The 56915-nt window shown below is 64.6% G+C and carries 50 protein-coding genes and 1 pseudogene (1 of these 51 running past the window's edge); 35 read left to right on the top strand and 16 right to left on the bottom strand.

The window, feature by feature from the left end; all coding sequences use genetic code 11:
• The 10 genes from ssuE to J8G26_RS12515 all read left to right on the top strand — a co-directional run.
• Positions 1–183 carry the end of an NADPH-dependent FMN reductase gene (ssuE, locus tag J8G26_RS12560; RefSeq protein ID WP_210569275.1) on the top strand. The gene continues 408 nt to the left of window position 1, outside the view, so the window shows 183 of its 591 coding nt (coding positions 409–591); its start codon lies off the left edge, out of view; its stop codon occupies positions 181–183.
• A 170-nt stretch (positions 184–353) separates the two neighbouring features.
• Positions 354–1325: a sulfonate ABC transporter substrate-binding protein gene (locus J8G26_RS12555; protein WP_210569273.1), complete on the top strand. Its 972-nt coding sequence runs from the start codon at positions 354–356 to the stop codon at positions 1323–1325.
• 47 nt (positions 1326–1372) lie between these two features.
• The gene (locus J8G26_RS12550) at positions 1373–1513 is read left to right on the top strand and encodes a hypothetical protein (RefSeq protein WP_198314777.1); all 141 of its coding nucleotides are present in this window, start codon (positions 1373–1375) and stop codon (positions 1511–1513) included.
• A gap of 12 nt (positions 1514–1525) precedes the next feature.
• Complete coding sequence (gene ssuD / locus J8G26_RS12545) at positions 1526–2689, top strand: FMNH2-dependent alkanesulfonate monooxygenase (protein ID WP_210569265.1); 1164 nt, start codon at positions 1526–1528, stop codon at positions 2687–2689.
• A 23-nt stretch (positions 2690–2712) separates the two neighbouring features.
• The gene (locus J8G26_RS12540) at positions 2713–3090 is read left to right on the top strand and encodes a VOC family protein (protein WP_210569263.1); all 378 of its coding nucleotides are present in this window, start codon (positions 2713–2715) and stop codon (positions 3088–3090) included.
• On the top strand, positions 3087–3953 hold the full coding sequence (ssuC, locus tag J8G26_RS12535; protein WP_210569261.1) for an aliphatic sulfonate ABC transporter permease SsuC: 867 nt from the start codon (positions 3087–3089) through the stop codon (positions 3951–3953). Before J8G26_RS12540 ends, ssuC begins: the two co-directional genes overlap by 4 nt.
• Positions 3954–4092: 139 nt before the next feature.
• On the top strand, positions 4093–4902 hold the full coding sequence (locus J8G26_RS12530; protein WP_210569259.1) for an ATP-binding cassette domain-containing protein: 810 nt from the start codon (positions 4093–4095) through the stop codon (positions 4900–4902).
• A gap of 53 nt (positions 4903–4955) precedes the next feature.
• Positions 4956–5171, top strand: a complete 216-nt coding sequence (locus J8G26_RS12525) for a TOBE domain-containing protein (RefSeq protein ID WP_056168199.1) — start codon at positions 4956–4958, stop codon at positions 5169–5171.
• 103 nt (positions 5172–5274) lie between these two features.
• Complete coding sequence (locus J8G26_RS12520; protein WP_210569256.1) at positions 5275–6222, top strand: CysB family HTH-type transcriptional regulator; 948 nt, start codon at positions 5275–5277, stop codon at positions 6220–6222.
• Between the two features lie 185 nt (positions 6223–6407).
• Entirely contained in the window at positions 6408–7757 is a 1350-nt protein-coding gene (locus J8G26_RS12515; protein ID WP_210569254.1) for an LLM class flavin-dependent oxidoreductase, read from the top strand.
• A 227-nt stretch (positions 7758–7984) separates the two neighbouring features.
• Here the strand turns inward: J8G26_RS12515 and J8G26_RS12510 are convergent, their stop codons facing one another.
• From J8G26_RS12510 to J8G26_RS12485, 6 genes are all read right to left on the bottom strand, one after another.
• On the bottom strand, positions 7985–9136 hold the full coding sequence (locus tag J8G26_RS12510) for an acyl-CoA dehydrogenase family protein (RefSeq protein WP_210569252.1): 1152 nt from the start codon (positions 9134–9136) through the stop codon (positions 7985–7987).
• Between the two features lie 51 nt (positions 9137–9187).
• The gene (locus J8G26_RS12505; protein ID WP_210569249.1) at positions 9188–10135 is read right to left on the bottom strand and encodes a transporter substrate-binding domain-containing protein; all 948 of its coding nucleotides are present in this window, start codon (positions 10133–10135) and stop codon (positions 9188–9190) included.
• Complete coding sequence (locus J8G26_RS12500) at positions 10128–10967, bottom strand: ABC transporter permease (RefSeq protein WP_210569247.1); 840 nt, start codon at positions 10965–10967, stop codon at positions 10128–10130. The genes J8G26_RS12505 and J8G26_RS12500 overlap by 8 nt, the downstream gene beginning before the upstream one ends.
• Positions 10964–11833 (bottom strand): ABC transporter ATP-binding protein, encoded by an 870-nt coding sequence (locus tag J8G26_RS12495; protein WP_210569245.1) that lies wholly within the window; start codon positions 11831–11833, stop codon positions 10964–10966. The genes J8G26_RS12500 and J8G26_RS12495 overlap by 4 nt, the downstream gene beginning before the upstream one ends.
• A 3-nt stretch (positions 11834–11836) precedes the next feature.
• Complete coding sequence (locus tag J8G26_RS12490) at positions 11837–12865, bottom strand: ABC transporter substrate-binding protein (protein ID WP_210569243.1); 1029 nt, start codon at positions 12863–12865, stop codon at positions 11837–11839.
• Between the two features lie 237 nt (positions 12866–13102).
• Positions 13103–14176, bottom strand: a complete 1074-nt coding sequence (locus tag J8G26_RS12485; protein ID WP_210569241.1) for an AI-2E family transporter — start codon at positions 14174–14176, stop codon at positions 13103–13105.
• A gap of 251 nt (positions 14177–14427) precedes the next feature.
• Between J8G26_RS12485 and J8G26_RS12480 the strand changes: the two genes are divergently transcribed.
• The 5 genes from J8G26_RS12480 to J8G26_RS12460 all read left to right on the top strand — a co-directional run bounded on the left by J8G26_RS12480 (position 14428) and on the right by J8G26_RS12460 (position 22021).
• The gene (locus J8G26_RS12480; RefSeq protein ID WP_210569239.1) at positions 14428–17304 is read left to right on the top strand and encodes a 2-oxoglutarate dehydrogenase E1 component; all 2877 of its coding nucleotides are present in this window, start codon (positions 14428–14430) and stop codon (positions 17302–17304) included.
• A gap of 48 nt (positions 17305–17352) precedes the next feature.
• Positions 17353–18618: a 2-oxoglutarate dehydrogenase complex dihydrolipoyllysine-residue succinyltransferase gene (gene odhB / locus J8G26_RS12475; protein WP_210569237.1), complete on the top strand. Its 1266-nt coding sequence runs from the start codon at positions 17353–17355 to the stop codon at positions 18616–18618.
• Between the two features lie 97 nt (positions 18619–18715).
• Positions 18716–20143: a dihydrolipoyl dehydrogenase gene (gene lpdA / locus J8G26_RS12470; RefSeq protein WP_210569235.1), complete on the top strand. Its 1428-nt coding sequence runs from the start codon at positions 18716–18718 to the stop codon at positions 20141–20143.
• Positions 20144–20233: 90 nt separating this feature from the next.
• A complete protein-coding gene (zapE, locus tag J8G26_RS12465; protein WP_087745543.1) occupies positions 20234–21331 on the top strand; it encodes a cell division protein ZapE in 1098 nt (365 codons plus the stop codon).
• Entirely contained in the window at positions 21332–22021 is a 690-nt protein-coding gene (locus J8G26_RS12460) for a hypothetical protein (RefSeq protein WP_087745545.1), read from the top strand. It abuts the gene before it with no gap.
• Positions 22022–22088: 67 nt separating this feature from the next.
• Here the strand turns inward: J8G26_RS12460 and J8G26_RS12455 are convergent, their stop codons facing one another.
• Entirely contained in the window at positions 22089–22895 is an 807-nt protein-coding gene (locus J8G26_RS12455) for a protein phosphatase 2C domain-containing protein (RefSeq protein ID WP_087745547.1), read from the bottom strand.
• Positions 22896–23015: 120 nt separating this feature from the next.
• Between J8G26_RS12455 and J8G26_RS12450 the strand changes: the two genes are divergently transcribed.
• The gene (locus tag J8G26_RS12450; protein ID WP_087748254.1) at positions 23016–23219 is read left to right on the top strand and encodes a DUF465 domain-containing protein; all 204 of its coding nucleotides are present in this window, start codon (positions 23016–23018) and stop codon (positions 23217–23219) included.
• Positions 23219–25276 (top strand): ATP-dependent DNA helicase, encoded by a 2058-nt coding sequence (locus J8G26_RS12445; RefSeq protein ID WP_210569233.1) that lies wholly within the window; start codon positions 23219–23221, stop codon positions 25274–25276. The genes J8G26_RS12450 and J8G26_RS12445 overlap by 1 nt, the downstream gene beginning before the upstream one ends.
• Here the strand turns inward: J8G26_RS12445 and J8G26_RS12440 are convergent.
• The gene (locus tag J8G26_RS12440) at positions 25239–26036 is read right to left on the bottom strand and encodes an outer membrane protein assembly factor BamD (protein WP_210569231.1); all 798 of its coding nucleotides are present in this window, start codon (positions 26034–26036) and stop codon (positions 25239–25241) included. The two genes, J8G26_RS12445 and J8G26_RS12440, sit on opposite strands and share 38 nt — an antisense overlap.
• A 197-nt stretch (positions 26037–26233) precedes the next feature.
• Here J8G26_RS12440 and dnaE point away from each other — a divergent pair, with 197 nt between their 5' ends.
• Positions 26234–29782: a DNA polymerase III subunit alpha gene (gene dnaE, locus J8G26_RS12435; protein WP_087745553.1), complete on the top strand. Its 3549-nt coding sequence runs from the start codon at positions 26234–26236 to the stop codon at positions 29780–29782.
• 311 nt (positions 29783–30093) lie between these two features.
• Here dnaE and J8G26_RS12430 read toward each other — a convergent pair whose 3' ends face one another.
• Together J8G26_RS12430 and J8G26_RS12425 are read right to left on the bottom strand one after the other, a co-directional pair.
• Positions 30094–30396 carry an antibiotic biosynthesis monooxygenase family protein gene (locus J8G26_RS12430; protein ID WP_087745555.1) on the bottom strand — a complete coding sequence of 101 codons (303 nt, stop codon included), beginning with the start codon at positions 30394–30396 and terminating at the stop codon, positions 30094–30096.
• 62 nt (positions 30397–30458) lie between these two features.
• Positions 30459–30961, bottom strand: a pseudogene (locus J8G26_RS12425) (IS3 family transposase); the annotation flags it as partial.
• A gap of 137 nt (positions 30962–31098) precedes the next feature.
• Here J8G26_RS12425 and clpS point away from each other — a divergent pair.
• Positions 31099–31467: an ATP-dependent Clp protease adapter ClpS gene (gene clpS, locus J8G26_RS12420; protein ID WP_210569229.1), complete on the top strand. Its 369-nt coding sequence runs from the start codon at positions 31099–31101 to the stop codon at positions 31465–31467.
• A 57-nt stretch (positions 31468–31524) separates the two neighbouring features.
• Positions 31525–33873, top strand: a complete 2349-nt coding sequence (clpA, locus tag J8G26_RS12415; protein WP_210569227.1) for an ATP-dependent Clp protease ATP-binding subunit ClpA — start codon at positions 31525–31527, stop codon at positions 33871–33873.
• A gap of 141 nt (positions 33874–34014) precedes the next feature.
• Here clpA and J8G26_RS12410 read toward each other — a convergent pair whose 3' ends face one another.
• Positions 34015–35280, bottom strand: coding sequence for a lytic murein transglycosylase (locus tag J8G26_RS12410; protein WP_210569225.1), 1266 nt, complete (start codon positions 35278–35280; stop codon positions 34015–34017).
• Between the two features lie 269 nt (positions 35281–35549).
• Between J8G26_RS12410 and sbcB the strand changes: the two genes are divergently transcribed.
• A complete protein-coding gene (gene sbcB, locus J8G26_RS12405; protein ID WP_210569223.1) occupies positions 35550–36995 on the top strand; it encodes an exodeoxyribonuclease I in 1446 nt (481 codons plus the stop codon).
• A gap of 225 nt (positions 36996–37220) precedes the next feature.
• Positions 37221–38480, top strand: a complete 1260-nt coding sequence (locus J8G26_RS12400) for a cystathionine gamma-synthase family protein (RefSeq protein WP_210569221.1) — start codon at positions 37221–37223, stop codon at positions 38478–38480.
• An 86-nt stretch (positions 38481–38566) separates the two neighbouring features.
• Here J8G26_RS12400 and J8G26_RS12395 read toward each other — a convergent pair whose 3' ends face one another.
• Entirely contained in the window at positions 38567–39796 is a 1230-nt protein-coding gene (locus J8G26_RS12395; protein ID WP_210569220.1) for a spore maturation protein, read from the bottom strand.
• Between the two features lie 294 nt (positions 39797–40090).
• Here J8G26_RS12395 and J8G26_RS12390 point away from each other — a divergent pair, with 294 nt between their 5' ends.
• The 6 genes from J8G26_RS12390 to J8G26_RS12365 all read left to right on the top strand — a co-directional run bounded on the left by J8G26_RS12390 (position 40091) and on the right by J8G26_RS12365 (position 45337).
• Positions 40091–40804, top strand: a complete 714-nt coding sequence (locus tag J8G26_RS12390) for a YebC/PmpR family DNA-binding transcriptional regulator (protein WP_087745568.1) — start codon at positions 40091–40093, stop codon at positions 40802–40804.
• Between the two features lie 61 nt (positions 40805–40865).
• On the top strand, positions 40866–41150 hold the full coding sequence (locus J8G26_RS12385; protein ID WP_210569218.1) for a J domain-containing protein: 285 nt from the start codon (positions 40866–40868) through the stop codon (positions 41148–41150).
• Positions 41147–41716 carry a hypothetical protein gene (locus tag J8G26_RS12380; RefSeq protein WP_210569216.1) on the top strand — a complete coding sequence of 190 codons (570 nt, stop codon included), beginning with the start codon at positions 41147–41149 and terminating at the stop codon, positions 41714–41716. The genes J8G26_RS12385 and J8G26_RS12380 overlap by 4 nt, the downstream gene beginning before the upstream one ends.
• A 30-nt stretch (positions 41717–41746) precedes the next feature.
• Positions 41747–42496, top strand: coding sequence for a hypothetical protein (locus J8G26_RS12375; protein ID WP_087745573.1), 750 nt, complete (start codon positions 41747–41749; stop codon positions 42494–42496).
• A 169-nt stretch (positions 42497–42665) separates the two neighbouring features.
• The gene (locus J8G26_RS12370; protein ID WP_210569214.1) at positions 42666–43961 is read left to right on the top strand and encodes a hypothetical protein; all 1296 of its coding nucleotides are present in this window, start codon (positions 42666–42668) and stop codon (positions 43959–43961) included.
• A 203-nt stretch (positions 43962–44164) separates the two neighbouring features.
• A complete protein-coding gene (locus J8G26_RS12365) occupies positions 44165–45337 on the top strand; it encodes a GGDEF domain-containing protein (protein ID WP_210569212.1) in 1173 nt (390 codons plus the stop codon).
• 69 nt (positions 45338–45406) lie between these two features.
• Here the strand turns inward: J8G26_RS12365 and upp are convergent, their stop codons facing one another.
• From upp to J8G26_RS12345, 4 genes are all read right to left on the bottom strand, one after another.
• Positions 45407–46036 (bottom strand): uracil phosphoribosyltransferase, encoded by a 630-nt coding sequence (gene upp, locus J8G26_RS12360; RefSeq protein WP_210569209.1) that lies wholly within the window; start codon positions 46034–46036, stop codon positions 45407–45409.
• 45 nt (positions 46037–46081) lie between these two features.
• Positions 46082–47068 (bottom strand): threo-3-hydroxy-L-aspartate ammonia-lyase, encoded by a 987-nt coding sequence (locus tag J8G26_RS12355; protein WP_087748257.1) that lies wholly within the window; start codon positions 47066–47068, stop codon positions 46082–46084.
• A gap of 206 nt (positions 47069–47274) precedes the next feature.
• Complete coding sequence (locus J8G26_RS12350) at positions 47275–48117, bottom strand: enoyl-CoA hydratase-related protein (protein WP_087745577.1); 843 nt, start codon at positions 48115–48117, stop codon at positions 47275–47277.
• Positions 48118–48279: 162 nt separating this feature from the next.
• Entirely contained in the window at positions 48280–49809 is a 1530-nt protein-coding gene (locus J8G26_RS12345) for a helicase HerA-like C-terminal domain-containing protein (protein ID WP_087745579.1), read from the bottom strand.
• Between the two features lie 77 nt (positions 49810–49886).
• Here J8G26_RS12345 and J8G26_RS12340 point away from each other — a divergent pair, with 77 nt between their 5' ends.
• From J8G26_RS12340 to rng, 7 genes are all read left to right on the top strand, one after another.
• Positions 49887–50606, top strand: a complete 720-nt coding sequence (locus J8G26_RS12340) for a YebC/PmpR family DNA-binding transcriptional regulator (RefSeq protein ID WP_087745583.1) — start codon at positions 49887–49889, stop codon at positions 50604–50606.
• A 114-nt stretch (positions 50607–50720) separates the two neighbouring features.
• Positions 50721–52016, top strand: coding sequence for a phosphoribosylamine--glycine ligase (purD, locus tag J8G26_RS12335; protein WP_210569208.1), 1296 nt, complete (start codon positions 50721–50723; stop codon positions 52014–52016).
• Positions 52016–52984, top strand: coding sequence for an oxygen-dependent coproporphyrinogen oxidase (hemF, locus tag J8G26_RS12330; RefSeq protein ID WP_210569205.1), 969 nt, complete (start codon positions 52016–52018; stop codon positions 52982–52984). Before purD ends, hemF begins: the two co-directional genes overlap by 1 nt.
• A gap of 197 nt (positions 52985–53181) precedes the next feature.
• Complete coding sequence (rsfS, locus tag J8G26_RS12325) at positions 53182–54048, top strand: ribosome silencing factor (protein WP_210569203.1); 867 nt, start codon at positions 53182–53184, stop codon at positions 54046–54048.
• 53 nt (positions 54049–54101) lie between these two features.
• Positions 54102–54569, top strand: a complete 468-nt coding sequence (rlmH, locus tag J8G26_RS12320) for a 23S rRNA (pseudouridine(1915)-N(3))-methyltransferase RlmH (RefSeq protein WP_010458753.1) — start codon at positions 54102–54104, stop codon at positions 54567–54569.
• Positions 54570–54658: 89 nt separating this feature from the next.
• Positions 54659–55273: a Maf family protein gene (locus J8G26_RS12315; RefSeq protein WP_087745589.1), complete on the top strand. Its 615-nt coding sequence runs from the start codon at positions 54659–54661 to the stop codon at positions 55271–55273.
• Between the two features lie 33 nt (positions 55274–55306).
• Positions 55307–56794: a ribonuclease G gene (gene rng / locus J8G26_RS12310; protein WP_087745592.1), complete on the top strand. Its 1488-nt coding sequence runs from the start codon at positions 55307–55309 to the stop codon at positions 56792–56794.
• The last annotated feature ends 121 nt before the right edge of the window (positions 56795–56915 follow it).

Below are 56915 nucleotides of genomic sequence, written 5' to 3'. Positions count from 1 at the left end.
ATCTATGCCACCGACGCGCAGGTCACGCTGACGCCCGAAGGCACCTACCACCTGCAGGCCGACATTGCCGCCCGGCTGGATGACGCGGTGAACGTGCTGGTGACTGAAACCCTTCGCCCATCGCCCGCCCAGGCCACACGGTTCGCGCCCGTGCATTTTTCCCAGGTGCGATGTAGCGTCTGACGCGGGTGCGGTGCTGCGGCAACCCGCAGCGTCAGCGCCACCTTCTTCGTTCATTCCTCTTTTTTCGATTTTTGCTGCGCCGGGTGCGCGGGCAGGGCGGTGTGCGTCCTGCTGCAAGCCCAGCCCGGCCGCCAACCCCTTGTATTTGTTTTGAATCTGGAGCCCGCACCATGAACGAACTGACCCGCTTTTCCCTGCAGCGCCGTCACCTGCTCGCTGTAGGCGCTGCCGCCGCCGCAACGGTTGCCACATCCACCCAGGCCTGGGCGCAGGCACCCGCCCGCGTGCTGCGCGTGGGCCACCAAAAGGGCTGGCTGTCCATCCTCAAGGGCCGCGGCACGCTCGAAAAGCGCCTCGCGCCGCTGGGCGTGAAGGTGACGTGGACCGAGTTCAACGCAGGCCCCGTCCAGCTTGAAGCGCTCAATGTGGGCTCCATCGACTTTGGTGACGTGGGCGAGGCGCCGCCCATCTTTGCCCAGGCCGCAGGCGCGCCGCTGGTCTATGCGGGCGCCACGGTGCCGCGCCCCGCGCTGGAGGCGGTGATCGTGCCCAAGGAGTCGCCGATCCGCAGCGTGGCCGACCTCAAGGGCAAGCGCGTGGCCTACAACAAGGGCTCGAACGTGCAGTATTTTCTGGTCAAGCTGCTGCAAAAGCACGGCCTGAAGTACGGCGACGTGCAATCCGTCTTCCTGGCCCCCGCCGACGCGCGCGCCGCCTTTGAGCGGGGAGCGGTGGATGCCTGGATCATCTGGGACCCGTTCCTGGCCGCTGCCCAAAAAATGCTGGACGCCCGCCTGCTGGCCGATGCCACCGGCGTGGTCAACAACCGCCAGTACTACTTCACCTCGCGCGATTTCGCGACCAAGAACACCGATGTGCTGCGCATCGCGATTGAAGAGGTCAACGCGATTGACACCTGGATTTCCAAGAACCAAGCGGCTGCAGCCGCCGAGCTGTCTGCGGTGCTGGGCTTGGACAAGGGCATCACCGAGCTGTACCTGAGCCGCGCCAGGTATGGCACGGCGCCCGTCACCCGCGACATCCTGGCCGAGCAGCAGGCCATTGCCGACACCTTCTTCGACCTCAAGCTCATTCCCAAAAAGCTCAACCTGCTGCACGCCGCACCGGTCGATCTGCTGTAACCCGTATTGCCCCCATATTGCCCCCCGAACTGCCCAAGGAGCCCGCCATGCCAGCGCCCATGCCCTTTGCCTTGCACGCCCAACTGCAACGCGTGTTGTGCGTCACGGCCACGGCCTGGGGGCTAGGCGTGCAGCAGCGCCGCTGGGTGCGGCGCGCTCCCCAGTTTGGCTTTGCCATCTCGTACTGAAAGACCTGTGCCATGCAAATTTTCTGGTTCATTCCCACCCACGGCGACAGCCGGTATCTGGGCACCGCCAAGGGCGCGCGCCAGCTCAGCCACGATTACCTCCAGCAGGTGGCGGTGGCGGCAGACAGTCTGGGTTATGAAGGCGTGCTCATCCCCACCGGCCGCTCGTGCGAAGACCCCTGGGTGATCGCATCGAGCCTGATCGCGGTCACGAAGAAGCTCAAGTTTCTGGTCGCGGTGCGCCCCGGTCTGCACCAGCCCGCACTGGCGGCGCGCATGGCGGCCAGTTTTGACCGGCTCTCGGGCGGCCGGCTGCTGATCAATCTGGTGACCGGTGGCGACCAGGCGGAACTGGAGGGCGATGGCGTGTTTCTGGACCACGCCACGCGCTACGAGCAGTCTGCCGAGTTCATCCGCATCTGGCGCGAGATTCTGGCGCGCAGCCACCAGGGGGAATCGCTGGACTTCGAGGGCAAGCACCTGTCGGTCAAGGGCGCCAAGCTGCTGTTTCCGCCCCTGCAGCATCCGCACCCGCCGGTGTATTTCGGCGGCTCGTCCGACGCCGCCCACGACCTGGCAGCCGAGCAGGTCGAGACCTACCTGACCTGGGGTGAACCGCCCGCAGAAGTGGCCAAGAAGGTGGCCGATGTGCGCGCCCGCGCTGCCAAACGCGGCCGCACGGTCAAGTTCGGCATCCGTCTGCACGTCATCGTGCGCGAGACCGACGCGCAGGCCTGGGCCGCTGCCGAAGAACTCATCAGCCATGTTCAGGACGAGACCGTGGCGCATGCCCAGGCCGTGTTCGCGCGCATGGACTCAGAGGGCCAGCGCCGCATGGCCGCACTGCATGCGGGCGGCGTCAAGCGCAGCCGCAAGGACCTGGAGATCAGCCCCAACCTGTGGGCCGGCGTGGGCCTGGTGCGCGGTGGCGCTGGCACGGCCCTGGTGGGCGATCCGCAGACGGTGGCCGCACGCATCGAGGAATACGCGGCGCTGGGCCTGGACACCTTTGTGCTGTCGGGCTACCCGCACCTGGAAGAGGCCTACCGCTTTGCCGAGCTCGTGTTCCCGCTGCTGCCGCTGGGGGTGCGCGACAAGCTCACGGGCGGAAACCCGCTGGGCCCGTTTGGCGAGACCGTGGCCAACGACTTTGTGCCGCGTGCATCGCAAAGCTGAATCAGCACCACAGGAGCCACGCCATGAGCATCCAGTCAATCAACCACGTGCAGCTGGCCTTCCCGGCCGGGGCCGAGGCGCCGATCCGGCGCTTTTATGCCAGCCTGCTGGGCTTGCCCGAGGTGCGCCTGCAGGCCGGCAACACGCTGCGCTTTGCGGCGGGCACCCAGCGCATCGACCTGGTGCCCACCGAGCACTGGCAGCCCGCGCCCGCGGTGTCGCACCTGGCCTTCGAGGTGCAGGACCTGCCCGCGCTGCGCCACCGCCTGCTGCAGGCCGAGCTGGCGCTGGTGGAAAACCGCGCGCTGCCCGGCTACCTGCGCTTTTACGTCAAGGACCCGGCGGGCAACCAGCTGGAGTTTCTGGAACCCGATGACGTATTACAGGAAATCACCCCATGACACAGACCACCCGAGAGCTGCAGATATCGCCTGTGGCGGACCCCGTTGACTTGCCGCTCGACGGGCCTTGGCTCCCCGCGCCGCTGGCCCGCTTTCTTGCCAATGTCGCGCAGCGCCTGCTGCCCTGGGCCGTGCCCGTGGGGCTGATCGTGCTGTGGCAGATCGCATCGTCGCTGGGCTGGCTGTCCACCCGCGTGCTGCCCGCGCCGCTCGAAGTTGTGAAGGCGGCCTGGACGCTCACCGCGTCGGGCGAGTTGTGGACGCACGTCAAGGTCAGCGCGGGCCGCGCGCTGGCCGGGCTGGCTATTGGCGGCGGGCTGGGCCTGCTGCTGGGCTTGCTCACCGGCTCGGTCAAGCTGTTCGAGACGCTGCTCGACTCCACCATCCAGATGGTGCGCAACATCCCCGCGCTGGCGCTGATCCCGCTGGTGATCCTGTGGTTCGGTATCGACGAGTCGGCCAAGCTGTTCCTCATCAGCGTGTCGGTGTTCTTCCCGATCTACCTCAACACCTTCCACGGCATCCGCAACGTGGACCCGGGCCTGATCGAGATGGGACGCACCTACGGCCTGGGCCGCTGGCAGCTTTACCAACAGATCATCCTGCCCGGCGCGCTCTCCAGCATCCTCGTGGGGCTGCGCTTCTCGCTGGGGCTGATGTGGGTGATCCTGATCGTGGCCGAAACCATCTCGGCGCAGGCCGGCATCGGCTACCTGACCATGAACGCCCGCGAGTTTTTGCAGACCGACATCGTGCTCGTGGGCATCCTGCTCTATGCCCTGCTGGGCAAGCTGGCCGACCTGTTTGCCAAGGGGCTGGAGCGCTACTGGCTGCGCTGGCATCCTGGTTATGCATCGCCCTGAGCGGCTGCGCCGCATCGGCGGCTTGGCGGCCCTTGCGCGGCGTCCCTCGCATGGGGCCGCGCCCCCGCGCAATCACTGTGTCCTATCACTCATATTTTTATAGCTGCTAGCGCTTGATGGATAAGCGCAGGAGGCCATTTTGACTACAAATTTATCCCCGCAACAGCAGGGCGTGCGCCTGGAAGTGCGCAACGTGGACAAGCGCTACGGCACGCGCGACGTGCTCAAGAAGGCCGAACTGATCATCGAACCCGGCCAGTTCGTCGCCATCGTGGGGCGCAGCGGCTGCGGCAAGAGCACGCTGCTGCGCCTGGTGGCGGGGCTGGAATCCGTCTCGGGCGGTGCGATCCGCCTGGACGGCAAGGACATCGCCGGCCTGAGCGAGGGCACCCGCATCATGTTCCAGGACTCGCGCCTGCTGCCCTGGAAGCGGGTGGTGGACAACGTGGCCCTGGGCCTGCAGCCCGAGCGGCGCGGCGCCGCCGCCGAGGTGCTGGCCCGCGTGGGTCTGGGCGACCGCCTGGGCGAGTGGCCGGCGCGCCTGTCGGGCGGTCAGCGCCAACGCGTGGCCCTGGCCCGTGCGCTGGTGCACAACCCGCGCCTGCTGCTGCTCGATGAACCGCTGGGCGCGCTCGATGCGCTCACCCGCATCGAAATGCACCGCCTCATCGAAGGCCTGTGGCAGGCCAGCGGCTTCACCGCGCTGCTGGTCACCCACGACGTGCAGGAGGCCGTGGCGCTGGCCGACCGCGTGATCCTGATCGAGGACGGACAGATCGCGCTGGACCAGCGCATCGACCTGCCGCGCCCGCGCTCGCATGGCGACGCCGCGTTTGCCGCCATCGAAAAACGCATTCTCGACCGCGTGCTGCAAAAGCCCGAGGGTGAACCCGCGCACGAATCGGCATGGCCCGGCGTCCCGGCCCACGGTTTGCGCTGGGCGGTGTGATTTCCTTTTCGCTTTCACTGACTTTTTTCAACGGACTTATCAAGGAGAACCCCATGTCCATTCAAGCCATCAATGTTCGCAACCAGTTCAAGGGCAAAGTGCGCGAGATCATTCGCGGCGATGTCGTCTCGGAAGTCGATGTCGAAACCCCGTGGGGCATCGTCACCTCGGTCATCACCACCCGCTCGGTGGACGATCTGGCCCTGGTGGTGGGCTCGGACGTAGTGGCCCTCGTCAAGTCCACCGAGGTGTCTATCGCCAAGCTGTAAGCAATGTGAGTTAAACGGGCTGCTGGCGCTTTATGGATAAGCGCCAGCAGCTATAAAAATAATAGTAAAGGCCCTGCATTGCGGGGCCTCCCCATTGGGACCCATGAATTTTCAGCAACTGCGCTCCGTGCGCGAAGCCGTGCGCCGTGGCTTCAACCTGACCGAGGTGGCGGCCATGCTCCACACCTCGCAGCCCGGCGTCAGCCGCCAGATCCGCGAGCTGGAGGAAGAGCTGGGCGTGGAGATCTTCGTGCGCGCCGGCAAGCGGCTCACCGGCCTCACGCCGCCCGGCGAAACGCTGTTGCCCATCGTGGAGCGCCTGCTGCTGGAGTCGGACAACCTGCGGCGCGTGGGGCAGGATTTCAGCGCCAGCGCGCAGGGGCGCCTGTCGGTGGCGGCCACGCATTCGCAGGCGCGCTATGCGCTGCCGCAGGTGGTGCGCGACTTTCGCACGCTGTTTCCGCAGGTGTCGCTGCACCTGCACCAGGGCTCGCCGCGCCAGGTGGCCGAAATGCTGCTCAGCGGCGAGGCCGACATCGGCGTGGCCACCGAGGCGCTGGCGGGCTACGACGCGCTGGTCACGCTGCCTTGCTATCGCTGGACGCACAGCATCGTCGTGCCACCGGGCCATGCGCTGCTGCAGCAGCGCGAGCCGGTCACGCTGGAGCAGCTGGCGCAATACCCCATCATCACCTACGAGCTCGGCTACACGGGCCGCGCGCACATCGACGAGGCCTTTGCCCGCGAGGGGCTGGCCCCCGACATCGTGCTCACCGCCATGGATGCCGACGTGATCAAGACCTATGTGGAGCTGGACATGGGCGTGGGCATCGTCGCCTCGATTGCCGTGGACCCCGAGCGCGACCGGCAGCTGCGCATGATTGATGCGGGCCACCTGTTCGAGGTCAACCTCACGCGACTGGCCCTGCGCAAAGGGGCGTGGCTGCGCGGCTATGCCTACCATTTCATCGAGAGCTTCGTGCCCACGCTGACGCGCGAAAGTGTGGAAAAGGCCATGCGCGAGGGGGCCGCGCTGCCAGTGCCCGACTGAGGCGCGCGCAAGGAAGGTACCAGAGGTGCGCAGTCGGCATGCGCATGGCAAGTCTGCGCCGCGCGCATATGGTTCCTTGAAATTCTGCGTTCACAGCGCGCAGGGGGCCGGGTAACGTGGCTACAGCCGGCCTGGCTTGTAGCGGGCCGGGCTGCCAACCGACCCTTTTCGCTCAAGGAACCCCGATGACCCAACGCAAGCTGCGCCTCGGCGCTTTCATCATGGCCACCGGCCACCACATTGCCGCGTGGCGCCACCCCGGCGCGCAGGCTGACGCCGGTATCAACATCGACCACTACATCGCGCTGGCCAAGACGGCCGAGCGCGGCTTGTTCGACCAGGTGTTCGTGGCCGACAGCCCCGGCATCAAGCACACCGGCGACGAGGAGTCGTTCAGCCGCCAGGGGCGCATGTCGCATTTCGAACCTGTCACGCTGTGGGCCGCGCTGTCGGCCGTGACGCAGCACATTGGCTTTGTGGCAACGGCCTCCACCACCTACGAAGATCCGTTTCTGCTGGCCCGCAAGTTCGCCTCGCTCGACCACATTAGCAAGGGCCGTGCCGCCTGGAATGTGGTAACGACCAGCGCCGATTCGGTGCACGGCAACTTCGGCCTGGCGGCCCACCCCGACCCTGCCGTGCGCTATGAGCGCGCCCATGAGTTCGTGGACGTGGTCAAGGGCCTGTGGGACAGCTTTGACGACGATGCCTTGGTGCGCGACCGCGCCTCGGGCGTGTATTTCGACCCGCAGAAACTGCACAAGCTCAACCATGTGGGCAAGCATCTCAAGGTGGAAGGGCCGCTGAACATTGAGCGCCCGCCGCAGGGCTACCCGGTGATCGTGCAGGCGGGCTCGTCGGAAGACGGCAAGGAGCTGGCCGCCGCCACGGCCGAGGCCATCTTCACGGCCTGGACCAGCCTGGCCGAAGCGCAGGCGTTCTACAGCGATGTGAAAGGGCGCATGGCCAGGTACGGCCGCCGGCCCGAAGAACTGCTGGTGCTGCCCGGCATCTCGCCGGTGATCGGCCGCACGCAGGAAGAGGCCGAGGCCAAGTGGGCGGAGCTGCAGGCGCTGATCCATCCCTCGGTGGGCCTGGCGACCCTTGCTCCATTCTGGCCACTCGACGAGCTGCAGCGCTGGGACCTGGATGCCCCGCCGCCGTACTACCCCGAGCCGCCCAAGGGCGTGAACAGCCGTGCGCATGTGGTGATCGAACTGGCGCGGCGCGAGCGCTACACCCTGCGCCAGCTTTATGAGTACCTGGCGGGCGCGCGCGGCCACTGGGTGGTGATTGGCACGCCAGAGACCATTGCCGACCGCATGCAGGAGTGGTTTGAAAACGGCGCGGCCGACGGCTTCAATGTGATGCCGCCGGTGCTGCCGCAGTCACTGGACGAGTTTGTGGACCTGGTCATCCCCGAGCTGCAGCGCCGGGGCCTGTTTCGCACCGCCTACGAAGGCAGCACGCTGCGCGAGAACCTGGGCCTGGCGCGGCCCGAGAGCCGGTATGCGCATGCGGTGAAGGCGGCCTGAGGCTGCTGCGCCAAACCGAGGGATGGCCTGCATAACCCTCGCAAGTCGGTGGTAGTGCGGATCGGGATGGGCCACAAGGCGTCTTTTTGCGGCCAATAGCTCGGCTATTGGCGAGAAAAGCAACGCAGTGGACCGCCCGAGGCCGCGGTAACACAGACTGCAGGGAGTTATGCAGGCCATCCCTAACCCATGGCGGGCCGGGTTTGGCGCTTTGTTTGCGGAAGCTTTCAGCTGTAGTTAGCGGGCTGCGGAAGCTCGCCGTTGAGGGCCCAGCGGCCCAGTGTCTGGAGCTTGTAGTCCAGCGGATCGTGCAGGGTGTGCGTGCGCACGTTGCGCCAGAAGCGGTCATACCCCAGGCTGGCGCGGGTGCCCCGCGAGCCCACCACTTCAAACAGTTCCTGGCTGGCAAACAGGCCGGCCCGGTGCGCAATGACCTTGGCTTCGGCCACGGCCAGGGCCACTTCGCCGCGCTGCGCTGCGGTCAGCGACTGGCCGCGTTCCCAGGCGGCCTGTACCGCCCGCGATGCGCGCTCTGCCAGGGCGGTGGCGGCGGCAATCTGGGCCTGCATGTCGCCCATGCGGTTGAGCAGGTAGGGGTCTTCGGTGGCCTTGTCCACCGAGGCGGCAATCCAGGGGCGGCCTTCGGCATGGGCGTACTGGCGGGCCTCCTGCTGCGCGCCCTGGGCAATGCCCAGGTACAGGTTCACCAGCACCAGCTGCGCCAGGCAGTTGCGCAGGGTGTGGAACACGGTGGGGGGCGTGTGGTGGTCGCGCATCACATCAGCGCCCGCCAGCAGCACCCGGTCAAAGCGCACCGAGCCGCTGTCGGTCTGCCGCTGGCCAATGGGGTCCCAGTCTTCCTGCACCGAAATGCCTGGCGCCTGCGTGGCCAGTATGCCCAGCACGGGCTGGTCGCCGTCGGGATGGCGGGCCGACACCGTCATGTAGATCGATCCGCGCGTGCCTGAGCAAAAGCCCTTGGTGCCATCAAGCACAAAGCTCGGCCCCTCGCCCTGGGCCAGCAGCCGGGTGTCGCGCGGGTTCAGGGCATTGCCCCACCAGCCTTGCTCATCGGCCGTGCGGCGCAGCCAGCGGCGCTGCTGCTCGGCATTGCCGTAGATGAGCAAGGTAGCCACCTGCAGCTGATGGAAGGCCAGCAGGTGGGCTAGCGAGCTGTCCACCGCGGCGAGCTGGCGCACCAGGCGGTAGATGTCGGGCCAGGGCTGCTCCAGACCACCGTGTTCTTGGGGAATGGCCAGGCGCAGCAGGCCGGCTTCGCGGATCTGCGACTTTTCGAAGGTGGCGTGGCCGCCCTGGCGGTCGCGTTCGACAGCGGTTTGGCGCAGGGAGTGCAGGAGGTCGGTGAGGTCAAAAGGCATGAGGAAAAGCAGGTGCGGGGGACGAGTTAAAGGAATCGGAATCAAGGCGCATCAGTGGCAGATGGCGCCGTCCTGCAGCAAGGCCACTTCGAGCATGATTTCACTGGTGCGTTGCAGCCGGGCCTGCGCTTCCAGCCCCTGGGCACGCCACTGGTCCAGCAGGGCATCAAGGTGACGCGCCGATTCGGGGTCGGCTTGCGCCAGCTGCACCTGGGCCGAAGGGGCGGGCGCGATGGCATCGTCGAGCAGGTGGTAAAAGCGCCATTCGGTCTGTACCAGCAGCCGCTGCAGCAGGCCTTCGTCTTCGGCCAGCGCCGCGCATTCGCCGGCCATGAAGGCGCTGACGGCATGCACCGCCGAGCGGTATTGCACAGGGCGTGCGCCGAGGCGCTCGCGCAGCGGTTCGGCGTAAGGGCTGCCCTGGGCTACACACACGGCCTGGCCGTTCAAATCTGTCGTGCGCGTCATCGGGCCCTTGCGCAGCGCCACGACGCGCGCTGGCCCTTTCACATAGGGCACCGTGCCGCGCGTCGGGGTTGGCGCGCTTGCCGAGGCAGTCGGGCTGCCCGCCAGCACCAGATCCACCTGGCCTGCCGCCGTGGCCGTTGCCACCTGCTCGGGCGCGAGACCCACCAGTTGCACCTTCACACCCAATTGCTGGGCAATATGGCTCGCCAAACCGGCGTCGTAGCTGTCGGGTTCGGGGGGCAAAGGGTCGCTGGGCAGGGACGGGCGTGGGTACTCGCGCACGCCCACGCGCAGCACGCCGCGCTCGCGCGCCTGCAGCAGCAGGGGCCCGGGCGCCGGAGCGGAAAGGTTGGCTGGTGCGAAGGCTGCCACCAGCAGGTAGGCATCGGCTGGCCACCGCGACATCGCAACCCATCCGGCCGCAGCCAAGGCCGCCAGCGCCGCCAGCCACACGCGGCGTTGTATCGCGCGCCACAAAGGGCGTGGCTGCACGGCTGCGCCGCCCGAGGGCAGGGCGCGGGGCTCAGCCATGGAACTCCAGCCCCTTGCGCCAGCCGGTGAGCCGCGCCTCGATCAGGGCGAGTAGGTAGTTCAGGCCCAGCCCCAGCAGGGCCAGCAGCAGGATGCCCGCGTACATGGTGGGAATCTGGAAGATCTCCTGCGCGTTCAGGGTGAGAAAACCCAGCCCGGCATGGGCGCCGATCATTTCCGCCGCAACCAGCGCCGTGATCGAATACGCGCCCGCCAGCCGGATGCCTGTGAAGATCGAGGGCGAGGCGGCCGGCAGCACCACCCTGAAAAAGATGTAGCTGCGTGATGCCCCCATGGACAGTGCCGAATGCACCAGCAGCTTGTCCACTTGCTTGACGCCACCGATGGTGTTGAGCAGCACAGGCCAGAACGCAGCCCAGAAGATGATGGCCACCTTGGACGACTCGCCAATCCCCAGGAACAGCAGGAACACCGGAAACAGCGCAAACGCTGACACCTGGCGAAACAGTTGCAGCAGCGGATCCACAAAGGCTTCAAAGCGCTGGATGGCGCCCATCAGCAGCCCCAGGCCCACGCCGCTGGTGATGGCCAGCAGCAGGCCGACCAGCGAGCGTTGCAGGCTGGCGGTGACATGTTTCCAGAGCTGGCCGTTGTCCACCAGGGTGGCGATGGCGCGCACCACGTCGGAGGGTGGGCTCAGAAACGCCGGGTTCACCCAGCCCGCGCGGGGCAGCAGCTCCCACACGGCGAGAAACAGCACGATGCAGGCACTGCGCTCCAGGCCGCGCCGCAGGGTATGCAGCAGGCCGGTGAGCGGGGCAGGGCTTTGTGCCGGGGCGTGCCCGGCGGTCGAAATGGCAGAAGTGTTCATATGGCAAATCCCGTGAGGGCCAAGCGAAAGTCCGGCGCGGTGGGTACCAGTGGGGCCAGGGGCTCTTGCCGGTGGTTGCTGGCAAAGGCCACCTCGTCGCGCAGGATTTCCCAGGCTTGCTGGCGCAACTGCACAAATGCGGTGGAGTTGCGGATTTCGGGGGCGCGTGGGCGCGGCAGCGGCACGTCGAGGATGGCCTTGATGCGGCCGGGCCGGTGCGTCATCACGGCGATGCGGTCCGACAGGTAGATCGCCTCGTCCAGGCTGTGCGTGATGAAGACGATGGTTTTCTTGTGCAGCTCCCAGATGCGCAGCAGCTCGGACTGCAGGATTTCGCGCGTCTGCGCATCCAGCGCGGCGAAGGGCTCGTCCATCAGCAGCAGGTCGGGGTTGTAGGCCAGCGAGCGCGCAATGGCCACGCGCTGGCGCATGCCGCCCGACAGCTCGTGCGGGTAGCGGTGGCCAAAGCCTTCCAGCCCCACCAGTTCCAGAAACTCCTGCGCGGTGCGCCGGCGCTCGGCCTTGGGCAGCTTGCGGATCTCCAGCCCCACCTCGATGTTGCGCAGCACCGTGCGCCACGGAAACAGCGCATAGCCCTGGAACACCACGCCCTGGTGCTGGTTGATGCCCTCGGCGGGGCGACCGTCGATGGTGATGCTGCCGCCGGTCTTGCGCGACAGGCCCGCCAGCATGCTGAGAAAGGTGGATTTCCCGCAGCCCGAAGGCCCGAGGATGGTGAAGAACTCGCCGGGGCGAACGTCCAGGTCGAAGTACTTCAGCGCGGAAATGGTCTTTTTCTGGCCGAGCTCATCGCGGACCTGAAAGTCCATCTGCACGCCGCGCGCCACGATCTTGGCATCACTCATGGGTCAGCCCTTGGCGTGCGGGTTGAACTCGTTGGTGTACACGTCGGCCACCTTGACCTTGCCGGGGGCCAGCTTGCCCTCGGCCTGCAGGATGTCGATGTAGTACTGAATCGGCGGCTCGGTGATGAGCTGGTTGTCCACGTAGGCGTAACGCTCTACATGCTTGAGGTCCATGCCGATGCGCTCGGCCGTGTATTTGCGGGCCTCCTCGGGGTTGGCGTTGACCCAGTTGCCGGCCTTGGCCAGGGCGGCCACCACGTCGCGCACGGCCTGCGGGTTTTCGCGGGCGAACTTGCCGTTCACGCTGTAGGGCGACATGCCACCGAGGCCGCCGTCCAGGTCGAAGTCGCTCCACAGGCGCAGCAGGTCGGTGTTGGCCTCGGCGCCGCCCGAGTGCGGCGGGTGGATGATGGCCAGGTCCACATTGCCGGTGGCCACCGCCTGCTCGTTCTGGTTGTCGGGCACCACGATGAAATTGATCTTGTTCACGTCCACGCCGTGCTCGCGCAGGTATTTCTTGGTGACGAACTCGGCGCAGGCGCCAAAGCTGTTGAAACCGATGGTCTTGCCTTCGAGGTCCTTGGGCTGGCGGATGCCCGAGCTCTTTTTCACGAAGTACTTCATGTGGGGCGCTTCCTGCAGCGTTTTGCCGCCTGCGGCCACCACTTTCATGTCGGCGCCACTGGCAATGGCCGAGATCACCAGCGGCACCATGCGGGCACCAAAGTGGATGTCGCCCGTGCCGACGAGCGGAATGATCTGGGGTGCTGCCACCTTGCCCACATATTTGGGCCGGGTGCTGGTGCCCTCGAAATAGCCCAGGCGGTCGGCGAGGTAGATCAGGTCGAACGAGGGGTTGTCGGGGTAGAGGAATTCGACGATCTTGCTATTTCTTGCCGCCGACGGTGCGGTGGCAGCAGCAGAGGCGGCGGCCTGTTCATCGGGGCGCGAGCAGGCGGCCAGGCCCCAGCTGGCGGCGGTCAGTGCGGTGAGGGTTTTCAGCGCCGAGCGGCGGCTTGTGGCTAAGGTCATGATGCGCAGTCCTTCGAAAGGGAAACAGGTCGAAGGCTGCAGCGTAGGTTTTGATGCGCATCAAGCCAACGAAGGTTTGCGCATATGGTTAGGCGGTGCGTCGCGCATGCGCGGCCCGCAACCGAAATTTCAAATAAAAATGGCCTCTAGCGCTTATTAATAAAGCGGTTGTTGCTATCTAATTTATAGCTACATTCAGGCCAAGCCCTGTCAGGGTGCGGGATCGCCCGGCCCGATTCAGCGCTTCGAATCCGGCGGGCTGGCCGGCGAATTGGGCGGCGCAAACAAATCCCAGCTGGCGATGAACAAGGCCGCGATGGCGGGGCCGATGACAAACCCGGTCAGCCCGAACAGGGCCATGCCGCCCAGCGTGGAGATCAGCACCACGTAGTCTGGCATCTTGGTGTCCTTGCCCACGAGAATGGGGCGCAGCACGTTGTCCACGAGTCCGATCACGCCAATGCCATACAAGGTGAGTACCACGCCTTGCAATGTGGCGCCGGTGGCCAGAAAGTAAAGCGCCACAGGCCCCCAGACAAGGCCGGCACCCACGGCGGGCAGCAGCGACAGAAAGGCCATGGCCACGCCCCACAGCACGGGGCCCTGGATGCCCAGAATCCAGAAAATCAGGCCGCCCAGTGCCCCTTGCGATGCCGCCACCACGATGTTTCCCTTGACGGTGGCCCGGATGACGGTGGTGAACTTGCTGGTCAGCTGGCGCTTGTGTTCGCTGTCGAGCGGCGTGGCGTGGCTGATGCGTTTGGCCAGTGCCGCTCCGTCGCGCAGCAGAAAGAACAGCAGATACAGCATGACGCCAAAGCCCACCATGAACTCCAGCGTGTTCTGCCCGATGTTCAGCGCCTTGGTCGCGACAAACTGGCTGGCCTGCACAGCCACCGACGACAGCTTTTCCTGCACTTGGCCCAGGGTTGTGAGGTTGAACCGGTCCAGTAGGCCGGCGGCCCAGGCGGGCAGGGCGGCAATGATCTGCTGCAGATACTGGCCAAAATTCAGCTGGCCGGACTTGGTGCGGTCATAGATGCCGGTGGCTTCCTGTACCAGCGAAACAGCGATCAGGGTCATGGGCAAAATGACCATCACCAGGCACAGCCCCAGGGTGGCGAGGGCCGCCAGGTTCGGGCTGCCGGGCATGCGCCGCAACAGCCGGCGGTGCAGTGGCGCAAACAGGATCGCCAGCACCACTCCCCAGAACACCGCACCATGAAACTGCCACAGGATGGCGCCGAAGGCGAGCGTGACCAGCGTCAGGAGAATCAGGAACACGCGGTTCTCAAAGGAGGAGGGTTGCATGGGCGTCGGGGGGCAGATGGAATGCACGCACTGTACGCGAGTGAATGGCAGGCGCATGACAGGGGCTGCCGCCGGACGGGTATTCGCCGGGGGGACTGCCGGCTGGAGCGCCTGGGCGTTCAATGGCACAATACCGTCCGTACCAAGGCCCTTCCCCAGCCACAGTCGCATCCGCCAATCGGTCCAGCCGTGTCGCGGAAGGTTTCTCAACCAGCTAATGCTTCCCCAAGGGAAGCGGAGGTCAGCGGAATATGAGCGATACGACATCCGTCTATCAAGACTACCAAGGCAACACCTACCTCTTCGGCGGCAATGCGCCCTATGTCGAAGAGATGTATGAAAACTATCTTGCCAACCCTGGCAGCGTGCCCGACACCTGGCGCGCGTATTTTGATGCGCTGCAGCATGTTCCCGCTGTGGACGGATCCAATGCCAAGGATGTCCCGCACCTCCCCGTGATCAATGCCTTTGCCGAGCGCGCAAAGCAAGGCGGCACCAAGGTGGTGGTGGCCAGCAACGACGCCGAAATGGGCCGCAAGCGCACCGCAGTGCAGCAACTGATTGCCGCCTACCGCAACGTGGGCCAGCGCTGGGCCGATCTGGACCCCCTGAAGCGCGCCGAGCGCCCCGCCATTCCCGAGCTGGAGCCTTCGTTTTACGGCTTCACCGATGCGGACCAGGAAACGGTTTTCAACACCAGCAACACTTTTTTCGGCAAGGACACCATGTCCCTGCGCGATCTGATCAATGCGCTGCGCGAAACCTATTGCGGCACCCTCGGTGCGGAGTACATGCACACCACGGATCAGACGCAAAAGCGCTGGTGGCAACAAAAACTCGAAAGCATCCGCAGCAAGCCCCAGTTCAGTGCCGACAAGAAAAAGCACATTCTTGAGCGCCTGACGGCCGCCGAGGGCCTGGAGCGCTACCTGCACACCAAGTACGTCGGGCAAAAGCGCTTTTCGCTGGAAGGTGGCGAGAGCTTCATCGCTGCCATGGACGAGTTGATCCATTCCGCAGGCTCCAAGGGCGTTCAGGAAATCGTGATCGGCATGGCCCACCGTGGCCGGTTGAACGTGCTGGTCAACACCCTGGGCAAGATGCCCAAGGATCTTTTTGCCGAATTCGACCACACGGCGCCAGAAGACTTGCCCGCCGGTGACGTCAAATACCACCAGGGTTTCAGCTCGGATATCGCTACCGTGGGTGGCCCGGTGCATCTGTCGCTGGCCTTCAACCCCTCGCACCTTGAAATCGTGAACCCGGTGGTGGAAGGCTCGGTGCGTGCCCGCATGGACCGCCGCGGCGACCAGCGTGGCAGCCAGGTTCTGCCCGTGCTGGTGCACGGCGATGCAGCCTTCGGTGGCCAGGGTGTGAACCAGGAGACCCTGGCGCTGGCACAAACCCGCGGTTACACCACGGGCGGCACGGTGCATATCATCATCAACAACCAAATTGGCTTTACCACCTCGGACCCGCGCGACATGCGCTCGTCCACGTTCTGCACCGACATCGTCAAGATGGTCGAGGCACCCGTGCTGCACGTCAATGGTGACGATCCCGAGGCCGTGGTGCTGGCCACGCAACTGGCGCTGGAGTTCCGCATGGAGTTCCGCGAGGATGTGGTGGTGGACATCACCTGCTTTCGCAAGCTGGGCCACAACGAGCAGGACACCCCCAGCCTGACCCAGCCGCTGATGTACAAAAAGATTGCGGCCCATCCTGGCACCCGCAAGCTTTATGCCGACAAGCTCGCTGCACAAGGCCTTGGCGCCAATCTGGGTGACGAGATGATCACGGCGTACCGCGCTGCCATGGACGCAGGCAAGCACACGGTGGACCCGGTACTGACCAACTTCAAGGGCAAGTACGCCGTGGACTGGTCGCCCTTCCTGGGCAAGAAGTGGACCGACGCCGGCGACACCGCCATTCCGCTGACCGAGTGGAAGCGGCTGTCCGAAAAGCTCACCACCATTCCGGACAGCGTTGCGCCGCACCAGCTGGTCAAGAAGGTGTATGACGACCGCGCCGCCATGGGCCGTGGTGAAGTCAACGTGGACTGGGGCATGGGCGAGAGCATGGCCTTTGCCTCGCTGGTGGCCAGTGGTTACCCGGTGCGCCTGTCGGGTGAGGACTCGGGCCGTGGCACCTTCACGCACCGCCACGCCGTCATTCACGACCAAAAGCGCGAAAAGTGGGACACCGGCACCTATGTGCCGCTGCAGAATGTGGCCGAGAATCAGGCTCCGTTCGTCGTGATCGACTCCATCCTGTCCGAAGAAGCCGTGCTGGGCTTCGAATATGGCTACGCGGGCTCCGACCCCAATACGCTCGTCGTCTGGGAAGCCCAGTTTGGCGACTTTGCCAACGGCGCGCAGGTGGTGATCGACCAGTTCATCGCCTCCGGCGAGGTGAAGTGGGGCCGTGCCAACGGCCTGACGCTGATGCTGCCGCATGGCTACGAAGGCCAGGGGCCCGAGCACAGCTCTGCGCGCCTGGAGCGTTTCATGCAGCTGGCGGCCGATGCCAACATGCAGATCGTGCAGCCCACCACGGCTAGCCAGATCTTCCATGTGCTGCGCCGCCAGATGGTGCGCGACCTGCGCAAGCCGCTGATCATCTTCACGCCCAAGTCGCTGCTGCGCAACAAGGATGCCACCTCGCCGCTGTCCGAGTTCACCAAGGGCAGCTTCCAGACGGTGATCCCCGAGCAGAACGAGGCCATCGACAAGAAGGCCGACAAGGTCAAGCGCGTGATTGCCTGCTCTGGCAAGGTTTATTACGACCTGGTGAAAAAGCGCACCGAGAACGAGGTGAGCGACGTGGCGATCATCCGCGTCGAGCAGGTCTATCCGTTCCCGCACAAGGCGTTTGCTGCTGCGATCAAGAAGTACCCCAACGCCACGGACATCGTGTGGTGCCAGGACGAGCCGCAGAACCAGGGCGCCTGGTTCTTCATCCAGCACAACATCCACGAAAACATGCTCGATGGCCAGAAGCTGGGCTACTCCGGTCGCGCCGCGTCTGCTTCGCCTGCCGTGGGCTATTCGCACCTGCACCAGGAACAGCAAAAGGCGCTGGTCGAAGGCGCGTTTGCCAAGCTCAAGGGTTTTGTCCTGACCAAGTAAGGCCGGCAACCCCTCTCCAGAACAAAACCCCATTCCGAAAGAATTGATATGGCTATCGTAGAAGTCAAAGTACCGCAACTGTCCGAATCCGTGGCCGAGGCCACCATGCTGACCTGGAAAAAGAAAGCCGGCGAAGCGGTGGCAGTGGACGAGATCCTGATCGAGATCGAAACCGACAAGGTCGTGCTGGAAGTGCCCGCACCCGCTGCTGGCGTGCTGGCAGAAATCGTCCAGGGCGACGGCGCCACCGTGGTGGCCGAACAGCTCATCGCGAAGATCGACACCGAAGGCAAGGCCGGGGCCGCCGCTCCTGCCGCTGCAGCGCCCGCTGCGGCAGCGGCACCTGCAGCCGCTGTGGCCGTGGCTGTGGCTGCTGCTGCCACCGGTGGCTCGAAGGCCGACGTGGCCATGCCTGCCGCCGCCAAGCTGCTGGCCGACAACAACCTGTCGGTGTCGGCCGTGGCTGGCACGGGCAAGGATGGCCGCGTCACCAAGGGCGACGTGCTGGCCGCCGTGGCCGGTGGTGTGCAGTCCACCGCTGCGGTCATTCCCACTGGCGTGCCCACCAAGGCGCTGCCGCAGGTGGCCTCCGTGGCCAAGCAGGATCTTGGCGACCGCCCCGAGCAGCGCGTGCCCATGAGCCGCCTGCGTGCCCGCGTGGCCGAGCGTCTGCTGCAGTCGCAATCGACCAACGCCATCCTGACCACGTTCAACGAAGTGAACATGGCCCCGGTGATGGACATGCGCAAGAAGTTCCAGGATGCGTTCACCAAGGAACACGGCGTGAAGATCGGCTTCATGAGCTTCTTCGTGAAGGCAGCCGTGCATGCACTCAAGAAGTACCCGGTGCTGAACGCCTCGGTCGATGGCAACGACATCGTCTACCACGGCTATTTCGACATCGGCATCGCCGTGGGCTCGCCCCGTGGCCTGGTGGTGCCCATTTTGCGCAACGCCGACCAGATGAGCTTTGCGGAAATCGAGAAGAAGATCGCTGAATTCGGCAAGAAGGCCGCCGAAGGCAAGCTGGGTATCGAAGAGATGACCGGTGGCACGTTCTCGATCTCCAACGGCGGCACCTTCGGCTCGATGATGTCCACCCCGATCATCAACCCGCCGCAGTCGGCCATTTTGGGCGTGCACGCCACCAAGGACCGCGCCGTGGTCGAAAACGGTCAGATCGTGGTGCGCCCGATGAACTACCTGGCCATGTCGTATGACCACCGCATCATCGACGGCCGCGAAGCCGTGCTGGGCCTGGTGGCCATGAAGGACGCGCTGGAAGACCCCTCGCGCCTGCTGTTCGACATCTAAGCGCGGAGCGCTGAACGCATCGACCCACCCATGTGGCCTGGCCTGCGCTGGAGCCCGTCGGTGGGTCTTTCTCCAACTGATTAAGTGAGATTTCCCCATGAGCAAACAATTTGATGTCGTCGTGATCGGCGGCGGCCCCGGCGGCTACATCGCTGCCATCCGTGCAGCCCAGCTGGGCATGAACGTGGCCTGTATCGACGAATGGAAGAACGACAAGGGCGGCCCGGCCCCCGGCGGCACTTGCACCAACGTGGGTTGCATTCCGTCGAAGGCGCTGCTGCAGTCGTCCGAGCATTTCGAGCACGCCAACAAGCACTTTGCCGACCACGGCATCACCGCCACGGGCGTGAAGATGGACGTGGCCAAGATGGTGGCCCGCAAGGACAGCGTCGTGAAGCAGAACAACGACGGCATCCTGTACCTGTTCAAGAAGAACAAGGTCAGCTTTTTCCATGGCCGTGGCTCGTTCGTGAAGGCCGCCGAGGGTGGCTATGAGATCAAGGTGGCCGGCGCCACCGAAGAGACCCTGGTGGGCAAGCAGATCATCATTGCCACCGGCTCCAATGCGCGTGCATTGCCCGGCGCAGCGTTCGATGAAGTGAACATCCTGTCTAACGATGGTGCGCTGCGCATCGGCGCCGTGCCCAAGAAGCTGGCCCTGATCGGCTCGGGCGTGATCGGCCTCGAAATGGGCTCGGTCTGGCGCCGCCTGGGTGCGGAAGTGACCGTGCTCGAAGGCCTGCCCACCTTTCTGGGTGCCGTGGACGAACAGATCGCCAAGGAAGCCAAGAAAGCTTTCGACAAGCAGGGCCTGAAGATCGAGCTGGGTGTGAAAGTGGGCGAGATCAAGAACAGCAAAAAAGGCGTCAGCATTGCCTACACCAACAGCAAAGGTGAGGCCCAGACCCTGGATGCAGACAAGCTCATCATCTCGATTGGCCGCGTGCCCAACACCATCGGCCTGAATGCCGAAGCCGTGGGCCTGCAGCTCGATGAGCGCGGCGCCATCGCTGTGGACGGCGACTGCAAGACCAACCTGCCAGGCGTGTGGGCCGTGGGCGACGTGGTGCGTGGTCCGATGCTGGCGCACAAGGCCGAGGAAGAGGGCGTGGCCGTGGCCGAGCGCATGGCCGGCCAGCATGGGCATGTCAACTTCAACACCATTCCCTGGGTGATTTACACCAGCCCCGAAATTGCCTGGGTGGGCCGCACCGAGCAGCAGCTCAAGGCCGATGGCGTGAAGTACAAGGCCGGCACCTTCCCGTTCCTGGCCAATGGCCGCGCGCGGGCACTGGGCGACACCACCGGCATGGTCAAGTTCCTGGCCGATGCCACGACGGACGAAATCCTGGGCGTGCACATGGTCGGGCCACAGGTCAGCGAGCTGATTTCCGAGGCCGTGGTGGCCATGGAGTTCAAGGCCAGCGCGGAAGACATTGCCCGCATCTGCCACGCGCACCCGTCCTTGAGCGAAGCCACCAAGGAAGCGGCCCTGGCCGTGGACAAGCGCACGCTGAATTTCTGATTCTTTGCATCAAATTGGCTGCTAGCGCTTATGTATAAAGCGCTAGCAGCTATTTATTTTATAGCGGCATAGTTTCAGGGCATTTTCAACGTGACCGTCAAGCAGACCTATCTCAAAGAACTTGCTGCCAAGGGTTTTCAGAGCGACCCGGCACAACTGCGTGCGGTGGACGCCTTGCAGCGCTGCGCCAGTGACTGGGCCGCATACAAGTCGCGCCGCTCCAATGCCTTCAAGAAGATCATCAACCACCCTGAGGTTCCGCGCGGCGTTTACATGTACGGCGGGGTGGGGCGCGGCAAGAGCTTTCTCATGGATTGCTTTTTCAATGCCGTACCGCTCAAGCGCAAGGTGCGCCTGCATTTTCACGAATTCATGCGCGAGGTGCACCGGGAGCTGGCAGCGCTGCAAGGCATGGCCAACCCGCTGGATATTTTGGGTGAACGCATCGCCAAGCGCTACAAGCTGATCTGCTTCGACGAATTCCATGTGGCCGACATCACCGACGCGATGATCCTGCACCGCTTGCTGGCGGCGCTGTTTGACAACGGGGTGGGCTTTGTCACCACCTCCAACTTCAAGCCCGATGGGCTTTACCCCGATGGCCTGCACCGTGACCGCATCCTGCCGGCCATTGCGCTGCTGAACGAAAAGCTCGAAGTGGTGAACGTGGACAACGGCACCGACTACCGCCGCCGCACGCTCGAGCAGGTGAAGCTGTACCACACGCCGCTGGGGCCCGAGGCCGATGCTGAAATGAACACGGCCTTCGACCAGCTGGCCGAGGTGCATGACGAAGACCCCGTGCTGCACATCGAAGCGCGCGAGATCCGGGCGCGGCGCAAGGCCGGTGGCGTGGTGTGGTTTGATTTCAAAACGCTGTGCGGCGGCCCCCGGTCGCAGAATGATTACCTGGAGATCGCCACGCAATTTCACACCGTTTTGCTGTCGGATGTGCCCTATATGCCCGTCAACATGGCTTCGCCGGCGCGGCGCTTTACCTGGCTGGTGGACGTGCTGTATGACCGGCGGGTCAAGCTCATCATGTCGGCCGCCGTGGCGCCAGAGCAGCTCTACACCGATGGGCCCTTGGCGCACGAGTTTCCGCGCACGGTGTCCCGGCTGCACGAGATGCAGTCCAGGGAGTTTCTGGCACTCGATCGCCGCACCGTGGATACGGGACTGACGTAAATGAAAAACCTTTGGTTCGTTTGGGGTCTTGCGAGCCTGATCGCCGGGCCTGCGCTGGCGCAATCGGCAGCATCTGCGCCGCCAGAACGCGGCCACAGTGCTGCGCAGGCAGAGCGACAGGTTGAACGCGAACGCATCCACCAGGAGCGCCAGGCGATCGCGGCCACGCGCGCGCGTGACGAAACCGCGTGCTATCGCCGGTTTGCGGTGGAGGACTGCCTGCGGGACGTGCGGACCCAGGCGCGCAATGCCGAGCTGCAACTGCGCGCACGCGAGCTGCAGCTCAACGACGCAGAGCGCAAGGAAAAGGCCGCAGAACGCCTGCGTTCGATTGAAGAAAAGCAGCGGCTCGTTCCGGACCGGTCGCAGCCCCAGGGGGCGGCACGCGGGGCGGAGCGTCCGGCTCCCGCCAGTGTGGACGCGTTGCGCACCCAGCATCAGCGTGAGGCGCAGCAACGGGCCGAGCAGCAGCGCACGCGTGAGCAGTCGGGTGCTGAAAATCGGGCCCAGCGCGCCGCGCAAAGCGCTGAACGGGCAGCTGCCGCGCGTGCCCGCCATGCCGACAATGTGAAAGCGGCGCAAGAGCGGCGTGAACGGGTGCAGAAAATGCAGGCCGAATCGGCTGCTGCAGGGCGCAAGCCGGCGGCTTCGTTGCCCGCATCGTCGGGGCTACCACCCGTTCAACCCTGAGCGTGGCTGTTGGGGCTGCTGGATGGGTTGCTCGCGCCCCAGCGCGTGCGCGCCGGACCTGTGCGCTTCAGGCGCTGCCTGTGGACAGCGGGGCCAGTCGCCCGATCTTCTTCTCTTCGGCCAGGGCTTCGATCTTCACGACGATCAGCGACAGATTGTCGCCACCGCCGCGTGCGCGCGAGCGTGCCTTGTCGATCAGGAATTCGGTGGCTTCGCGCGGCGACAGCGAATCCACCACCGAGGCCAGCTCGGTGGGCGAAAAGTAATGCCACACGCCATCGCTGCAGGCCAGCAGCACATCGCCGGGCCGCAATTGCTGGATGGTGTGGGTGGTGATGGGCGGGTCGCTTTCGGTGCCCAGGCAGCCCACCAGAATGTTGGAATGCGGATGGATGTTGGCTTCGGCCTCGGTCAACTCGCCGCGATCGACCAGGGCCTGGACATAAGAATGGTCGCTGGTGCGAAAGCTCAGCCTGGCACCCTCGAAGTGGTAGATGCGCGAGTCGCCCGCATGCACCCAGTGGCAGTCCCCGCGCGGGTTGATCAAAAACGCGGCGATGGTGCTGTGGGGTTCCTGTTCGGATGAAATGGCCGTGAGGCGGATGACGATGTGCGCCTCTTGCACCATGTTCTTGAGCATCGCGGCGGGGTCGTCCGTCTCCGGCGAGTAGCGTTCAAACAACTGGCGGGCTGTCATCATCACCTGGTCTGACGCCTTGCGTCCGCCACTGCGGCCACCCATGCCATCGGCCACCACGCCCAGCACGCACCCGTTGAAGCGTTCGTGGGAGATCAGGGCCACCTGGTCCTGCTGGTATTCGCGGTCACCCTTGTGGATACCCGTAGAGGCGATAAGGCGGAACGCTTTGGTCATGCTGAGGATTGTGGGGGCCGGCGGTGCAAATTCCCATCGGGGAGGTGCGTCAGAGCGATTATTATCCGCTCGCGTGTGGCGTTTTTGCCATGCCCATGAGTGCATCGCACCGCCAACTTCTTGAAATCGAACCATCACTCATTGCCGCGCCAGCTGATTGATTTGCGCATCGCCCATGCCGATCTGGATGCCCGCATCGACCAGGGCACGCATGAGGGAATGCCGGACGATTTTTTGCTCAGGCGCCTGAAGAAGCGCCGCCTGGCAATGCGCGATGAAATCGACCGCCTGGAGCGCGCACTGCAGCCCCAAGAGCCTGCGTGATGAGCCTGGTGGACGCCGTACATGTGGCATTTGGACCTGATGGGGTGCTGTCGCGAATGGACGCACATTACCGTGTCCGCGATGGCCAGATGGCAATGGCCGACGCGGTCGCCAGGACCATTGAGCGGGGTGGCGCCCTGGTGGTGGAGGCAGGCACTGGCGTTGGCAAAACCTTCGCCTATCTGGTCCCGGCACTGCTCAGCGGCGAGCGGGTGTTGCTGTCCACGGCCACCAAGGCTTTGCAGGATCAGCTTTTTGCCCGCGATCTCCCCCAGCTGGTCTCTGCCCTGGCCTTGCCGGTGCGCACGGCCCTGCTCAAGGGGCGCGGCAGTTATCTGTGTTTGCACCGCATGGAGCAGGCGCGCCAGCAAGTCGCGCCGCAGGATCGCGTCATGCAGCGGGTGCTGGCGAAGGTGGAGGTCTGGTCGCGCAGCACCCGTTCGGGTGATCTGGCCGAGTTGCCGGGCCTGGACGAACGCTCACCCGCCATGGCGCTGATCACATCCACCCGCGAAAACTGCCTGGGCACGGCCTGCCCTCGGTTTCGGCAGTGCCATGTGAACCTCGCCCGGCGTGAAGCGCTGGCCGCCGATGTGGTGGTGGTCAATCACCATCTGTTCTTTGCCGATGCGGCTGTGCGGGAGTCGGGTATGGCCGAGTTGCTGCCGACCGTGCGGGTCGTGGTGTTTGACGAGGCGCACCAGATCAATGAAATCGGCGTGCAGTTCCTGGGTATGCAACTGACCACGGTGCAGCTGCTGGATTTTTCGCGGGATCTTCTGGCTGCGGGTTTGCAGCATGCCCGTGGCCTTGCGGACTGGAACACCCTGGCGGGCCCCATCGAGCAGGCCGCTGCCGATCTGCGGATGGCCGTGGGCCCGAATGCCGCCGGCACCAAGCTGCGCTGGACAGGCGAGGTGCCCGAAGCCGTTGCGCCGCAAGGCTGGCATGAGGCCCTTGGGCGGGTGTCAATGGCGTGCGCGCAAGCCCTGGAGGCGCTGGACCCGTTCAGCGAGACATCCCCTGACTTTGTGCGCCTGTACGAGCGCGGCTCTGAGATCTTGGTGCGGCTGGGGCGATTTGCAGCGCCCTGCAGTCCGGACGCCGTGCGCTGGGTGGACGTGGGGGGGGCGCTGCGGCTGGTGGAGTCGCCGCTCGATATTGCACAGGCCATGCAAACCCGCTTGCTTGCGGCTCCCACCGAAACCGCAGAATGGGAAGGTGCGGGTGACGAGTGGCCTGCGCCGCAGCCGCACGCAGGGCGGGCCTGGATTTTCACGTCGGCCACGCTGGGCGACGATGCCGCTCTGACATGGTTCACCGAGCGCTGCGGCTTGCAGGATGCCGAGATCTTGCGCGTGGAAAGTCCGTTCGACTATGCGTCGCAGGCCGCGCTGTATGTGCCCCGGCATTTGCCAAAACCCGCCGATCCCGCCCACAGCATCGCCGTGGCCCAGTTGGCTGGAGCGGCCGCAGGCCGTCTGGGTGGGCGCACGCTGGTTCTGACCACAACGCTCAAGGCCCTGCGCACTATCGGCGATGCGTTGCAAGCACGTTTCAACAGTCCGGATGGGCTGGAGGTGCTGGTGCAGGGAGACTGGCCCAAACGCCACCTCATGGAGCGCTTTCGCGAGGGAGCATTGAACGGACGGCGCGGCTGCGTGCTGGTGGCGTCGGCCTCGTTCTGGGAGGGCTTTGATGTGCCTGGCGATGCCTTGCAGCTGGTCATCATCGACAAGCTGCCCTTTCCGCCTCCTGGCGATCCGCTGGTGGAAGCGCGCACCCACCGCATCGAGGCCGCTGGTGGGCGTGCCTTTCAGATGCTTGCGGTGCCCGAGGCGGCTGTGGCGCTCAAGCAAGGGGCGGGGCGGCTGATTCGGCGGGAATCGGACCGTGGCATCCTGGTGGTGTGCGATACCCGGCTGGTCACCATGGGCTATGGCAAACGGCTGATGCGCGCTTTGCCGCCCATGCGCATGCTTGAAAGTCCCGAGGCGTTCGAGGCAGCGCTGGATGCGCTTACCAGAATTTCCACCACGGATTCGACTTGGTCTTGACGCTGCCCGTGGCGTAAACGCCTTGGGGGTACGAAGCCTCCATGACCCGGCGGGCATCGTCCCGCAGCTGGGTCATGCCCAGGGCGTCGTAGGACTGGATCAGGATGAACAGGGCCTCTTCGAGTGCCGGAACGCCCTGGTAATCGGCCAGTGCCGCCTGGGCGCGGCCGATGGCTGCCACATAGGCGCCACGCTGGTAGTAATAGCGGGCGACGTGCACTTCATACTGGGCCAGCGAATTGACGATGTAGGTCATGCGCTGGCGGGCGTCTTTGGCGTAGCGCGAATCAGGGAACCGGGTTGCCAGTTCGCTGAATGATTCGAAGGAATCCTTGGCGGCTTTCTGGTCGCGCTCTGACAGATCTTGCTGCGAAATCCATGAAAAGAGGCCCAGGTTGTCGTTGAAGTTGACCAAGCCTTTGAGGTACAGCGCGTAATCCAGTGCGGGACTGGCGGGGTGTAGCTTCATGAACCGGTCGAGGGTTGCGATGGCCTGGGCCTTTTCACTGGCCTTGTACTGTGCATAGGCTTTGTCCAGCTGCGCCTGCTGGGCCAGCGGCGTGCCTGCGGCACGGCCCTCCAGCTTTTCCAGCAAGGGTACTGCCTTGTCGAAGGCGCCACCGTTGAGCTCGTCCTTGGCTTCCGAGTAAATGCGATTGGGACTCCAGCCCGCTGTCTTGTCTTCCGGAGTGCTGGAGCAACCCGCGAGCAGGCCAGCGGTCAGCAGGGCAGTGATAAATGGCAGGGGAGCACGCAGCATTGCAGGCAGCTTTCAAGCATAAGGTGAACGTGTGCGCAGTTAGACGCTGCAAAGACTGCCGCACCTTTCTGGTGCGGCTTGGCCTGCGGCAGTACCTGAACCGACGTTGGCATTGTACCGACCGTGGCTGCCGCACTTGGCTCGCTTTAATTCGCCATTTCAGGTGCCGGGCCAGATGGGCTTCCTACAATGGAGCCATGTTTGTTCACCTGCGCCTGCACACCGAGTTTTCCGTCGTTGACGGCACCAATCGCATCGATGACCTGGCCAAGGCTGCGGCCCGGGATGGCCAGCCTGCGTTGGCTATCACCGATCTCAACAACCTTTTTGGCGCCATCAAGTTCTACAAGGAAATGCGCGGCAAAGGCGTCAAGCCAATTTTGGGCGCTGAAATTTTTCTCGAAGGCGAGGCGGGGGCGGCGCCGTCGCGCATGCTGCTGCTGGTGCAAGGCCGCCAGGGCTATCTGAACCTGTCCGAATTGCTGGCGCGCGCCTGGACGCGCAATGTGGTCAAGACACAGGCGATTTGCACCTGGGAGTGGCTGCAGGAACTGGGCGATGGCCTGATCGCGATCTCGGGCGCCCAGGCGGGCGCGGTGGGGCAAGCGCTGATGAAGGGCGATGACGCCGGTGCGGCGCAGCTGGCGCTGCGGCTGGCCGGCATCTTTCCGCACCGTTTCTATGTGGAGGTGCAACGGGCGGGGCGCGCTGACGACGAGGCCCATGTAGTGGCGGCCGTGCAACTGGCTGCGCGGCTGCATCTGCCCGTGGTCGCCACGCACCCCGTGCAGTTCGCCACTGCCGACGATTACGAGGCCCACGAGGCCCGGGTCTGCATTTCCGAGGGCGAAATCCTGGGCAACCAGCGGCGGGTGCGCAAGTTCACGCGCGAGCAGTATTTCAAGTCGTCGGCACAAATGCAGGCGCTGTTTGAGGATCTGCCCGCCGCACTGGCGAATTCGGTTGAAATTGCCCGCCGTTGCAATATCAGCCTGGTGCTGGGCAAGCCGCAGTTGCCCAACTTTCCCATCCCGCCCGTGAATGGGCAGGTGATGTCGGTGGAAGACTACTTTCGCCATGTTTCCTTCGAGGGGCTGGAGGACCGTCTTCAGCTTCTGTTCCCCGACGAAGCCAAGCGCAATGCACAGCGGCCGCGCTATGTAGAGCGGCTGGAGTTCGAGCTCAACACCATCCTCAAGATGGGGTTTCCTGGCTACTTTTTGATTGTGGGGGACTTCATCCAATGGGCCAAGACGCACGGGTGTCCCGTGGGGCCGGGCCGGGGCTCTGGCGCGGGGTCTCTGGTGGCCTATGCGCTCAAGATCACCGACCTGGACCCGCTCGAATACAACCTGCTGTTTGAACGGTTTTTGAACCCCGAGCGCGTGTCGATGCCCGACTTCGACATTGACTTTTGCCAGGCGAACCGCGACCGCGTGATCGACTACGTGAAGGACAAATACGGCAAGGATGCCGTGAGCCAGATCGCCACCTTCGGCACCATGGCCGCCAAAGCGGCCATTCGGGACGTGGGGCGGGTGATGGACATGAGCTATATGTTTTGCGACGGCATCTCCAAGCTGGTGCCCAACAAGCCCGGGCAGTCCTACACACTGGCTTACCCGCCCAACCCCAAGAAAGAGGGCGACAAGAACAACTACGCCCTGGAGCTGGAGCCCCTGCTGGCGGAGCGGGTGCAAAAGGAAGAAGACGTCAAGACCGTCATCGAGATGGCGCAGAAGCTGGAAGGCTTGACGCGCAACATCGGCATGCATGCCGGTGGCGTGCTGATCGCGCCGGGCAAGCTCACCGATTTTTGTCCGCTGTACCAGCAGCCGGGCAGCGAGTCGGCCGTGAGCCAGTACGACAAGGACGACGTGGAGGCGATTGGCCTGGTGAAGTTCGATTTCCTGGGTCTGGCCACGCTCACCATTCTGGAAATTGCGCGCGAGTTCATCATCAAGCGCCACAAGGGGCAGGAGAACTTCGCCTTCGAAACCATTCCGCTGGACGATGGCCCGACCTACAGGCTCTTCTCCGATGGCAAGACCGAGGCCGTCTTCCAGTTTGAAAGCCGCGGCATGCAGGGCATGCTGAAAGAAGCGCGCCCCAGCCGCCTGGAGGACCTGATTGCGCTGAACGCCTTGTATCGGCCAGGCCCCATGGACCTGATCCCGAGCTTTGTGAACCGCAAGCATGGCAAGGAAGAGGTGATCTATCCCCATCCGCTGGTGGAGCCCGTGCTGGCCGAGACCTACGGGATCATGGTCTACCAGGAGCAGGTGATGCAGACCGCCCAGGTGCTGGGCGGATACAGCCTGGGCGGCGCCGACATGCTGCGCCGGGCCATGGGCAAGAAGAAGGCCGAGGAGATGGCCGAGCACCGCGCCATCTTCCGCAAGGGCGCGGCAGAAAAGGGCATCGGCCAGGAGAAGGCTGACGAAGTGTTCGACCTGATGGAGAAGTTTGCGGGCTACGGCTTCAACAAGTCGCACGCCGCCGCTTATTCGCTGTTGGCCTACCACACCGGCTGGCTCAAGGTGCATTACACGGCCGAGTTCTTTTGCGCCAACATGACGGTGGAAATGGACGACACCGACAAGCTCAAGGTGCTGTTCGAAGATGCGCAGAAGAGTTTCGGGCTGACGTTCGAGCCGCCGGATGTCAATCGCGGCCGGTACCGCTTTGAGCCCGTGACCGACAAGGTGATCCGCTACGGCCTGGGCGCCGTCAAGGGCACGGGGCAACAGGCCATCGATGCCATCGTTGCGGCCCGTGAAGGGCGGGGCGATGGGCCGCAGGGCTCCACCACGGGCCCGTTTAAGAGCCTGTTCGATTTCTGCGTGCGGGTGGACAAGGCGCGCTTGAACAAGCGCACCGTCGAGGCGCTCATCAAGGCGGGTGCCTTTGACTCGCTCAATCTCAATCGCGCCGCCATGGTGGCGTCGATCGACCGCGCCTTCGACTTTGCCGCGGCCACGCTGGCCAACGTGAACCAGGGCGGCCTGTTTGACATGATGGGTGACGACGCCCATGGATCGAGCACGCAGGAGCCCGATCTGGTGGACGCGGTGCCCTGGGGCATCAAAGAGCGCCTCACGCAGGAGAAGACGGCTATCGGCTTCTACCTCTCGGGCCATCTGTTCGATGAAGTGGCGCAGGAAGTGCGCCGCTTTGTGCGCACCCAGATCGACGAGTTGCTGGACAGCCGCGAGCCCCAGATTCTTGCCGGCATCGTCACCGATTTTCGCGTGATCAATGGCCAGCGGGGCAAGCTGGGGCTGTTCCGGCTGGACGACAAATCGGGCGTCATCGAGGCGTCTGCCGACGAGGCCTTGCTCAACACCTACCGCAACCAGCTCAAGGAAGACGAGTTCGTGGTGATGATGGGGCGCCTGCAGCTGGACCATTTCAGCGGCGGCCTGCGCGTGAAGGTGCAGCAGGTCTGGGATCTGGCGGGCGCGCGTGCGCGGTTCGGCAAATACCTCCATGTGGTGGTGGGGGACAAGTCCCCCGATGTGCCGCGTCTGGTGCAAGAGTTTCCGCCGCGTCGCGAAGAGTCGGAGCAAGGCGATCTGCTGCATGGGCTGCGCGTGCGCATGGGCGTGCGCTGCGTGGCAGAGCAGGGCACCGCGGTGGCCGAGCTGCAGCTGGGCGACGCCAGCCGGTTCTATCCCACCGACGCAGCACTGGCGGCCTGGAGTGCCCAGGTTGGCACAGGCTCTGCTGCCGTTATCTATGAGTGATTTGCGACTATAGACTCGGCTTCCATCAGAAGGTTAAAACCACCGGTTTCCAACCGGTCAGTTTCAGCTATGAGAATGGGGTGGCTGGGGGTGTGAGATGGACTGCAGATCTGCCGGTGTCACAGGCCCGGAGATGAATTGCGCCAGCAGATCGACTGAGAATTGCGGCTGCGCCGCCTTGTCCGCTGGCGCGGTGGCCTTCGTCTTGCGTGGCATTCATGCTTCTTGTTGACATGTTATGCCGCGCACAAAAAATCTCTGACAGGCTCGTACGCCGCCGAAGATGGCGGGCCGTGCGTCTTCGTCGCCGATCATCCAAGTGCTGCGCAGACCTCAAAATGCTCGACCATCGGTGCTTTCACAAAGAATGGACCGACCAAGCCACGCCATTGGCCATAGGCCGGCGAATTGCGAAAGCCTTCGGTATGGTCTTGCAGTGTCTCCCAGTGAATCAGCAGCAGGTAGCGCTCGGGTGATTCAATGCTTCGACGCAGTTCGTATTTGCAAAAGCCCTTGGATGTCGAAATGGCGACACGGATGCCTTCATGGACGGCTTGTTCGAATGCGGCCTGGTGGCCAGGCTGGATGCTGATGTCGGCGACTTCCAAAATCATGTGGTGTTCTCCTTGACCTTGCCCCTGTTTCGTGTAGTTCTTAACCCACCTTAACCCACGATTCACGCGGCCTTTTTATGTTGCGCCGCGTACCAGCGTTGCTCGTACTGCATCGGGCTGAGGTAGCCCAGCGACAAATGCAGCCTGCGGTGATTGTAGAAAGCCATCTAATCCATCACCGCCTGCCTGGCCTGCTCACGGGTGGCGAACTTTTGACCATGCACACTGGCCTGCATGTGCAGCTGCAGGGTCCAGCCCACCACCTGCCGACCAAACAGGTCGATGACGGCGGCCAGGGCCGCTGCGGCCATGACCATCCTCTCGTCGACGCAGCCAGTTGAAGTAGTGGCTGGCGCTGACCTCCAGCACCCCGCATGACACGCTCACTGGGTATAGCTTTCTCATCTGGTCAATCCAGGCGTACCTCGCAGCGTGTCTTGCGCGAAGTACGCCGCGGCTTTTTTTGCGATGTCGCGCTCCATGCGAAGACGGCTGACCTCTGCGCGCAACCGCGCTATCTCCATCTGTCCATCTGCTCGGCAGAGACCTTGGCGATCTTGTCATCGCCATCAGCCGGGGGCAAGGTGGTCTTCTGATGGAAAATAAAGGCGTAGCTTTTCCACCCAGGTGCCGGGCCCGGTTGAAAAACACGCAACCATCATCAGATGACACTGGCTGCAGCGATGCCTCTGGATCGCTAGAATGAATTTCATGGCAACAAAACCACCTTCTCCCCCCACCGTGCAGCCCGTAACCCGGCCGACGCGGGATGACGGCGGTTCGGTCGTGCTCGAAAGACGCGCGCAAAAGACCCAGCCGCCCCAGATGTACCAGGTGGTCATGCTCAATGACGACTACACGCCCATGGAGTTCGTGATCGTGGTGCTGCAGGAGTTTTTCAGCAAGGACCGCGAACAGGCCACGCAGATCATGCTGAAGATCCACCTCGACGGCAAAGGCGTTTGCGGCGTGTACTCGCGGGACGTGGCCGCCACCAAGGTGGACCAGGTGCTGGAGGCTGCGCTGAAGGCCGGCCACCCCCTGCAATGTGTGAGTGAACCTGTTGAATAACAGGTCTCTCATCCCGATCTACAGTTATCTCTTCCACGCAAGCACAAAGGAGTTCACATGATTGCCCAGGAACTGGAAGTCAGCTTGCACATGGCCTTTGTTGAGGCCCGCCAGCAGCGCCACGAGTTCATCACCGTGGAGCATCTGTTGCTTGCACTGCTCGATAACCCCAGCGCAGCGGAAGTGCTGCGCGCATGTTCGGCCAATATCGATGACCTGCGCGCATCGCTGTCGAACTTCATCAAAGACAACACGCCGCAGGTCGCAGGATCGGACGAAGTGGACACACAACCCACGCTGGGCTTCCAGCGGGTGATCCAGCGCGCCATCATGCATGTGCAGTCCACCGGCAATGGCAAGAAAGAGGTGACGGGCGCCAACGTGCTCGTGGCGATCTTTGGCGAGAAGGACTCGCACGCCGTGTACTACCTGCACCAGCAGGGCGTGACGCGCCTGGACGTGGTCAATTTCATTGCCCACGGCATCAAGAAGGGCGAGCCGCCAGAGCCTGCCAAGGCTGAAAACCAGGCCGAAGGCGAGGAGGGTGGTGGTTCGGAACGCAATGAAAAAGCGTCGCCGCTGGAACAGTTCACACAGAACCTGAACCAGGCCGCCAAGGAAGGCAAGATCGACCCGCTGATCGGCCGTCACTACGAAGTCGAGCGCACCATCCAGATCCTGTGCCGCCGCCGCAAGAACAACCCGCTGCTGGTGGGCGAAGCCGGCGTGGGCAAGACCGCGATTGCCGAGGGCCTGGCCTGGCGCATCACGCAAAACGACGTGCCCGAGATCCTGGCCGAGGCCGTGGTCTATTCGCTCGACATGGGCGCGCTGCTGGCGGGCACCAAGTACCGCGGCGATTTTGAGCAGCGCCTCAAGGGCGTGCTCAAGTCGCTCAAGGACAAGCCCAATGCGATTTTGTTCATCGACGAAATCCACACCCTGATCGGTGCGGGCGCTGCATCGGGCGGCACGCTCGATGCGTCCAACCTGCTCAAGCCGGCGCTCTCCAGCGGCCAGCTCAAGTGCATTGGCGCCACCACCTTCTCGGAATACCGTGGCATCTTCGAAAAAGACGCCGCGCTGTCGCGCCGCTTCCAGAAGGTGGACGTGGTCGAGCCCACCGTGCAGGAAACCATCGACATCCTCAAGGGCCTCAAGAGCCGCTTTGAAGAGCACCACAGCGTGAAGTACGCCGCGGCGGCCCTGCAGGCAGCGGCCGAGCTGAGCGCCAAGTACATCAACGACCGCCACCTGCCCGACAAGGCCATTGACGTGATCGACGAGGCGGGTGCTGCCCAGCGCATCATGGTGCCGAGCAAGCGCAAGAAGACCATTGGCAAGGCCGAGATCGAAGAGATCGTGGCCAAGATCGCACGCATTCCGCCCGCCAACGTGTCCAACGACGATCGCGGCAAGCTGCAGACGCTTGAGCGCGACCTGAAAAGCGTGGTGTTCGGCCAGGACAAGGCCCTGGAAGTGCTGGCCAGTGCGGTCAAGATGGCGCGCTCGGGCCTGGGCAAGGGCGACAAGCCGATTGGCTCATTCCTGTTCAGCGGCCCCACCGGTGTGGGCAAGACCGAGGCGGCCAAGCAGCTGGCTTTCATCATGGGCATCGAGCTGATCCGCTTCGACATGTCGGAGTACATGGAGCGCCACGCTGTGAGCCGCCTGATCGGTGCGCCTCCGGGCTATGTCGGCTTTGACCAGGGCGGCCTGCTGACCGAAGCCATCACCAAGAAGCCACACGCGGTGCTGCTGCTCGACGAAATCGAAAAAGCGCACCCGGACATCTTTAACGTGCTGCTGCAGGTGATGGACCATGGCACGCTGACCGACAACAACGGACGCAAGGCCGATTTCCGCAACGTGCTCATCATCATGACCACCAACGCGGGCGCCGAGACCATGAACAAGGCGACCATCGGCTTCACCAACCCGCGCCAGGCGGGCGACGAAATGGGTGACATCAAGCGCCTGTTCACGCCTGAGTTCCGCAACCGGCTCGATGCCATCGTCAACTTCAAGGCGCTTGACGAGCAGATCATCCTGCGCGTGGTGGACAAATTCCTTCTGCAGCTCGAAACCCAGCTGGCCGAAAAGAAGGTGGAAGTCACCTTCACCGACACGCTGCGCAAGCACCTGGCCAAGAAGGGCTTCGATCCGCTGATGGGCGCCCGCCCGATGCAGCGCCTGATCCAGGACACCATCCGCCGTGCGCTGGCCGACGAGTTGCTGTTTGGCCGACTGCAGGACGGCGGCCGCCTGACGGTGGACATCGAGGTCAAGACCGACGACAAGGGCGTGGAAAGCTCCGAGGTGTTGCTGGACATTCAGCCGCTGCCCAAGAAGGAGCGCTCGGCCAAGTCCGAGCCCGCCGAGCCGGAAGAAGCCACGGCGGATTGATCGGCGCAGCAGTGGCGCCCTTTGGCGCCCCCTTTGCGTGCTCCCGCAGACCCCCAAAAGAAAGCCCACGGTGTACGCCGTGGGCTTTCTTGCTTGTTGTCTGCCGTGGGAGGGGGCGGATCTGCCCGATTGGACTGCCGCTCAGGGCGCTTGCACGCGCTGCAGCAGCTCCAGCGTGGGGTAGCCATCTTGCGCCGTGCCGATGCTGCGCTGGAAGGCGCGCAGCCCCGCGCGGGTGGCCGGGCCCATGACGCCGTCCGGGGTGCCGGCAGAAAACCCCTTGCGGTTCAGCGTCTCCTGCAGCGTCTGTATTTGAGCGCGTGACATCGGCTCCAGATCGCGCGGCCAGGCACCTGCAATGGCTGGGCCGCCGCCGATCTGTTGCGCCAGCAGCGCCACCGCGAGCGCGTAGTTGGTGGAGTTGTTGTAGCGCAGGAGGGTACGAAAATTGGCGCCCACCACAAATGCGGGGCCGCGTGCGCCGGCCGGAGTGACGATCGAGGCTGCGGCCAGGTGGGGTAGCGTTTGGCCTTCGATGGCGCTTACACCTTCGGCCACCCATTGCGCCGTGCTCTGCCGCACGCCGAGGTCGGCCCGGGCGTGGTCGAACGAAGGCGGCAGCTGGACTTCAGCCCCCCAGCGCTCGTTGGCCTGCCAGCCGGAGCGCGCCAGAAAATGGGCCGTGGATGCCGCCACGTCCGGGATGCTGCCCCAGATGTCGCGGTGCCCGTCGCCATCGGCATCGACGGCGTAGGCCAGAAACACCGAGGGCAGGAACTGCGTGTGGCCCATGGCGCCGGCCCAGGAGCCCACCATGCGTTCGGCCGCGATGTCGCCCGCGTCGATGATGCGCAGGGCGGCCAGCAGTTCGCTTTGTGCCCAGGCGCGGCGCCGGCCGTCGTAGGCCAGCGTGGCCAGTGCGTCCACGGTGCGCAAGCTGCCGAAGTTGCTGCCGTAGTTGCTCTCCATGCCCCAGATGGCGGTGATGACCGTGGCGGGCACGCCGTAGCGGGCTGCGGTGGCATTCAGCGTTGCCTGGTGTTCAGCCAGTTGGGCCTTGCCTTGTGCGATGCGCTGCGCTGAGACGGCGCTGTCGAGGTAGGCCCAGGGCGTGCGGGTGAATTCAGGCTGGGCACGGTCCAATTCAACGACGCGGGGCAGCCATTGCGCGCCGCCTAGCACATCGCGCACGGTGTCGGGCCGTATGCCGGCCGCCAGGGCCTGCGCAGAAAACGCGCTTCGCCAGGCGCCAAAGCCTGCAGCGTGGTCCGCACCGGCTGCCGTGCCGACGGTTGCGTCGGCGGCGCTGGGACGGGCTGCTGGGGGTAACGGTGCGACCACGGTGGTTGGGGCGCTGGCGCAACCCGCCAATGCCACGGCAGCCACCAGTGCGGCCGGCAGTCGCATGCACGCAGGGCGTGGGCAGCGCGACAGGAAAGAGAGAGGGGCTTGGGTACTTTGCATGCGCCATTGTCCCGCGCCGCAGCGCCTGTGTCTTGCCGCGGACGTGGCACGCCGTGCAGTGGCTGGTCTGCGTTTACTATTGTTTTGATAGCTACTGGCGCTTGATATGTAAGCGCTAGAGGCAAAAAAGACCAAAAATCGGGTTACAGTTGGCATTCGCCGTGCACAACACCCGTGCGTGGTTTTTTCTCGCCCTTGTTTGTCCACCGACCATGGCCCCTCACACCTTCCTCTGGCACGACTACGAAACCTTCGGTGCCAACACCCGGCGCGACCGGCCGGCGCAGTTTGCGGCCATCCGCACCGACGCCGAGCTCAATGAGATCGGCGAGCCGTTGATGCTCTACTGCCAGCCGGCCAATGACTATCTGCCGGACCCGCAGTCCTGCCTCATCACCGGCATTACGCCCCAGCTGTGCCTCGAAAAAGGTGTGCCCGAGCACGCTTTTGCCAATCGCATCGAGGCCGCATTTGCGCAGCCGGGCACCATCGGCGTGGGCTACAACACCATCCGGTTTGATGACGAGATCACGCGCTTCATGTTCTGGCGCAACCTCATCGACCCCTATGCACGCGAGTGGCAAAACCAGTGCGGTCGCTGGGACCTGCTGGATGTGGTGCGCATGACCTATGCGCTGCGGCCGGACGGCATCACCTGGCCCCAAAAGGAAGACGGCTCGCCGAGCTTCAAGCTGGAGCATCTGTCCAAGGCCAACGGCCTCGTGCACGAGGCCGCGCACGATGCGCTGTCGGACGTGCGCGCCACCATTGCGCTGGCGCGGCTGATCCGCCAGCACAACCCCAAACTGTTTGACTTTGCCCTGTCGCTGCACAAAAAAGACCGCGTGGCCGCCGAGTTGCGCCTGCCGGCCACAGCCCTCACGGCGCGTGCGTTTCTGCATGTCTCGGGCATGTTTCCGGCCGAGCGCGGCTGCCTTGCGGTGATGTGGCCGCTGGCCAGCCATCCCACCAACAAGAACGAGCTGATTGCCTGGGACCTCGCCCACGACCCGCGCGAACTGGCCACGCTGGGCGCCGACGAGATCCGCCTGCGCATGTTCTCCAGGGCCGCCGACCTGCCCGAGGGCACCACGCGCCTGCCCATCAAAACGATCCATCTGAACAAATCTCCCATGGTGGTGGGCAATGTGAACACGCTCACCCCCGCGCTGGCGCAGCGCTGGGGCATGGACCTGGCCCAGGCGGCGCAGCATGCCGACATGGCGCGGGCCTTGCCGGACATGAGCGGCATCTGGCCCGCCGTGTTTGCCCGCCCGGCCGAGCCCGCCCCCGATGTGGACCAGGACCTGTACGGCGGTTTTGTGGGTAACAACGACCGCCGCCACCTGAACGATTTGCGCACCATGAATGGCGCAAAGCTGGCCACCGCGCGCACGGGCTTTGATGACCCGCGCCTGGCCGAGCTGGTGTGGCGCTACCGCGCCCGCAACTTCCCTGACACGCTCTCGCCCGAAGAGGCCGGGCGCTGGGAGGCGCACCGCGCCGCCTGCCTGTTTGACGGAGCGGGCGGGGCGCGCACCGTGGAGCAGCTGTTTACCGAAATCGACCAGATTTCGGAAACCGCCGATGACGACCGCACCCAGGAGATTCTGGGCGCCCTGTACGATTACGCCGAGCACATCGCGCCTGAACGCTGACCCCCCTGAGGCGCTGCGCGCCCGGTGCTGGCGCCAGAAGCGCCTGCCCTTCGTGGCCGTCCAAGCCTGCGCAGGCAGGCTTGGAGCCGCGGCCCCTCAGCCCCCCGAGGGGGGACGCACCCCGGTGGCCCGGCGAAGCCGGTTCCACGGGGGCGCTGGTATTCGGGGCGCGCCGGTTTCAGGCTACAGCGCCCATTGCACGCCGACAATCATCCGCAACGTTTTATGACGACACCAAACAACCCCCATTTCACCACCCAGATCGTGCATGCCGACCGCTTGGGCGGCGCCGGGCATGGCGCCATCCACCAGCCCATCCACACCTCGGTGCAATACGGTTTCGACAAGGTCGAAGACCTGATTGCCGTGTTCCAGGGCACCGCCAAGGGTGGCTTCAACTATGCGCGCCAGGGCACGCCCACCACGGCCGCGCTGGAGTCCAAGCTGACGCAAATGGAGCGCGGCCAGGGCAGCATTGTGTTTTCCACGGGCATGGCAGCCATCTGCGCCGTTTTTCTCACGCTGCTCAAGGCGGGCGACCATCTGGTGGCCAGCCAATTCGTGTTTGGCAACACCAACAGCGTGCTCGGCACCCTGGCCGACCTGGGCATCGAGGTCACCACGGTCGATGTGACGGATGCCGCGCAGGTGGCCGCCGCCGTGCGGCCGCACACGCGCATGGTGTTTGTCGAGACCATCGCCAACCCCGGCACCCAGATGCCCGACCTGGAAGGCATCGGTGCGCTGTGCAAAGAGCGCGGGCTGCTGTATGTGGTGGACAACACGGTGGCCTCGCCCTACCTGTTCCGCCCGGGCACGGTGGGGGCGGGGCTGGTGGTCCATTCGCTCACCAAAAGCATGGGTGGCCAGGGCGATGCGCTGGGCGGCGCCGTCATCGACACGGGTGTTTTTGACTGGAGTCGTTACCCCAACATCTTCCCGGCCTATCGCAAGGGCGATGCCAAGGGCTGGGGCCTGCAGCAGCTGCGCAAGAAGGGCCTGCGCGACATGGGCGGCACCTTGTCATCCCACGCCGCGCACCAGATTGCGCTGGGGGCCGAAACGCTGGCGCTGCGCATGGACCGCACCAGCGCCACGGCGCTGGCCTTGGCCCAATGGCTGGAGCAGCACCCTGCCGTGGCGCGGGTGCATTACCCGCTGCTGGAATCGCACCCGCAGCACGCGCAGGCCCAAAAGCACCTCAAGGCGGGGTCGTGGCTGCTGTCGTTCGAGTTGCGCGACCCTGCGCAGTGCCTGCCGCTGTGCAACCGCCTGCATCTGCCCATCAAGGCCACGGGCCTGGGCGACACGCGCACGCTCATCATTCCGGTGGCCCACACCATCTTCTGGGAGGCGGGGCCTGAGGTGCGGGCCAGCATGGGCATTGGCGACAGCATGATCCGCCTGTCGGTGGGCCTGGAGGAGTTGCAGGATTTGCTGGCCGATTTTGAGCAGGCGCTGGCCGCACTTCCTGTGGCTGCGTGACTGCCCTGAAAGCTGTTAGGCTGCTATTGTAATAATAGCTGCTAGCGCTTTACCCATAAGCGCTAGCGGCCAATTTGGCTTGAATTTCAGCCAAAAAACCGGTAGCACACCACAATGGCGGCCACCACACCGGCCAGCTCTGCCAGCAGCGCGCAGGCCACCGCATGGCGCGCCCGCTGAATGCCCACGGCGCCAAAGTACACCGCCAGCACATAAAACGTGGTTTCGGTGCTGCCCTGGATGGTGGCGGCTGCCAGCGCGGCGAAGCTGTCCACGCCCTGGCTCTGCATGGTTTCGATCAGCATGGCGCGCGCCGCGCTGCCCGAAAACGGCTTGACCAGCGCCGTGGGCAGCGCATCGACAAAGCGCGCATCCATGCCCAGCACCTGCACGCACCAGCGGATGGCGTCCAGCACATAGCCCAGGGCGCCCGAGGCACGGAACACCCCCACCGCGCACAGCATGGCCACCAGGTAGGGCAGCAGGCCCTTGGCCACGTCAAAACCCTCTTTGGCGCCTTCGACAAACGCCTCATACACCGCCACCTTGCGCCATGCGCCCACGCAAACAAACAGCAGCACCAACGCAAACAGCGTGAGGTTGCCCAGCAGCGACGACAGCTGCGCCAGCGCCGCCGCGCTCAGCGTGGCCAGCAGCGCCATGAAGCCCGCCAGCCCCAGCGCCACCGGCAGCAAATAGGCCAGCACCACCGGGCTGAACAGCGGCAGCCGCTGCACCACGGCCACGCTGAGCAGCCCCACCAGCGTCGATGCCGAAGTGGCCAGCAGGATGGGCAGGAACACCAGCGTCGGGTCGGGCGCGCCCTGCTGCATGCGGTACATGAAGATGGTGACCGGCAACAGCGTGAGCGACGAGGCATTGAGCACCAAAAACAGAATCTGCGCGTTGGTGGCAGTGTCGGGCTGCGGGTTCAGCTCTTGCAGCGCACGCATGGCTTTGAGGCCCATGGGCGTGGCGGCGTTGTCCAGCCCCAGCGCGTTGGCGGCAAAGTTCAGCGTCATCAGGCCCAGGGCCGGGTGGCCGCGCGGCACGCCGGGCATCAGCCGCGCAAACAGCGGCGCCAGCCAGCGCGCCACGGCGTTCACGATGCCGGCCTTTTCGGCGATGCGCAAAAAGCCCAGCCATAGCGTGAGCGTGCCAAACAGCAGCACCATCACCTCGACCGACAGTTTGGCCATGGCAAACAGGGCCTCCACCATGGCGGCAAAGATCTGGGCGTTGCCGCCCACCAGCCATTGGGCCAGCGCGGCGATGGCGGCGGTGACAAAGAAGCCCAGCCAGAGGGTGTTGAGCAAGGATGGAACTCCGTAGGTGTTGTGGTGTTGCCGGGGGGTGCCATTTTCGGCCGATTCACCGCAGCAATTGGCAGGGGCGCGCCGGCCTGGGTGCGAACCCGGCAATGGATAGCGTAACCCGCATGACGGCCCGCAGCCGCGCAAAAGGCAGGGTGAACCGCCGGGTGGTACCCTACAGGGTTCGGTTGCGCGCTCCGTTTTCGCGGAAAAAACCAGCGCGCATTCGCCCCAAGACAAAAACCAGGCGCCTTTGAACAGCTTCATAGAGCGCCACAACACCAAGGAACATTCGCCATGGGCGCCCAGTGGAAAGCAAAAGGTAAGGCACAAGTCGCAGATGCCAGAGGCAAGCTGTTTGGCAAGCTGGCCAAGGAAATTATGGTGGCGGCGCGCGGTGGTGCCGATCCGGCCGGCAATTCGCGCCTGCGCCTCGTGGTCGAGCAGGCCCGCAAGGTCTCGATGCCCAAGGAAACGCTGGAGCGCGCCATCAAGAAGGGCGCCGGCATCGGCGACGAGGCCGTCCATTTCGAGCATGTGATCTACGAGGGCTTTGCGCCCCACCAGGTGGCCGTGATGGTCGAATGCCTGACCGACAACGTCAACCGCACCGCGCCCGAAATGCGCGTGCTGTTCCGCAAGGGCCAGCTGGGCACCTCGGGATCGGTGGCATGGGACTTCAACCATGTGGGCATGATCGAGGCCGAGCCCTCCACCCCCGGCGCCGACCCCGAGCTGGCCGCCATCGAAGCCGGCGCGCAAGACTTTGAAGCCGGCGACGAAGAGGGCACCACCACGTTCTGGACCGACCCGACCGACCTGGACCTGGTCAGCCGCGCGCTGCCCGCGCAGGGCTTTACCGTGCTGTCGGCCAAGCTGGGCTACAAGCCCAAGAACCCGGTCAACCCCGCCAATTTGACGGCAGAGCAGCTGGAAGAGGTCGAGAGCTTTCTGGCCGCCATCGACGCCAACGACGACGTGCAGAACGTCTATGTGAGCCTGGGCAGCTGATGATCGCCCAGGGGCTGGCCGCCATCCCGGCCAGCGCTGCGCATACCTCCAACACCATTGCATGACCGCTGACCATTACGCAGCCCTCGGACTGGGCGCCAACGCGTCGCTGTCCGACATCAAGAAGGCCTTTCGCCAGAAAGCGTCGTTCTATCACCCGGACAAGAACGATGCGCCCGACGCAGCGCAGCGCTTTCAGGCCGTGCAAAAGGCCTACGAAGTGCTCGCTAACGACGAGTCCCGCCAGGCCTACGACGACAACCGCCGCCGCAACCTGCTGGACGACCCGCTGCAGACCGCGCAAGAGATCTGGCAAACCTATTTCAAGAGCATTCTTCCTTCGTGAAACTTTCCCCTTACTTTTATGACCTGCGTTCGGCCTACCAGGCCGAACTCGATGACCTGATTTCGGACTCGGAGGGCAAGGATGTGCTGCGCAAGCGGCTGGCAGAAAAGCGCTCTGAAATCGGTTTTCTGGTGAAGATGATGGCGCTGGCCCCGGAAATGGTGGCGGTGGTCTTCCACCAGGGCTTTCGTTTTGCCAAGCCTGCGGTGATGGAGCATCTGCTCGGCCAGGGGGCCGACAACCTGCCCGACTGGGGCACGCTGGCAGGCGCTGTCTCGCTGGAACCCTGGGCCGCCAGCCTGGCTCCAACCGTGTTGCGCGAGCCTGGTGGGCCCGTCTTCATGGTCGTGGCAGCGGCGTTGGAGTATTTGCACCAGCATGCGCGCCTGGCCCCGTCACCCGCGCAGGGCGATGCCGAGCCGGATTCTGACGAAGAGGCCGCTGAGCACGACGATGACTACAACGCCCTGAGCGCCGACGATGCCGCCGACCCGCACACCAGCCGCACCCGCGACGAGGCCAGTTCCCACTGGCTGGCCGAGGCCGGCTTTGACCGCAAAGACTGACCAGTCCCAGATTTTCGAGATGTCCCGCACATGAACCACCTGGCCCTCATCACCAAAACCACCAGCCTGATTGCCGCCGGCGACATCGTGGGCGCCGAATCGGCGCTGGCCGACCTGGCCGACACCGAAGGCGACAACGCCCTGATGGTCGTGCTGGACCAGCTGGCACCCAAAGACGTGCTGGCCGTGATGCGCGAGTACGACGACTCCAAGGCGTCCGTCGTCAACCTGCTGGTCACGCCCGAGCAGTTTGCGCGCGCCATGGTGCTGGAAAAGCAATACAAGGATCTGACCCACACGCACCTGCGCAACATGGTCAATGCCGTCATTTTTCGGGACGATGCCGACCCGGTGGAATTCTTGACCGCGATTGGCGACCTGGAAGGCGGCAGCGAGGCCCTGGCCAATTACTTTGCCGAGAAGTGGAGCCGCATCGAAGCCTTTGCCCGCACCGGCACGTTCGATGCCACCGAAGACTATGGCCCCACGCTGAGTGACGACGAGCTGCTGGCATCGGGCTATGTGCAGCCCCGCATCGACCAGGACGAAGTGGCCGACCGCGACTGGATGCAACTGGCCTGGCTGCTGCGCTACGAATGCCGCGACCTCTTCATCGAAACCCTGCTGGTGCTGCGCGCCAAGGCGCGCGCCCACGACATGGGCCTGGAAGAGGGTGACGATTCTGCGGAGGAAGACGACGGCAAGTTTGAAACCAGCGATACCGATCGCGGCAAGGCCACTCCAGCCGCTCGCACGTCTGACGAAGAATCTGCGATTTAGATGACAACCCCCTGTGGCGCTTCGCGCCTTCCCCCTTCTCTCGAATTGCTGCGCAATTCGGGAAGGGGGACACCGCCAGCGCGGCGGGGCGGCCCTTGCGCGGCGGTCCTGGCTTGGGTCGCGCCAGTTGCAAGGCCCAAGAGCAGCGCATAGCGCGATGGATACCAACATGACCGTGGCCGATACGCCTTCCCTTGATGCCCACTCGGTGGCACCCGCCAACGCGCTGCAACTGCACGACGCCCGCCCGTTTTTTGAGAAAGCCCTGGTGCACGGCGTGCAGCACGGCATTCTGGATGCAGCCCGGCTGGCCGCCATCTGCGCCGACGCCCCCAAGGGCATGGTGCAGATCGCCCGCTACTTTGGCAGCGAATTTTTGCGGCCCGAGCTCGAAAAAGCCCGCGACCGCATGGTCAACCTCATCAGCCTGTATTTGCTGGACAGCACGGGCGGCGATGTGGCCAAGGCCGCCGTCTCGTTGCGCGACCATTCGTTCCTGTCGCGCTCCAAGGGCGGCTCGGACATGCTCAAGCGCCTGATCGCCATGCCCGAGAGCAGCAACTTCGGCATGGCCGGCTATGAGGACGCTCAAACGCCGCTGCTGGCGCTGTGGTCGCTGCGCAGCTACACCGATTACCAGGCCGAACTGGCCCGCCGCAGCCAGATGGCCCAGGCCATCCATGCCGCACAGTGGCTGGCCGAGCAATACGACCTCGACACCGACGAGCTCGAAGCCGCAGGCGCCGACGCCGAGGCCGTCATCCGCACTGGTTTGCTCATGCAGGCCCTGGCGCCCCGGGCCATGCACCTGGGTGAGTGGCCCAACGCCGTGGCGCTGGAGAAGCTGGTGACGGCGCTGCGCAAGAAAAAGCGGGCGGCGCCCACCGAACTGCGGCTACCTGCCGGCGTGCCCGCCGACCTGCGCGCGGTGATGCAGGCCCAGTGCGCTGCCGTGCTGGCCGATCTGCCCAAATTGCTGGATGGCGCCACGCCGCTGCGCAACCTGCTGCGCCCCACCGGGGCCTTCCGCGCCCGCTACTTTTTGCTGGACGACCCGCTGGCCGAAGTGGACCATTACCACCGCAGCCTGGATGCGATCGAAGAGGGTGGCGAGCCCCCCCAGCCCGCCAGCAAGACATGGATCAAGGCCACCCAGGGCAACGAAGACGAGCACTCGCTGCTCACCTTGTTTCTGTGCCTTGCGGCAGGAGCCCCCAAGAAGACCCTGCTGACCGAAAAAGCCGCGGCCAGCCTGATCCGCAAGATCCGCAAAAGCGGCCTGCAGCCCGAGCTGGCCACCGAATTCATCCGCAGCCATGCACCGGGCGCCTACCAGGCGGACTACATCGGCATGTGGAACAGCTTTGTGCAGGAGTCGGGCAAAACGCTGGGCAGCGACATGGACTACCAGATGCACGACGCGCTGGCCTTGCTGCGCCGCGAGTGCCATGTTGTGGTGGGGTGACGGTGTGAGAGGGTAGGAATGGCGGCGAGCGCTGTGCAGGTCGTTCAGGGGTGCGCGTCGGTTCCACCCGCGCCGGATCGAACCCCAAGACCCGGTTAACATTCCGCTTGGCTTTTCCTGCCTTCCGTACAACGGGTTCGCAACGCAGGGCCGATTTCCTCCGTTGCCATCCATCGCTCGCCGCCAGCCCACCTTCATCGCTCGTGCACAGCCCAACGCTCGTCATCCTTGCTGGCATTCTTGCCGCGCTGGTCACCACGGTGCTTTATGCCGTGTGGCATTTCAACAAGGGCATTCCCGGCTTGCGGCTGTGGATGCTGTCTTTTCTGAGCGGGGCGGTTTTTTGCGCCAGCTTGCTGGTGCGCGACTACGTGCCGGAAGTGCTGGCGGTGGTGCTGTCGCAGGTGAGCATTGCCGTGGCGGCGTACCTCTGCTTTCTAGGCGGCCGTGCGTACATGGGGCGGCCGCCTTTGCCGCATGCGGTTGCTGCGACGGCTATCGTTGGCGTGGTGGCTGCAGCGGTGTATTTCACGGTGGTGCAGCCGAACCTGGCGATCCGGTTTGCGCTGGCGGGTTCGGTTTCTGGCGTGTGTTTTTTGCTCACAGCCCACACCGTGGCGCGCGGCGGCGTTCGGGACGTGCCCGCACGCTATCTGTTTTCCCTCGTGGCCGGCCTGCATGGGCTTTTCCTGCTGTTGCGGCCGCTGCTGTTCAGGCTGGCCATGCCGGGTTCGGGGGAGGAGGCTGGCGCCGACATGGTGGTGCTGCTATCGCAGTTTGTGGTGCTTGAAGCCACGTTGTCCCTGGTGCTGATGGCGTTTGGCACGCTGATGCTGACCAATGAGCACATCACCCGAGAGTTGCGCCACCTGGCCGAGATGGACCCGCTCACCGACGTATTCAACCGGCGAGCGTTCCTCACGTTGCTCGAAAAAGCCATCAGCAGTGCGCACCGCATACAGTCCGATCTTTCCGTGCTGGCGATTGACCTGGACCATTTCAAGATGGTCAATGACACCTGCGGGCACAAAGGCGGCGACGATGTGCTGCGCCATTTTGTCGGCCTGGCCAGCGGCTGCCTGCGCAATGAGGACGTGATGGGGCGGATGGGCGGCGAGGAGTTCGTCATTTTTTTGCCCAACGCCAGCCGCGCGGGGACCCTTTCCGTGGCTGAGCGCCTGCGCGCCCTGGTGGCCAGCCAGCCGGTGTTGACGGACCGTGGCCCCATCCACCTGACGGTGAGCATCGGGGCCACGCAATACCTGCCTGGTGATTCGTCAGACGCCCTTTTGCAGCGCGCCGACGATGCCATGTACCTGGCCAAGGCGCACGGCCGCAACCGGGTCGAGGCACTGGCCATCGCGCAACCTGTGTGAGCCGATCACGGCAGGCTGTGCCGGAAAATTCAGAATGACGGCAGCCACTCTGCCGGCGGTTTTTGGGGCTTACTTGGTGCCAAAGATGCGGTCGCCCGCATCGCCCAGGCCGGGCAGGATGTAGCCGTGGTCGCTCAGTTCGCGGTCGATGGCGGCGGTGAAGATCTGCACGTCGGGGTGGGCTTTTTGCAGCGTGGCAATGCCCTCGGGCGCGGCCAGCAGGCACACGAACTTGATCGAGCGGGGATTGAGCTTTTTGAGGCGCTCCACCGCGGCGGCGGCCGAGTTGCCGGTGGCCAGCATGGGATCGATCACGATGATGTCGCGCTCGTCCATCTCGGAGGGCATCTTGAAATAGTATTCCACGGGCTGCAGCGTGGCCGGGTCGCGGTACAGGCCGATGTGGCCCACGCGGGCGCCGGGCACCACGTTGAGCATGCCGTCCAGAAAGCCGTTGCCGGCGCGCAGGATGGACACCAGCACCAGTTTTTTGCCGTCGATGACCTTGCCGGTCATGGTTTCGAGCGGGGTTTCGATCTGCACGTCCTGCAGCGGCATGTCGCGCGTGACTTCATAGGCCATCAGCGTGGAGAGCTCGCCCAGCAGGCGGCGAAAACTGTTGGTGCTGGCTTCCTTCTTGCGCATCAGCGTGAGCTTGTGCTGAACGAGGGGGTGGGTGATGACGGTGACGTTGCTCATTGGGAAAGGTCTTTTTTATGTTTCTTGCGGATCGGTACAACAGGGTCAGTCTGCCAGAAAGCGCGAATAGCGCGCCAGATCGACATTGCCGCCGCTGATCAGAATGCCCACCCGGGCGCCCCGCACATCCACACCGCCGTGCTCTGCGCCGGCAAAGGCCAGCGCGCCCGTGGGTTCGACCACGATCTTCATGCGCTCGGCAAAAAAGCGCAGGGCTTGCACCAGCTGTTCGTCGGTGGCGGTGACCATGTCGTCCGCCAGGCGCTGGATGACAGGGAAGGTGAGCTGGCCCAGCGCCTGCGTTTGCGCGCCGTCGGCAATGGTGTGCGGCGTGGCGATCTGCACGATGTGCCCCGCGCGAAACGACTGCTGGCCATCGCTGCCCGCCTGGGGCTCCACGCCCACCACACGGCAGTGCGGGGCCAGCGCCTCGGCGGCCAGCAGGCTGCCAGCCAGCAGGCCGCCACCGCCCACGCACACAAAGAGGTAGTCGAGGTTGGGCACTTCTTCCAGCAGCTCCTTGGCCGCGGTGCCTTGCCCGGCGATGACGTGCGGGTGGTCATACGGCGGCACCAGCGTCATGCCGCGCTCTTGCGCCAGGCGCCGGCTGATGGCCTCGCGGTCTTCGGTGTAGCGGTTGTAGGTGACCACCTGCGCGCCATAGCCGCGCGTGGCGGCCATCTTGCTGGCGGGCGCGTCTTCGGGCATGACGATGACGGCGGGCATGTCCAGCAGCCGGGCCGACATGGCAATGGCCTGGGCGTGGTTGCCGGCCGAGAACGCCAGCACGCCGCCCTTGCGCTGCTCGTCGGTGAACTGGGCCAGGGTGTTGAAGGCACCGCGGAACTTGAAGGCGCCGGTGCGCTGCAGGTTCTCGCACTTGAAGAACAGCTGCGCGCCCAGCCGCTCGTCTGCGGTGCTGGAGCGCAGCACGGGCGTGCGGTGCGCCATGCCGTGCAGGCGATGGGCGGCATCGGCCACATCGGCATACGTTGGCACATAAGCGGGCACGGAAAAGGGTGTCTGGGTCATGTCGGCATCCTTGGGCTGGCGGGTCGCCGGGGAGCGGCAGCCACGCTGGCGCATCATAGCCCGTTGCCGTGCAGTTTGAAGCAAAAATGCCTGCTAGCGCTTACCACGTAAGCGCTAGCAGCTATGGATTTTGATGAATCCGGGGTGGCTGTGCCGGCATGCCGCGCCAGGCACCGCGTGGATGCATGCCGCCTGGGGCTGGGTGCTCAGCCCAGTTCGCTGAACCGCTGCAGGGGCGTGAGCGCCGGGAACTCGCCCGCGCGCTTTTGCTTCATGGCCGTGACCGATTCGCGCACATGCTGGTTGCTCCAGATGGCGCCTTGCAGCCAGCCCATCTGGCGCAGGCTGTCTTCCACCGAATGGTCGCGCGCGTAGTTCACGGCCTGCTTGGTGCCCCAGATGGCGACGGGCGACTTGCAGGCGATCTCTTGCGCGCATTGCAGGGCGGCGGCCAGCATGGCGCCTTGCGTGTCGAAGACCTCGTTGACCAGGCCGTAGCCCAGGGCCTTGGCAGCGCTCAGGCGGCGGCCGGTGTAGGCCAGTTCCTTGACCACGCCCAGCGGGATCAGCTTGGGCAGGCGCTGCAGCGTGCCCACGTCGGCCACCATGCCGATGTTGATCTCCTGGATGCAGAAGAACGCGTCGGCCGTGGCGTAGCGGATGCAGCCCGCCGTGACCATGTCCACCGCGCCGCCAATACAACCGCCATGGATGGCCATGATCACGGGGATGCGCAGGCTCTCGATGCGGGTGAAGGTGGCCTGCATATCGGTCAGCAGATCGAAGATGGCGGCGCGGCCCTCGGGGCTCTGGTCGTCCATGGTGATGGCGCCGCCAAAGGTTTCCAGCGCCATGCCCGCGCTGAAATGTTTGCCGGTGCTGCTGATGACCAGCGCCCGCGCCTCACCCGCCTGGTGCAGCTGGGCCAGCACCGCGTCTAGCTCGCGCCAGAAGGTGGGGTGCATGGTGTTCATGGCCTCGGGTTTGTTCAGAACCAGATGGGCCACGTGGTCGGTGATGCTGAGGGAAAAGCAGGTGAGGGTGTTCATGGACGTGGAATGTAGGCCCGGTGTGTTGCGCTGCGTCGTCGCACAGGCGACTTTGAATGAAATATGCCACTGGCGCTTGTGTATCAAGCGCCAGTAGCTATAAAAACAGGAGTGATGGCGCTGCGGATGCGGGCTCCGCAACGCCCCGGGCCACCCGCAGATTCAGCGCCGTTTGCTGCCGCCGAAGATGCCGCCCAGCACGCCGCGCAGGATCTCGCGCCCCAGCGAGGTGCCCATGGTGCGCACGGCCGACTTGGCCATGGTCTGGGCCAGGCCGTCGCGCTTACCGCCGCGCGGGCCGGTGCTGCCAAACAGCACGTCGTTCAGGCCGCCCAGCAGGCCGCCGCCTTCGTCGGCAGTCGCACCGTTGGCGCTCTTGCCATTGCCTGTTGCATTGCCGGCCTGCTCGCTGATCTCGGTAGCGCGGCCCTTGAGCTTTTCGTAGGCCGATTCGCGGTCCACAATCTTTTCGTACACCCCCGCCACGAGTGAGCTGGCCAGCAAGGCCTGGCGCTGCTGCGGCGTGATGGGGCCCAGCTGGCTGCCCGGCGGCAGCACGAACACGCGCTCGGTCACGCTGGGGCGGCCCTTGGCGTCCAGAAAGCTCACCAGCGCCTCGCCCACGGCCAGCTCGGTGATGGCGGTTTCGATGTCCAGGCCCGGCTTTTGCCGCATGGTGGTGGCCGTGGCTTTGACGGCCTTCTGGTCGCGCGGCGTGAAGGCGCGCAGCGCGTGCTGCACGCGGTTGCCCAGCTGGGCCAGCACGCTGTCGGGGATGTCGAGCGGGTTCTGCGTGACGAAGTACACGCCCACGCCCTTGGAGCGCACCAGGCGCACCACCAGCTCGATGCGCTCGATGAGCACTTTCGGCGCCTCGTTGAACAGCAGGTGGGCCTCGTCGAAGAAGAACACCAGTTTGGGCTGCTCGGGGTCGCCGATCTCGGGCAGTTGCTCGAACAGCTCAGACAGCATCCAGAGCAGGAAGGTGGCGTACAGACGCGGCGAGTTCATGAGCTTGTCGGCCGCCAGGATGTTGACCACGCCGTGGCCGTCCACGGTCTGCATGAAGTCCTGGATGTCGAGCATGGGCTCGCCAAAGAACTGTTCGCCGCCCTGGCTCTCGATCTGCAGCAGGCCGCGCTGGATTGCGCCCACGCTGGCGGCGCTGACGTTGCCGTATTCGGTGGTGAACTCCTTGGCGTTGTCGCCCACGTACTGCAGCATGGCGCGCAGGTCTTTCAGGTCCAGCAGCAGCATGCCGCTGTCGTCGGCAATCTTGAACACGAGGTTGAGCACGCCGAGCTGGGTCTCGTTCAGGTTGAGCATGCGACCCAGCAGCAGCGGGCCCATGTCCGATACCGTGGCACGCACCGGGTGGCCCTGCTCGCCAAACACGTCCCACAGCGTGGTGGGGCAGGCCAGGGGCGTGGGCAGGGGCAGGCCGCGCTCCTTGAGCACCGCCGCCAGTTTGTCGCCAATCTTGCCGGGCTGGCTGGCGCCCGTCAGGTCGCCCTTCACATCGGCCATGAACACCGGCACGCCGATGCGTGAGAAGTTCTCGGCCAGGGTTTGCAGGGTCACGGTCTTGCCCGTGCCGGTGGCTCCGGTGATGAGCCCGTGGCGGTTGGCCAGGCCGGGCAGCAGGTGGCATTCGATGGTGTCGTGCTTGGCAATCAGGAGGGGTTCGGCCATTTCGGGTTTCCTCGGATCGGTGGCGGGCAAAAGTAAAATCGCGGCCACTAGATTAAATCAATACAAAAGGACTTCCCGTGGCAGGACACAGCAAATGGGCGAATATCCAGCACCGCAAGGGGCGGCAGGATGAAAAACGCGGCAAGATCTGGACCCGCATCATTCGTGAAATCACTGTGGCCGCCCGTGCCGGTGGCGGCGATCTGTCTGCCAACCCCCGCCTGCGCCTGGCGGTGGACAAGGCCAAGGCGGCCAACATGCCCGCCGACCGCATCAAATACAACATCGACAAGGCCACGGGCAACGCCGAGGGCCTGACCTACGAAGAAATCCGCTACGAGGGCTATGGCATTGGTGGCGCCGCCATCATGATCGACACCATGACCGACAACCGTGTGCGCACCGTGGCCGAAGTGCGCCACGCGTTCAGCAAACACGGCGGCAACATGGGCACAGAAGGCTCGGTGGTCTTCCAGTTCAAGCACTGCGGCCAGCTGATTTTTGCCCCCGGTACCAGCGAAGACAAGGTGATGGAAGTCGCCTTGGAGGCGGGTGCCGAAGACGTGGTGACCGACGAAGACGGCGCGGTGGAGGTGCTGACCGCCCCGGCCGACTTCGAAACCGTGAAAAATGCGCTGGAGGCCGCAGGCCTCACTGCCGAGGTGGCGGGCGTGACCATGCGGCCCGAAAACACCATCGAACTGACCGGCGAAGACGCCGCCAAGATGCAAAAACTGCTGGACGTGCTGGAAGACCTGGACGACACCCAAGAGGTCTATCACAACGCGGCGCTGTGACTCTGCACCAGTGGGCCACCGTTTTTTTCTTGCCCTGACTTGTTTTCCGACTGATATTCCCCCGAACCCCGCCCAGCAGCACGGCGCTGTGGGCCGGGTTCACCAAAGGTTCCTATGAAAGTACTTGTGATTGGTGGCGGCGGCCGTGAACACGCGATGGCGTGGAAGCTGAGCCAGTCCCCCAAGGTGACCAAGGTGTTTGTGGCGCCTGGCAATGGCGGCACGGCCTTGAATTCCAAGCTCGAAAACGTGGGCATCTCTGACGTGCGCGAGCTGCGCATGTGGGCCCAGACCGAGAAAATCGGCCTGACCGTGGTGGGCCCCGAGGCGCCACTGGCGGCCGGTGTGGTCGATGAGTTCCGTGCCAACGGCCTGCGCATCTTCGGCCCCACCAAGGCTGCGGCCCAGCTCGAAAGCTCCAAGGCCTTCTCCAAGGCTTTCATGCGCCGCCATGGCATCCCCACGGCCGATTACGACACCTTCACCGACCCGGTGGCGGCCCATGCGTTTGTGGACCGGCTGGGCGCCCCCATTGTCATCAAGGCCGACGGCCTGGCCGCTGGCAAGGGCGTGGTCGTTGCCATGACGCTGCAGGAGGCCCACGATGCCGTCGATTTCATGCTGGTGGACAACAAATATGGCGTGGCGCACAACGAAGGTGTTGATGGAAAGGCCTTGCCGCGCGTGGTGATCGAGCAGTTCCTTGAAGGCGAGGAAGCCTCGTTCATCGTGCTGTGCGATGGCAAGAACGTGCTGGCCCTGGCCACCAGCCAGGACCACAAACGCCTGAAAGACGGCGACGAAGGCCCCAACACCGGCGGCATGGGCGCGTATTCGCCCGCGCCCGTGGTCACGGCCGATGTGCATGCCCGCGCCATGCGCGAGATCATCCTGCCCACCATCCGGGGCATGGAAAAAGACGGCATTCCCTACACCGGCTTTCTGTATGCCGGCCTGATGATCGACGCCAAGGGCCAGCCCAAGACGCTCGAATTCAACTGCCGTATGGGCGACCCCGAAACGCAACCGATCCTGATGCGCCTGAAAAGCGACTTCTGTGACGTGCTCGGCGCAGCCGCCGATGGCAAGCTCGACCAGATGGAACTGCAGTGGGACCGCCGCACCGCGCTCGGCGTGGTCATGGCTGCCCACGGCTACCCTGAAACCCCGCGCAAGGGCGACCCCATCACCGGCCTGCCCGCCGAGGCGGACGATGCCGTGGTGTTCCATGCAGGCACGCAGCTCAAGGACGGCGTGGTCAGCGTGACCGGCGGCCGCGTGCTGTGCGTCACCGTGCTGGCCGACAGCGTCAAGCAGGCGCAGCAACGTGCGTATGACGTGGCGCGGGGCATTCACTTCGACGGCGCTCAGTACCGGCGCGACATTGGTTTTCGGGCGCTGAAGAGCTGATGTCTGGCTCGCAGACTCTGAACACGGCCGACACGGTGACCCGTGTGCGCAGCTACCTGCAGGGCCTGCAGGCCCGCATTACCGATGCACTCGAAGCCGTGGAAACCGCTGAAGGGGAGGGCGGTGCGCGCTTTCTGGCCGACGCATGGCGCAAGCCGCCCGGCGAGCCGCTGCAGGGCGACGGCATCACCAAGATCCTGGAAGGCGGCCGCGTGTTCGAGCGCGCGGGCTGCGGCTTCAGCCATGTGCGCGGCCCGCAACTGCCGCCCTCGGCCACGCAGCACCGGCCCGAACTGGCGGGTGCGCCGTTCGAGGCCATGGGCGTGTCGCTGGTGTTCCACCCGCGCAACCCTTACGTGCCCACGGTGCACATGAACGTGCGCATGATCGCTGCGGGCCACCCTGGGCAAGCGCCGACCTGCTGGTTTGGCGGTGGCATGGACCTCACGCCGTACTACGGTTTCGAGGAAGACGCGGTGCACTTTCACCGCACCTGCAGCGATGCCCTGGCGCCGTTTGGCGACGACAAGTACCCGCGCTTTAAGCAGTGGTGCGACGAATACTTCTACCTCAAGCACCGCAGCGAGCAGCGCGGCGTGGGCGGAGTGTTCTATGACGATTTCTCGGAGTTGGGCTTTGAGCAAAGCCTGGCCATGACGCAGTCGGTGGGCGATGCCTTTCTGAGCGCCTACCTGCCCATCGTGGAAAAGCGCCAGGCCACGCCGTTTGGCGAGCGCGAGCGCGGCTTTCAGCTCTACCGCCGGGGCCGCTATGTGGAGTTCAACCTGGTGTGGGACCGGGGCACACACTTTGGCCTGCAGTCAGGCGGGCGCACCGAGTCCATTTTGCTGTCCATGCCGCCGCTGGTGGCGTGGTCGTATCAGCGTTCCGATGCTGCCGATTCGGCCGAAGCTGAGCTGGCGCAGCGCTTTCTGGTGCGGCGCGACTGGCTCGCTGAAGTTGCCTGAAGTGTTGCCTGAAAGTCCTGAAAATCGCAAAAAGCTATAATTTCAATAGCTGCCTGCGCTTTTCACACCTGCGCTAGAGGCCAAAAACACCTCAAACTGACGCAGCGCCACCGCGCAACACCCAAGGCGCAGCCCGCTGGCTGTGCGCTGCGTTGCACGCTATATTGATCCCATTCTCTTCATATATTCACCGCCTGATGACCACCTCCACCAAATCGGAAACCGCCGCCAAAAAAGACGTCACCAAACTCCAGCGCGCCATCGTCGATGGCCTGGAAGACGTCAAGGCGCAAGACATCCAGGTCTTCAACACCGAGCATCTCTCGCCGCTGTTTGAACGGGTGATCGTGGCATCGGGCACTTCCAACCGCCAGACCAAGGCCCTGGCCGCCAGTGTGCGCGATGCGGTCAAGGACGCGGGCTTCGTGAAGCCACGCATCGAAGGCGAAGAAAACGGCGAATGGATCATCGTGGACTGCGGCGCCGCCGTGGCACACATCATGCAGCCCGCCATCCGCCAGTACTACCGCCTCGAAGAGCTGTGGGGCGACACCCCCGTGCGCCTGAAGCTCGGCGCCGCCAAGCCCGTGTCCAGCGCCGCCACCGAGCTGGCCGAAAAGAAGTCGGCCCAGAAGGCTGCCAAGTCCGGCGCGAAGGCTGCTGGCAAGGCGCCCGCCAAAAAGGCAGCGGCACCTGTGGTGGCGGCCCGCTCGGGCAAGGCCACGGTCAAGGCTGTCGCCAAAACAGCCGCCAAGGCCGCAGCCACTCCCGCTGCCAAGACGACTGCAAAAGCACCAGCCAAAGCCATCACCAAGGCTCCAGCCAAGGCGCCCGCAAAGCGCAGCAGCGTTGCCAAGGCCGCGCCGGCCAAGGCATCGGCAAAGCCAACAACTGCTGCCAAGAAGCCAGCGGCCACCAAGGCAGCGATCAAGACCGTGGTCGTCAAGCCATCGGCCCCCCGCAGCAAGACGGCTGCTGCCGCCAAGACCGGTGCCAAGCCCATCGCCGCCCGCGGTGGTGCTGTCGCCAAGCCGGCAGCCAAGAGGGCACCGGGCCGCAAGTGAATGGCACGGCGGCCCACCGACGACCCGAACCTGCGCACAGCGCCTGAGCGGTCATGAAGCTGCTGATCGTGGCCGTGGGCCAGCGTGTGCCCGACTGGGCGCAGACGGCTTACGACGATTACGCCAAACGTTTCCCGCCCGAGCTCAAGGTCGAGCTCAAGGCCGTCAAGACCGAACCGCGTGGCTCCAAAACGCTGGAGACGCTGTACGCCGCCGAGCGCGAGCGCATCGAAGCCGCCATCCCGCGTGGCACGCGCGTGGTGGCGCTGGACGAGCGCGGCACCAATCTCACCACCAAGGCTTTGGCCGAACGACTCAAGGGCTGGCAGCTGGGCGGGGACGACGTGGCTCTGGTCATCGGCGGCCCGGACGGGCTGGACCCTGCGTTTCGCCAGGGCGCACACGAGCGCATCCGTCTCTCGGATCTGACTCTGCCGCACGCGATGGTGCGGGTGCTGCTCATCGAGCAGTTGTACCGCGCCTGGTCGGTGAACGCCGGGCATCCCTACCACCGCGAGTGAGGCCGGCATTGGGGGGGGATTACTCTGTTTTTATAGCTGCTAGCGCTTGATGGGTAAGCGCTAGAGCCGATTTTTATCAAAATCCGTTCATGCCTGACTTCATCTACCTTGCCTCCCAAAGCCCGCGCCGGCGCCAGCTGCTCGAACAGCTGGGCGTACGCCACGAACTGCTGCTGCCCAACGCGGACGGTGACGAAGCCGAAGACGCCGAAGTCATCGAGGCGGTGCTGCCCGGCGAAGCGCCTGCGGCCTATGTGGAACGCGTGACCGGCCTCAAGCTCGACGCCGCCGTGGCCCGCTGTACGCGCCGGGGTTTGCCTGATGCGCCCATCCTGTGTTCCGACACCACTGTGGCGCTGGGCCGCACCATCTACGGCAAGCCCGACGATGCCGCCCATGCCGCGCGCATGCTGTCCGAACTGGCAGGACACGAGCACCGCGTGCTCACCGCCGTGGCGTTGCAGGTCGGCCCCAAGCGTCTTTCAGCCCTGTCAGTGTCGCGCGTCATTTTTGCGGCCATGACACCTGCGCAGATCGCCGCCTATGTGGCCACGGGCGAGCCGCTGGGCAAGGCAGGGGCCTACGGCATCCAGGGGCGGGCGGCGGCGTATGTGGAGCACATGGCGGGCAGCTATTCGGGCATCATGGGGTTGCCCATGTACGAGACAGCACAACTGCTGCGTGCTGCGGGATTTGCGATCTAAGCGACGCGAACAAAAGACAACAATCACTAAGCCATGCAACAAGACATCCTGATCAACTGGTCGCCCCAGGAAACCCGTGTGGCCGTGGTGGAGCATGGCGCCGTGCAGGAGCTGCACATCGAGCGCACGCTCGAACGCGGCCTGGTGGGCAACGTCTACCTGGGCAAGGTCTCGCGCGTGCTGCCCGGCATGCAGTCGGCCTTCATCGACATCGGCCTGGAGCGCGCGGCCTTTTTGCATGTGGCCGATGTCTGGCAGCGCCAGCCCGATGGCGAGCCACCCGCATTTGCGCGCAAAAACGAACCGCAGGTGCCGATTGAAAAGCAGGTGTTCGAAGGTCAGGCGCTCATGGTGCAAGTCATCAAGGACCCCATCGGCACCAAGGGCGCGCGGCTGTCAACGCAGATCAGCATCGCGGGCCGCCTGCTCGTTTTTTTGCCGCAGGACGACCATGTGGGCGTGTCACAGAAGATTCCCGGCGCAGAGCGCGATGCCCTGCGCGCCCGGCTGCAGTCACTGGTGGGCGACAAGTCCACGGGCGGGGGCGGCGGCTTCATCCTGCGCACCAATGGCGAGGATTCGACCGATGCCGAACTGGCCGAAGACATTGCCTACCTGCGCAAGACCTGGGCGCGCATCAAGGAGGCATCACTCAAGCTGCCCGCCATGTCGCTGCTGCACCAGGATCTGGATCTGTTGCAGCGCGTGCTGCGCGATCTGGTGGGCGACCACACGCAGACCATTCGCCTTGATTCGATGGAGCAGTTCCAGCGCCTGCGGGCCTTTGGGCAGGAGTTCATGCCCGCAGCGGCGGGCAAGCTGCAGCATTACAAGGGCGAGCGCCCGATTTTTGACCTGTACTCCATTGACGAAGAAGTTGCCAAGGCCCTGGGCCGCCGGGTCGATCTGAAATCGGGCGGCTACCTGATCGTGGACCAGACCGAGGCGCTCACCACCATCGACGTGAACACCGGCGGCTACGTGGGTGCGCGCAACTTCGACGACACCATCTTCAAAACCAACCTGGAGGCCGCCCAGGCCATCGCCCGCCAGCTGCGCCTGCGCAACCTGGGTGGAATCATCATCGTGGATTTCATTGATATGGCCCGCGACGACCATCAGGAGGCCGTGCTCGCCGAGTTCAAGAAGCAGCTTGCGCGCGATCGGGTCAAGACCATGTCGGGGGGGTTTTCTCAATTGGGCCTCGTCGAGATGACGCGCAAACGCACCCGTGAATCGCTTGCGCACATGCTGTGCGAGCCCTGCAGCGCCTGCCAGGGGGCTGGGCAGGTGAAGACAGCGCGCAGCGTGTGCTACGACGTGTTGCGCGAAATTCTGCGTGAGGCCCGCCAATTCAACCCGCGCGAGTTTCGCGTGGTGGCTTCGCCCCGTGTGGTGGAGCTATTTCTGGACGAGGAAAGCCAGCATTTGGCGGGCCTGAGCGATTTCATCGGCAAGCCCATCTCGCTTCAGGCTGAGAGTGCCATGGGGCAAGAGCAATACGATATTGTGTTGCTGTAGCTCCGACGCGGAGCAAGGGTGGATGGGGTGGCTATTCCTCGTGGCAGATAGCTCGAAGTGCTCGATTCTTTTGTGTTCTCAATTTCCATGCTATAGTCACAGGCTTCGCTGTTCGGAGGCG

It is taken from the genome of Acidovorax sp. JG5, from assembly GCF_017939685.1.
Classification (GTDB): domain Bacteria; phylum Pseudomonadota; class Gammaproteobacteria; order Burkholderiales; family Burkholderiaceae_C; genus Acidovorax.
Note: the sequence above shows the minus strand (reverse complement) of the source record. Positions and strands in the feature narration are given on the sequence as shown.

What these genes read in the sequence shown, in the direction of transcription:
- J8G26_RS12540 (WP_210569263.1), top strand. Translation starts at nt 2,713, where the DNA reads ATGAGCATCCAGTCAATCAACCACGTGCAGCTGGCCTTCCCGGCCGGG.
- J8G26_RS12480 (WP_210569239.1), top strand. Translation starts at nt 14,428, where the DNA reads ATGAGCGATACGACATCCGTCTATCAAGACTACCAAGGCAACACCTAC.
- J8G26_RS12505 (WP_210569249.1), bottom strand. Translation starts at nt 10,135, where the DNA reads ATGGCTGAGCCCCGCGCCCTGCCCTCGGGCGGCGCAGCCGTGCAGCCA.
- J8G26_RS12520 (WP_210569256.1), top strand. Translation starts at nt 5,275, where the DNA reads ATGAATTTTCAGCAACTGCGCTCCGTGCGCGAAGCCGTGCGCCGTGGC.
- J8G26_RS12550 (WP_198314777.1), top strand. Translation starts at nt 1,373, where the DNA reads ATGCCAGCGCCCATGCCCTTTGCCTTGCACGCCCAACTGCAACGCGTG.
- odhB (WP_210569237.1), top strand. Translation starts at nt 17,353, where the DNA reads ATGGCTATCGTAGAAGTCAAAGTACCGCAACTGTCCGAATCCGTGGCC.
- J8G26_RS12460 (WP_087745545.1), top strand. Translation starts at nt 21,332, where the DNA reads ATGAAAAACCTTTGGTTCGTTTGGGGTCTTGCGAGCCTGATCGCCGGG.
- J8G26_RS12440 (WP_210569231.1), bottom strand. Translation starts at nt 26,036, where the DNA reads ATGCTGCGTGCTCCCCTGCCATTTATCACTGCCCTGCTGACCGCTGGC.
- J8G26_RS12390 (WP_087745568.1), top strand. Translation starts at nt 40,091, where the DNA reads ATGGGCGCCCAGTGGAAAGCAAAAGGTAAGGCACAAGTCGCAGATGCC.
- J8G26_RS12385 (WP_210569218.1), top strand. Translation starts at nt 40,866, where the DNA reads ATGACCGCTGACCATTACGCAGCCCTCGGACTGGGCGCCAACGCGTCG.
- J8G26_RS12430 (WP_087745555.1), bottom strand. Translation starts at nt 30,396, where the DNA reads ATGATTTTGGAAGTCGCCGACATCAGCATCCAGCCTGGCCACCAGGCC.
- J8G26_RS12345 (WP_087745579.1), bottom strand. Translation starts at nt 49,809, where the DNA reads ATGGCCGAACCCCTCCTGATTGCCAAGCACGACACCATCGAATGCCAC.
- J8G26_RS12490 (WP_210569243.1), bottom strand. Translation starts at nt 12,865, where the DNA reads ATGACCTTAGCCACAAGCCGCCGCTCGGCGCTGAAAACCCTCACCGCA.
- rng (WP_087745592.1), top strand. Translation starts at nt 55,307, where the DNA reads ATGCAACAAGACATCCTGATCAACTGGTCGCCCCAGGAAACCCGTGTG.
- clpS (WP_210569229.1), top strand. Translation starts at nt 31,099, where the DNA reads ATGAATTTCATGGCAACAAAACCACCTTCTCCCCCCACCGTGCAGCCC.
- J8G26_RS12510 (WP_210569252.1), bottom strand. Translation starts at nt 9,136, where the DNA reads ATGCCTTTTGACCTCACCGACCTCCTGCACTCCCTGCGCCAAACCGCT.
- J8G26_RS12375 (WP_087745573.1), top strand. Translation starts at nt 41,747, where the DNA reads ATGAACCACCTGGCCCTCATCACCAAAACCACCAGCCTGATTGCCGCC.
- J8G26_RS12315 (WP_087745589.1), top strand. Translation starts at nt 54,659, where the DNA reads ATGCCTGACTTCATCTACCTTGCCTCCCAAAGCCCGCGCCGGCGCCAG.
- ssuD (WP_210569265.1), top strand. Translation starts at nt 1,526, where the DNA reads ATGCAAATTTTCTGGTTCATTCCCACCCACGGCGACAGCCGGTATCTG.
- J8G26_RS12525 (WP_056168199.1), top strand. Translation starts at nt 4,956, where the DNA reads ATGTCCATTCAAGCCATCAATGTTCGCAACCAGTTCAAGGGCAAAGTG.
- J8G26_RS12555 (WP_210569273.1), top strand. Translation starts at nt 354, where the DNA reads ATGAACGAACTGACCCGCTTTTCCCTGCAGCGCCGTCACCTGCTCGCT.
- purD (WP_210569208.1), top strand. Translation starts at nt 50,721, where the DNA reads ATGAAAGTACTTGTGATTGGTGGCGGCGGCCGTGAACACGCGATGGCG.
- rsfS (WP_210569203.1), top strand. Translation starts at nt 53,182, where the DNA reads ATGACCACCTCCACCAAATCGGAAACCGCCGCCAAAAAAGACGTCACC.
- J8G26_RS12495 (WP_210569245.1), bottom strand. Translation starts at nt 11,833, where the DNA reads ATGAGTGATGCCAAGATCGTGGCGCGCGGCGTGCAGATGGACTTTCAG.
- dnaE (WP_087745553.1), top strand. Translation starts at nt 26,234, where the DNA reads ATGTTTGTTCACCTGCGCCTGCACACCGAGTTTTCCGTCGTTGACGGC.
- J8G26_RS12485 (WP_210569241.1), bottom strand. Translation starts at nt 14,176, where the DNA reads ATGCAACCCTCCTCCTTTGAGAACCGCGTGTTCCTGATTCTCCTGACG.
- J8G26_RS12445 (WP_210569233.1), top strand. Translation starts at nt 23,219, where the DNA reads ATGAGCCTGGTGGACGCCGTACATGTGGCATTTGGACCTGATGGGGTG.
- J8G26_RS12355 (WP_087748257.1), bottom strand. Translation starts at nt 47,068, where the DNA reads ATGACCCAGACACCCTTTTCCGTGCCCGCTTATGTGCCAACGTATGCC.
- hemF (WP_210569205.1), top strand. Translation starts at nt 52,016, where the DNA reads ATGTCTGGCTCGCAGACTCTGAACACGGCCGACACGGTGACCCGTGTG.
- J8G26_RS12410 (WP_210569225.1), bottom strand. Translation starts at nt 35,280, where the DNA reads ATGCGACTGCCGGCCGCACTGGTGGCTGCCGTGGCATTGGCGGGTTGC.
- lpdA (WP_210569235.1), top strand. Translation starts at nt 18,716, where the DNA reads ATGAGCAAACAATTTGATGTCGTCGTGATCGGCGGCGGCCCCGGCGGC.
- J8G26_RS12400 (WP_210569221.1), top strand. Translation starts at nt 37,221, where the DNA reads ATGACGACACCAAACAACCCCCATTTCACCACCCAGATCGTGCATGCC.
- J8G26_RS12455 (WP_087745547.1), bottom strand. Translation starts at nt 22,895, where the DNA reads ATGACCAAAGCGTTCCGCCTTATCGCCTCTACGGGTATCCACAAGGGT.
- clpA (WP_210569227.1), top strand. Translation starts at nt 31,525, where the DNA reads ATGATTGCCCAGGAACTGGAAGTCAGCTTGCACATGGCCTTTGTTGAG.
- J8G26_RS12370 (WP_210569214.1), top strand. Translation starts at nt 42,666, where the DNA reads ATGACCGTGGCCGATACGCCTTCCCTTGATGCCCACTCGGTGGCACCC.
- J8G26_RS12350 (WP_087745577.1), bottom strand. Translation starts at nt 48,117, where the DNA reads ATGAACACCCTCACCTGCTTTTCCCTCAGCATCACCGACCACGTGGCC.
- J8G26_RS12500 (WP_210569247.1), bottom strand. Translation starts at nt 10,967, where the DNA reads ATGAACACTTCTGCCATTTCGACCGCCGGGCACGCCCCGGCACAAAGC.
- upp (WP_210569209.1), bottom strand. Translation starts at nt 46,036, where the DNA reads ATGAGCAACGTCACCGTCATCACCCACCCCCTCGTTCAGCACAAGCTC.
- J8G26_RS12515 (WP_210569254.1), top strand. Translation starts at nt 6,408, where the DNA reads ATGACCCAACGCAAGCTGCGCCTCGGCGCTTTCATCATGGCCACCGGC.
- sbcB (WP_210569223.1), top strand. Translation starts at nt 35,550, where the DNA reads ATGGCCCCTCACACCTTCCTCTGGCACGACTACGAAACCTTCGGTGCC.
- ssuC (WP_210569261.1), top strand. Translation starts at nt 3,087, where the DNA reads ATGACACAGACCACCCGAGAGCTGCAGATATCGCCTGTGGCGGACCCC.
- rlmH (WP_010458753.1), top strand. Translation starts at nt 54,102, where the DNA reads ATGAAGCTGCTGATCGTGGCCGTGGGCCAGCGTGTGCCCGACTGGGCG.